Source organism: Proteus sp. TJ1640, assembly GCF_003144445.1.
Classification (GTDB): Bacteria; Pseudomonadota; Gammaproteobacteria; order Enterobacterales; family Enterobacteriaceae; genus Proteus; species Proteus penneri.
This window is the reverse complement of the sequence record NZ_PENY01000022.1, coordinates 115,343-173,013: the sequence shown is the minus strand read 5'-3', so window position 1 is coordinate 173,013 and position 57,671 is coordinate 115,343. Positions and strand designations below refer to the sequence as shown.

At 38.0% G+C, this 57,671-nt stretch carries 54 protein-coding genes, 1 tRNA gene and 1 riboswitch (2 of these 56 running past the window's edge); of the genes, 19 read left to right on the top strand and 36 right to left on the bottom strand.

Annotated elements, in window-relative coordinates; genetic code table 11:
* Positions 1 to 377, top strand: partial view of a sigma-54 dependent transcriptional regulator gene (locus DK861_RS10190; RefSeq protein ID WP_109400011.1) — the 3' portion only. The gene continues 901 nt to the left of window position 1, outside the view; only the last 377 of its 1,278 coding nucleotides appear in the window; its start codon lies beyond the left edge, outside the window; it ends in the stop codon at positions 375 to 377.
* A gap of 122 nt (positions 378 to 499) precedes the next feature.
* Here the strand turns inward: DK861_RS10190 and dhaM are convergent, their stop codons facing one another.
* The 4 genes from dhaM to DK861_RS10170 form a co-directional block, all read right to left on the bottom strand.
* Positions 500 to 1,948 (bottom strand): dihydroxyacetone kinase phosphoryl donor subunit DhaM, encoded by a 1,449-nt coding sequence (gene dhaM / locus DK861_RS10185; RefSeq protein WP_109400010.1) that lies wholly within the window; start codon positions 1,946 to 1,948, stop codon positions 500 to 502.
* A gap of 28 nt (positions 1,949 to 1,976) precedes the next feature.
* A complete protein-coding gene (dhaL, locus tag DK861_RS10180; protein WP_109400009.1) occupies positions 1,977 to 2,609 on the bottom strand; it encodes a dihydroxyacetone kinase subunit DhaL in 633 nt (210 codons plus the stop codon).
* A 29-nt stretch (positions 2,610 to 2,638) separates the two neighbouring features.
* The gene (gene dhaK / locus DK861_RS10175) at positions 2,639 to 3,703 is read right to left on the bottom strand and encodes a dihydroxyacetone kinase subunit DhaK (protein WP_109400008.1); all 1,065 of its coding nucleotides are present in this window, start codon (positions 3,701 to 3,703) and stop codon (positions 2,639 to 2,641) included.
* A 269-nt stretch (positions 3,704 to 3,972) separates the two neighbouring features.
* Positions 3,973 to 4,233, bottom strand: coding sequence for an ogr/Delta-like zinc finger family protein (locus DK861_RS10170; protein WP_006536077.1), 261 nt, complete (start codon positions 4,231 to 4,233; stop codon positions 3,973 to 3,975).
* A gap of 357 nt (positions 4,234 to 4,590) precedes the next feature.
* Between DK861_RS10170 and DK861_RS10165 the strand changes: the two genes are divergently transcribed.
* Positions 4,591 to 4,893 (top strand): phage holin family protein, encoded by a 303-nt coding sequence (locus DK861_RS10165; protein ID WP_072064343.1) that lies wholly within the window; start codon positions 4,591 to 4,593, stop codon positions 4,891 to 4,893.
* A 72-nt stretch (positions 4,894 to 4,965) separates the two neighbouring features.
* Positions 4,966 to 5,175, top strand: a complete 210-nt coding sequence (locus tag DK861_RS10160; RefSeq protein ID WP_109400007.1) for a hypothetical protein — start codon at positions 4,966 to 4,968, stop codon at positions 5,173 to 5,175.
* On the opposite strand, the gene DK861_RS10155 is transcribed toward DK861_RS10160, so the two are convergent.
* Together DK861_RS10155 and DK861_RS10150 are read right to left on the bottom strand one after the other, a co-directional pair.
* Positions 5,147 to 6,091 (bottom strand): hypothetical protein, encoded by a 945-nt coding sequence (locus DK861_RS10155; RefSeq protein WP_006536072.1) that lies wholly within the window; start codon positions 6,089 to 6,091, stop codon positions 5,147 to 5,149. The genes DK861_RS10160 and DK861_RS10155 overlap by 29 nt on opposite strands.
* Positions 6,091 to 7,110 (bottom strand): SPFH domain-containing protein, encoded by a 1,020-nt coding sequence (locus tag DK861_RS10150; protein WP_109400006.1) that lies wholly within the window; start codon positions 7,108 to 7,110, stop codon positions 6,091 to 6,093. Before DK861_RS10150 ends, DK861_RS10155 begins: the two co-directional genes overlap by 1 nt.
* Before the next feature lie 153 nt (positions 7,111 to 7,263).
* On the opposite strand from DK861_RS10150, the gene DK861_RS10145 reads away from it, so the two are divergent.
* Complete coding sequence (locus DK861_RS10145; RefSeq protein ID WP_006536068.1) at positions 7,264 to 7,977, top strand: NUDIX domain-containing protein; 714 nt, start codon at positions 7,264 to 7,266, stop codon at positions 7,975 to 7,977.
* Here the strand turns inward: DK861_RS10145 and aes are convergent.
* The 13 genes from aes to DK861_RS10080 form a co-directional block, all read right to left on the bottom strand.
* On the bottom strand, positions 7,974 to 8,942 hold the full coding sequence (gene aes, locus DK861_RS10140) for an acetyl esterase (RefSeq protein WP_072064340.1): 969 nt from the start codon (positions 8,940 to 8,942) through the stop codon (positions 7,974 to 7,976). The genes DK861_RS10145 and aes overlap by 4 nt on opposite strands.
* A 319-nt stretch (positions 8,943 to 9,261) precedes the next feature.
* Positions 9,262 to 10,761 (bottom strand): lipopolysaccharide kinase InaA family protein, encoded by a 1,500-nt coding sequence (locus DK861_RS10135; RefSeq protein WP_109400005.1) that lies wholly within the window; start codon positions 10,759 to 10,761, stop codon positions 9,262 to 9,264.
* Between the two features lie 27 nt (positions 10,762 to 10,788).
* Positions 10,789 to 12,285, bottom strand: coding sequence for a PP2C family serine/threonine-protein phosphatase (locus DK861_RS10130; RefSeq protein WP_109400004.1), 1,497 nt, complete (start codon positions 12,283 to 12,285; stop codon positions 10,789 to 10,791).
* Positions 12,285 to 13,325: a TerY-C metal binding domain-containing protein gene (locus tag DK861_RS10125; RefSeq protein ID WP_109400003.1), complete on the bottom strand. Its 1,041-nt coding sequence runs from the start codon at positions 13,323 to 13,325 to the stop codon at positions 12,285 to 12,287. The genes DK861_RS10130 and DK861_RS10125 overlap by 1 nt, the downstream gene beginning before the upstream one ends.
* A 105-nt stretch (positions 13,326 to 13,430) precedes the next feature.
* Positions 13,431 to 14,069: a VWA domain-containing protein gene (locus DK861_RS10120; RefSeq protein ID WP_072064336.1), complete on the bottom strand. Its 639-nt coding sequence runs from the start codon at positions 14,067 to 14,069 to the stop codon at positions 13,431 to 13,433.
* The gene (locus tag DK861_RS10115; RefSeq protein ID WP_072064335.1) at positions 14,069 to 14,710 is read right to left on the bottom strand and encodes a TerD family protein; all 642 of its coding nucleotides are present in this window, start codon (positions 14,708 to 14,710) and stop codon (positions 14,069 to 14,071) included. Before DK861_RS10115 ends, DK861_RS10120 begins: the two co-directional genes overlap by 1 nt.
* A gap of 17 nt (positions 14,711 to 14,727) precedes the next feature.
* Entirely contained in the window at positions 14,728 to 15,366 is a 639-nt protein-coding gene (locus tag DK861_RS10110; RefSeq protein ID WP_072064334.1) for a VWA domain-containing protein, read from the bottom strand.
* A gap of 524 nt (positions 15,367 to 15,890) precedes the next feature.
* Positions 15,891 to 16,382 (bottom strand): hypothetical protein, encoded by a 492-nt coding sequence (locus DK861_RS10105; protein ID WP_006536056.1) that lies wholly within the window; start codon positions 16,380 to 16,382, stop codon positions 15,891 to 15,893.
* Positions 16,383 to 16,664: 282 nt separating this feature from the next.
* The gene (locus DK861_RS10100; RefSeq protein ID WP_006536055.1) at positions 16,665 to 17,609 is read right to left on the bottom strand and encodes an HpcH/HpaI aldolase/citrate lyase family protein; all 945 of its coding nucleotides are present in this window, start codon (positions 17,607 to 17,609) and stop codon (positions 16,665 to 16,667) included.
* The gene (locus tag DK861_RS10095; RefSeq protein ID WP_109400002.1) at positions 17,609 to 18,685 is read right to left on the bottom strand and encodes a cysteine protease StiP family protein; all 1,077 of its coding nucleotides are present in this window, start codon (positions 18,683 to 18,685) and stop codon (positions 17,609 to 17,611) included. Before DK861_RS10095 ends, DK861_RS10100 begins: the two co-directional genes overlap by 1 nt.
* A 2-nt stretch (positions 18,686 to 18,687) precedes the next feature.
* Complete coding sequence (locus DK861_RS10090) at positions 18,688 to 19,458, bottom strand: hypothetical protein (RefSeq protein WP_109400001.1); 771 nt, start codon at positions 19,456 to 19,458, stop codon at positions 18,688 to 18,690.
* On the bottom strand, positions 19,451 to 20,599 hold the full coding sequence (locus tag DK861_RS10085; RefSeq protein WP_109400000.1) for a phosphoribosyltransferase domain-containing protein: 1,149 nt from the start codon (positions 20,597 to 20,599) through the stop codon (positions 19,451 to 19,453). Before DK861_RS10085 ends, DK861_RS10090 begins: the two co-directional genes overlap by 8 nt.
* Before the next feature lie 2 nt (positions 20,600 to 20,601).
* A complete protein-coding gene (locus tag DK861_RS10080) occupies positions 20,602 to 21,669 on the bottom strand; it encodes an ATP-grasp domain-containing protein (protein WP_109399999.1) in 1,068 nt (355 codons plus the stop codon).
* Positions 21,670 to 21,992: 323 nt separating this feature from the next.
* Between DK861_RS10080 and DK861_RS10075 the strand changes: the two genes are divergently transcribed.
* The 6 genes from DK861_RS10075 to DK861_RS10050 all read left to right on the top strand — a co-directional run bounded on the left by DK861_RS10075 (position 21,993) and on the right by DK861_RS10050 (position 26,607).
* Positions 21,993 to 22,577, top strand: coding sequence for a TerD family protein (locus DK861_RS10075; RefSeq protein ID WP_072064329.1), 585 nt, complete (start codon positions 21,993 to 21,995; stop codon positions 22,575 to 22,577).
* Complete coding sequence (locus DK861_RS10070) at positions 22,578 to 23,762, top strand: TerD family protein (protein WP_109399998.1); 1,185 nt, start codon at positions 22,578 to 22,580, stop codon at positions 23,760 to 23,762.
* A 25-nt stretch (positions 23,763 to 23,787) separates the two neighbouring features.
* Positions 23,788 to 24,243, top strand: a complete 456-nt coding sequence (locus DK861_RS10065) for a tellurite resistance TerB family protein (RefSeq protein WP_072064327.1) — start codon at positions 23,788 to 23,790, stop codon at positions 24,241 to 24,243.
* Between the two features lie 34 nt (positions 24,244 to 24,277).
* Positions 24,278 to 25,318 (top strand): TerC/Alx family metal homeostasis membrane protein, encoded by a 1,041-nt coding sequence (locus DK861_RS10060; RefSeq protein ID WP_109399997.1) that lies wholly within the window; start codon positions 24,278 to 24,280, stop codon positions 25,316 to 25,318.
* Positions 25,319 to 25,371: 53 nt separating this feature from the next.
* Entirely contained in the window at positions 25,372 to 25,950 is a 579-nt protein-coding gene (locus DK861_RS10055; protein ID WP_006536043.1) for a TerD family protein, read from the top strand.
* An 81-nt stretch (positions 25,951 to 26,031) separates the two neighbouring features.
* The gene (locus tag DK861_RS10050) at positions 26,032 to 26,607 is read left to right on the top strand and encodes a TerD family protein (RefSeq protein ID WP_006536042.1); all 576 of its coding nucleotides are present in this window, start codon (positions 26,032 to 26,034) and stop codon (positions 26,605 to 26,607) included.
* A 67-nt stretch (positions 26,608 to 26,674) separates the two neighbouring features.
* On the opposite strand, the gene DK861_RS10045 is transcribed toward DK861_RS10050, so the two are convergent.
* The gene (locus tag DK861_RS10045) at positions 26,675 to 27,355 is read right to left on the bottom strand and encodes an HAD family hydrolase (RefSeq protein ID WP_109399996.1); all 681 of its coding nucleotides are present in this window, start codon (positions 27,353 to 27,355) and stop codon (positions 26,675 to 26,677) included.
* Positions 27,356 to 27,902: 547 nt separating this feature from the next.
* Between DK861_RS10045 and DK861_RS10040 the strand changes: the two genes are divergently transcribed.
* A complete protein-coding gene (locus tag DK861_RS10040; protein WP_109399995.1) occupies positions 27,903 to 29,426 on the top strand; it encodes a methyl-accepting chemotaxis protein in 1,524 nt (507 codons plus the stop codon).
* Positions 29,427 to 29,688: 262 nt separating this feature from the next.
* Here DK861_RS10040 and DK861_RS10035 read toward each other — a convergent pair whose 3' ends face one another.
* The 11 genes from DK861_RS10035 to rpsU all read right to left on the bottom strand — a co-directional run bounded on the left by DK861_RS10035 (position 29,689) and on the right by rpsU (position 42,269).
* Complete coding sequence (locus tag DK861_RS10035) at positions 29,689 to 30,552, bottom strand: hypothetical protein (protein ID WP_109399994.1); 864 nt, start codon at positions 30,550 to 30,552, stop codon at positions 29,689 to 29,691.
* 11 nt (positions 30,553 to 30,563) lie between these two features.
* A complete protein-coding gene (locus DK861_RS10030; RefSeq protein WP_109399993.1) occupies positions 30,564 to 31,112 on the bottom strand; it encodes a fimbrial protein in 549 nt (182 codons plus the stop codon).
* A gap of 11 nt (positions 31,113 to 31,123) precedes the next feature.
* Positions 31,124 to 31,753, bottom strand: a complete 630-nt coding sequence (locus DK861_RS10025; protein WP_162556773.1) for a fimbrial protein — start codon at positions 31,751 to 31,753, stop codon at positions 31,124 to 31,126.
* Positions 31,753 to 32,493 carry a fimbria/pilus periplasmic chaperone gene (locus DK861_RS10020; protein ID WP_109399991.1) on the bottom strand — a complete coding sequence of 247 codons (741 nt, stop codon included), beginning with the start codon at positions 32,491 to 32,493 and terminating at the stop codon, positions 31,753 to 31,755. The genes DK861_RS10025 and DK861_RS10020 overlap by 1 nt, the downstream gene beginning before the upstream one ends.
* A gap of 27 nt (positions 32,494 to 32,520) precedes the next feature.
* On the bottom strand, positions 32,521 to 35,031 hold the full coding sequence (locus tag DK861_RS10015) for an outer membrane usher protein (protein WP_109399990.1): 2,511 nt from the start codon (positions 35,029 to 35,031) through the stop codon (positions 32,521 to 32,523).
* A 23-nt stretch (positions 35,032 to 35,054) separates the two neighbouring features.
* Positions 35,055 to 35,579, bottom strand: coding sequence for a fimbrial protein (locus tag DK861_RS10010; protein ID WP_109399989.1), 525 nt, complete (start codon positions 35,577 to 35,579; stop codon positions 35,055 to 35,057).
* Positions 35,580 to 35,639: 60 nt separating this feature from the next.
* A complete protein-coding gene (locus DK861_RS10005; RefSeq protein WP_109399988.1) occupies positions 35,640 to 36,191 on the bottom strand; it encodes a fimbrial protein in 552 nt (183 codons plus the stop codon).
* A gap of 1,561 nt (positions 36,192 to 37,752) precedes the next feature.
* Positions 37,753 to 37,829 (bottom strand) — tRNA-Ile (locus tag DK861_RS09995).
* 319 nt (positions 37,830 to 38,148) lie between these two features.
* Complete coding sequence (rpoD, locus tag DK861_RS09990; RefSeq protein WP_072064321.1) at positions 38,149 to 40,005, bottom strand: RNA polymerase sigma factor RpoD; 1,857 nt, start codon at positions 40,003 to 40,005, stop codon at positions 38,149 to 38,151.
* Positions 40,006 to 40,192: 187 nt separating this feature from the next.
* Positions 40,193 to 41,941 (bottom strand): DNA primase, encoded by a 1,749-nt coding sequence (gene dnaG, locus DK861_RS09985; protein WP_109399986.1) that lies wholly within the window; start codon positions 41,939 to 41,941, stop codon positions 40,193 to 40,195.
* 112 nt (positions 41,942 to 42,053) lie between these two features.
* Positions 42,054 to 42,269, bottom strand: coding sequence for a 30S ribosomal protein S21 (gene rpsU / locus DK861_RS09980; RefSeq protein ID WP_001144069.1), 216 nt, complete (start codon positions 42,267 to 42,269; stop codon positions 42,054 to 42,056).
* A 340-nt stretch (positions 42,270 to 42,609) separates the two neighbouring features.
* On the opposite strand from rpsU, the gene tsaD reads away from it, so the two are divergent.
* On the top strand, positions 42,610 to 43,632 hold the full coding sequence (gene tsaD / locus DK861_RS09975; protein WP_109396238.1) for a tRNA (adenosine(37)-N6)-threonylcarbamoyltransferase complex transferase subunit TsaD: 1,023 nt from the start codon (positions 42,610 to 42,612) through the stop codon (positions 43,630 to 43,632).
* A 97-nt stretch (positions 43,633 to 43,729) separates the two neighbouring features.
* On the opposite strand, the gene plsY is transcribed toward tsaD, so the two are convergent.
* The gene (gene plsY, locus DK861_RS09970) at positions 43,730 to 44,386 is read right to left on the bottom strand and encodes a glycerol-3-phosphate 1-O-acyltransferase PlsY (protein ID WP_006536028.1); all 657 of its coding nucleotides are present in this window, start codon (positions 44,384 to 44,386) and stop codon (positions 43,730 to 43,732) included.
* A gap of 104 nt (positions 44,387 to 44,490) precedes the next feature.
* Here plsY and folB point away from each other — a divergent pair, with 104 nt between their 5' ends.
* Entirely contained in the window at positions 44,491 to 44,841 is a 351-nt protein-coding gene (folB, locus tag DK861_RS09965) for a bifunctional dihydroneopterin aldolase/7,8-dihydroneopterin epimerase (protein WP_072064317.1), read from the top strand.
* On the opposite strand, the gene DK861_RS09960 is transcribed toward folB, so the two are convergent.
* Together DK861_RS09960 and DK861_RS09955 are read right to left on the bottom strand one after the other, a co-directional pair.
* Positions 44,842 to 46,080, bottom strand: coding sequence for a multifunctional CCA addition/repair protein (locus tag DK861_RS09960; protein WP_109399985.1), 1,239 nt, complete (start codon positions 46,078 to 46,080; stop codon positions 44,842 to 44,844).
* A 27-nt stretch (positions 46,081 to 46,107) separates the two neighbouring features.
* A complete protein-coding gene (locus DK861_RS09955) occupies positions 46,108 to 46,728 on the bottom strand; it encodes a TIGR04211 family SH3 domain-containing protein (RefSeq protein ID WP_072064315.1) in 621 nt (206 codons plus the stop codon).
* 219 nt (positions 46,729 to 46,947) lie between these two features.
* Between DK861_RS09955 and DK861_RS09950 the strand changes: the two genes are divergently transcribed.
* From DK861_RS09950 to hldE, 3 genes are all read left to right on the top strand, one after another.
* Positions 46,948 to 47,871 carry a CYTH domain-containing protein gene (locus DK861_RS09950; RefSeq protein ID WP_109399984.1) on the top strand — a complete coding sequence of 308 codons (924 nt, stop codon included), beginning with the start codon at positions 46,948 to 46,950 and terminating at the stop codon, positions 47,869 to 47,871.
* Between the two features lie 26 nt (positions 47,872 to 47,897).
* The gene (gene glnE / locus DK861_RS09945) at positions 47,898 to 50,738 is read left to right on the top strand and encodes a bifunctional [glutamate--ammonia ligase]-adenylyl-L-tyrosine phosphorylase/[glutamate--ammonia-ligase] adenylyltransferase (RefSeq protein WP_109399983.1); all 2,841 of its coding nucleotides are present in this window, start codon (positions 47,898 to 47,900) and stop codon (positions 50,736 to 50,738) included.
* Positions 50,739 to 50,834: 96 nt separating this feature from the next.
* Positions 50,835 to 52,259, top strand: a complete 1,425-nt coding sequence (gene hldE / locus DK861_RS09940; RefSeq protein ID WP_072064312.1) for a bifunctional D-glycero-beta-D-manno-heptose-7-phosphate kinase/D-glycero-beta-D-manno-heptose 1-phosphate adenylyltransferase HldE — start codon at positions 50,835 to 50,837, stop codon at positions 52,257 to 52,259.
* Positions 52,260 to 52,334: 75 nt separating this feature from the next.
* Here hldE and DK861_RS09935 read toward each other — a convergent pair whose 3' ends face one another.
* The gene (locus DK861_RS09935) at positions 52,335 to 53,039 is read right to left on the bottom strand and encodes a GntR family transcriptional regulator (RefSeq protein ID WP_109399982.1); all 705 of its coding nucleotides are present in this window, start codon (positions 53,037 to 53,039) and stop codon (positions 52,335 to 52,337) included.
* 301 nt (positions 53,040 to 53,340) lie between these two features.
* On the opposite strand from DK861_RS09935, the gene DK861_RS09930 reads away from it, so the two are divergent.
* Together DK861_RS09930 and DK861_RS09925 are read left to right on the top strand one after the other, a co-directional pair.
* Positions 53,341 to 54,969: an alpha-glucoside-specific PTS transporter subunit IIBC gene (locus tag DK861_RS09930; RefSeq protein WP_109399981.1), complete on the top strand. Its 1,629-nt coding sequence runs from the start codon at positions 53,341 to 53,343 to the stop codon at positions 54,967 to 54,969.
* Positions 54,969 to 56,291 (top strand): 6-phospho-alpha-glucosidase, encoded by a 1,323-nt coding sequence (locus DK861_RS09925; protein WP_072064309.1) that lies wholly within the window; start codon positions 54,969 to 54,971, stop codon positions 56,289 to 56,291. The genes DK861_RS09930 and DK861_RS09925 overlap by 1 nt, the downstream gene beginning before the upstream one ends.
* Positions 56,292 to 56,389: 98 nt before the next feature.
* On the opposite strand, the gene DK861_RS09920 is transcribed toward DK861_RS09925, so the two are convergent.
* Complete coding sequence (locus tag DK861_RS09920) at positions 56,390 to 56,710, bottom strand: accessory factor UbiK family protein (protein ID WP_072064308.1); 321 nt, start codon at positions 56,708 to 56,710, stop codon at positions 56,390 to 56,392.
* Between the two features lie 201 nt (positions 56,711 to 56,911).
* Positions 56,912 to 57,071, top strand: a riboswitch (FMN riboswitch).
* A 124-nt stretch (positions 57,072 to 57,195) separates the two neighbouring features.
* Between DK861_RS09920 and ribB the strand changes: the two genes are divergently transcribed.
* Positions 57,196 to 57,671, top strand: the 5' portion of a protein-coding gene (ribB, locus tag DK861_RS09915) for a 3,4-dihydroxy-2-butanone-4-phosphate synthase (protein WP_006536009.1). It continues 178 nt past the right edge of the window; only the first 476 of its 654 coding nucleotides appear in the window; it begins with the start codon at positions 57,196 to 57,198; its stop codon lies beyond the right edge, outside the window.

Genomic DNA, 57,671 nt, shown 5'->3' with positions numbered 1-57,671 from the left:
TATTTAGAGCATTTTTGAGACAAAGTGCGCAACGACTCGGTATTGCAGTACCGAAGATTGATCGTAATTACCTCGATATTTTAAAGCGTTACGATTGGCCAGGAAATATTCGTGAGTTACGAAATGTGGCTGAACTCTATGCGGTAGGCATTGTGAAAATGGTTGATAGTGAACAACATCGAGCCATTATCCCACCAGAAGGCCCTTTGGATAATCTTGTGGATGAATATGAGCGTCGATTAATTGAGGATGCGTTATATTTATTTGCGGGTCGAGTGAGTGATGTGGCGGATTATTTGGGTATTCCACGTAAGAAGCTATATTTACGAATGAAAAAACATGATCTCGATAAAGATAGCTATAAGCCAAAAGTTTGATTTACCCAGCATGTTTTTAATAATTATAAGAGCCAATAATGACCTATTACCAATAGTGTTTTTCGTTGACTTACCCGCACACTATTGTGCGGGTTTTTTGTGTAGATGAATTGAAAAAAGGGTTATGTCATTATTGGTTCAATACTTAACTCGCCCTTATTTGTATCTAATTTTAGCATCTGAGATTCAGTCACTTTTAATAGTTCAGGCCCCAAATTTACTAACATGGGTAAATGCATTTCAGACGCGATAATGGCACTGTGAGAAAGGACATCGCCTTTGGCTAACACTATTCCTACGAATTTTTTATATTCCAATTGAATTAATGTGGAAGGAAAAATCTCTTTGGCGACCAAGATAGCGGGTTGTGAAGGGGTAAAGCTTGGGCGAGTTTTATCTTGTAAATGATAAAGTACTTGATTACGCAGATCACGAAGATCGAGTTCACGTGCGCGTAAATAAGGGTCGGCGAGAGCACAATACAACTGTGTTCTTTCTTGCATTTCATCTGACCAACTTTGCTGGGCACTGATCTTCTTTTCTTTGATGCGATCAATCACACTTGTGATTAATTCATCATCATCTAACATCATGATATGGCCGTTAAAAATGGCACCGATATGCTCACCTAATTTTTCACTAGCTTTATTGGCACTCTGTTTTAGTGCTTTTAGCGTGCTTTTTATTGCAAATTTTAGTTTGCCGATTTGAGCATCAATATCAATCGGTTCAGATAAGTTTTCGATAGGTGAAAGTTCTATTTCATGCCAAATAAAAGCAGGGGCTTTAATTTGGGTGACGGGGGCTAAAATGCCTTTTAATGTTAGGGTATTAGAATCAGAAGATAACTCCTCTCCAAAGCCATTTTGGGCAAGTTCAAGAAAAGCTGCAATCGCCTCCTCTTCTTGTTCACCAGAGGCAATTAGCGTTATCTCATCACCTTGGCGAATTTGTATTAATGAAAGCTGATTTAAACTGAGAGGATTAATACGCCTATCCCCTTTAACTAATTGATAATCAGCCTGAAAAGCAGAAAGTACCTCAACTAACGTTGCAGCCGGTCTGACGTGTAGACCATGGGGATTACGAACAACCCAACTTGCCTCTTTACCGTGAATTTTGACAGTGGCATTAATATCATTTTTAGATTGAACGATATTTTCACCAAGTTGGATTTTCTTTGGATATAAAGAATTTGAAGCTTCTTCAATCACTTTTTCTAGTGATGCGCCTGAAGATGCGGCTACAACCGCAGCAAGCGTTCCTTCAACTAAAGGCGCTGAGCAGAGGGTGACTTTCTCAGCTAGCTCTGGATCAAGTAACTCAATCGCAGTTTCTGCACTTAGTATTGCACTACCTAAATCCATCATCACAACAATAGATTGTGCTGGTGAAAGCGATTCTATCGCCGTCATAATTTTAACGGCATCAGTACCAATGGCATGTTCGTCATCGTTGACACCTGCGGCAATCGTAAGTTGACAATGAGTTGGATTAAGCATCTGACTGGCAAGTTCTGCCACTCCATCTGCGAGATGTTTACTATGAGAAACAATAACAATATTTATCATGGTAGACCTTTATGGGTTGCTTGGTCAGTTATGCATTAATACTATTTGCAAGGGCTTGTATCATCAGTACCACAGAAGCACTGCCGGGATCTTTATGTCCGATACTGCGCTCACCTAAGTAGCTTGCTCGCCCTTTTCGAGCCTGCATCGGAATGGTATTTTCAGCCGCTTTTTCAGCGACAACTTGTGCTTGATTGAGGGCTTCTTTGATAGAAAGATTTTGTTCACTCGAGTGTTTTAATGACTTAACCACCGGCCACCAAACATCACACATGGTTTTGTCATTTGGCTCTGCTTTTCCTCGGCTTACAATGCCTTCTACACCTTCTGTTACCATTTCAACAAGTTGATTAAGTTCTAAGTTTTGCAATGCAGCCGTGGGTTTGGCGGCACGAATAAAGAAGGTGCCAAATAGTGGACCACTTGCTCCGCCAATATTTGAGAGCAATGTCATACCTGTGGTTTTAAGGATTGTACCAATATCTTGTCCTTCAAATTCAGGTAGTTTTTCTTGTACTTTTCTAAAGCCTCGGTTCATATTTAAACCGTGGTCAGCATCACCAATTTCACGATCTAAGTCTGTCAGATAATCACTATTTTGTTCAAAAAGTGATGCGCATTGTTGTAACCAAAGAATGATTTGAGCATGTGTTAAAGCCATTTTTTGTTCCTTTTCTTGTGATTAAAGACTTATTTCACCATCGCTGGTGTATTCACAGGGGCATCCCATAAGGTAAGTAATTCATTATCAACTTTTAATAACGTTATTGAGATCCCTGTCATATCGAGCGAAGTACAATAAGAACCAATTAAAGAACGTTCGATGGTCAAGCCAAATTTTTCACAGCATTGAGTTAAACGGTTATAAACACCATAAAGTTCAGATTGTGGTGTGGCACCAAGGTTATTCACTAAGACAATGACGCGATCGCCAGATTTTAACGGCTGTTTTTCCTGCTTTTCATCGATCCAAGTGCCGTTTTCACGATCCCAATTGCGGATCACTCGTTGATAGTGACCATTTTCAATTAAGGTATTAAACATGGCATCAACGGTATCATTGAGAGAAGTAAATTTACGGCGGTCAATACCCGGTTCACCGTGAATACCGACACCAAACTCCATTTCATTTTCAGGTAAAGTAAAAGAGGGTTTTCCTGCGGCTGGAACCGTACAGGCTTCTAAGGCGATACCGATAGAAAAACCATTGTTATTAATGTGGTGACCTAATTTAACCAGTTCATCTAGAGAGTCGCCTCTTTCTGCTGCCGCGCCTAGTAGTTTTTCTATTAAAACGGTATTGGCAACACCACGGCGTCCTGCGGTATATAAGCTATCTTTTACCGCTACATCATCATCAACTAATACAGTTGCGATTTTTACACCGTCGTCATGAAGCAGTTCTGTTGCTGTTTCAAAGTTAAGTACATCACCGGTGTAGTTTTTCACGATCATTAAAACACCTTCACCGCTATCAATCTCTTTGGCGCAGTCATACATTTTATCTGGTGTTGGTGACGTAAATATTTCACCCGGACATGCACCATCAAGCATTCCTTTACCAACAAAACCTGCATGCATAGGCTCATGCCCGCTACCACCGCCGGACAATAGCGCAACTTTATCTTTTACTGGAGCATCTTTTCGCGTGACATAAAAAGAGGAGGGATGAAGTTTGATTTCAGGATGGGCTTTTGCAAAGCCTTGTAGTTGTTCAGATAACACATCATCAACTCGATTAATCAGCTTTTTCATCTTAAATGCTCCATTTGAAATTTGTGTTTAGTCTTCAAACTAGAAATAGGGGTTCTGGTTTGGGGGCTGACAAATTATTTATTAAAGGATTGGCAAACACAGTATCAATAGGCGTGTTTGTTTTATTTAAAACATAAGAATTATTTTTATTTAGCTTAAAAATGAATCTACATCATTTATCTTTCTATAAGAATAAGTTAGTCAAATAACCTGTCAGAATGGGAGCAAGATCATAAAAATAAATGAAAAAGAGTATCTGTTTATGATGGTTACATGTCTTGCAAAAGCGTCAATGCTTTATCTCGTTGCTCTGGAGAAAGATTTTTAATGACATCTAATAACAACGTATTCTTGTTTTTTGCGCTAGGCATAAGGGTGTGACTAAACGTGAGGTTTAAAACAAAGGTATGTCCGCATTCAGGATCACGACAAGCGCAATAGAGATCGGATAACTCTTTGTGTTTACGATTACTTTTCTTTATAAGCGCTTTTTCACCACATTCAGGACAAAAGATAGTTAAGACACGCATATTATTTTTCTCTTTACTAAGGGCTATCGGATACCTTCTATATTAGCTTAAAATTGTATTATAACCAGCCTATTTATTGTTTTTTTATATAACTATTTGTTTTATGGTTGTTTAAAGGTACTTAAAACAAGTTTATTTGTATTGTTCGGTGTGAATAGTTCGGTTATTGTCGGTTAAGGCATGATAACCGACAATAACCGAACAAACTTACTAGTCTGAAATACAAACTTTGTCGATAATGATTTTACGTTAAACCATATGGAGATAAGTAACGCTTTACAGATTATCTGATGAATGTTGGGAGAAGAAGGTTCTTTTTACGGTTAAAAAAAGTGTGATCAGAGATGAGGTGTATTCATGGATGAATATGACAGCACATTGATATCGTTAGTGGTAGTGGGCGCTTTTATTGCATTAGGAAAGATGCTCGTTGCGAATGAAACAATGACATTAAGATTGTTTATCGGCAAAATTATTTTAGGCTCGGCGGTTTCTGTTGTTGCTGGCGCACTGCTTATTTTATGGCCTGGAATTGATTCTGTCGCAGTAATGGGGATTGGCTCAGCGCTCGGTATTGTGGGTTATCAGTTAGTCGAAATCTGGTTACGTAAACGAGGTAATCAATTTTTTTCAGGGAAAGAAAAAGAGGATACCAAGTAAAAAGTGCAATATATTTTCATCATAAAAAGTCGATAAAGTCAGTTTTGTCTCGAATGACTAAGGAGTTAGGTCATGTTCAACAAACAAGCGTTATATGCATGGATCGCAATACTGGCGTTTAGTTTGGTTTGGATTGCTCAAGGATGGCATCGAGATAATATAGCGTTAAAACAACGGATGTTAATAACGGTAATCGAAGATCAAGCTAACAGGGATGTTTGTCTTGATCTTCACTTTTTTCTTTATCATCCATCTAAATATGCTGACATCCTTTTGGGCTAATTAATTGGCCTTGTATGTCAGCGATACCGATGTGGGCAATGCAACCCGCATTAAATTGTAAATAGTCATCTTCTATACCATCAGAGAAAATTACGCCATTTTCTGGCATCAAAGATTCTAATTGCAACGGTGAATCTGGCTCAATTGTGCCGAAAGTGAGTGCCACTCCGGTCGTTCTGCTTGGAAACGGTTCTCTTACACTAAATTGTAATTTTCGTTCACTCCAGTTAAAACCTTGTAACAGAGGGTGCGAAGTTTCTCCTGTAATTGCCATCGCACCAGCAAGAATAGATTGAAACCAACCTGTTGATCCCAGCCCTGTTGATACAATAATGCCTGATGAAGATTGCGCTTCTTGAGCGCCACTCCATTGTAAAATATACCGTGCGGAGGTGTGACTTTTAGGGCCAATAAATAAGTCATTCACTGCTAATAGTGATTGACCATCATTGGTTGTCGCTTGCGCGAATGTGACCGTTTTAAATGGCATTTTTTGATTAATGGTATTAATGACTGTCTCTTTTAATTGCCCTATTTCAAAGGGTAATAATTTACCATCCCATCTTGATGGATCAGGATTTATGGCAATAATGGGCTGTCCATTAAGGTATTTTAATGTATTAGCAACCAATCCATCTTGACCGATCACCACCACAATGTCGTGGGGGGAGAATTGATAGCTAGGTAATAAACCCCTTTCTAAAAGTTGAAAACGCCCTAATGATTTTAAAATCAGTTCAGCTTCTGTTAATTGTTTTTGATATAAATTGTGTTCATTGAGGTAATCCTTTACCTCAACATTGTTGTGTTCTAGATAGAATTTGGCTTGTGACCAAGTATTAAAACGCTCGATTAATTCCTGTAAACGGCTTTTTCTCATCACCAGTACGAAGCGAAAATCGTTATTACGTTGCATTATTTACCCCCTTTTTTCATGAATTGGCTAAATAAATCAGGGGTGATATTTAGTTCGCCAATTTTTCCTGAATTCAGCGCTAAGGTTTCAAATGCCATGGCCATTAACTGTTGTGAGTCCATTTTTGCTAGCGCCATAGCTTTTAGGTTTTCAACGGGTAATTCACGATAAGCACGCATAGTCGCCTCAATAGCATAAGCATCGGCTTCTGATTGTGTTCGCTGATTTTCAGCACTTAACGCGACCAGTTCTTTGCGTTTTGCTTCTGCATTAACCTTCGCTTCAAGGCGCTCTTTTTCAATCTCGGCTTGTTCTCGTAATAATGTACGTTCATTTTCTAAGCGTGCTTCTTCAATTTCTTGACGTTTACGTTGAACGGATAAATCGGTTTCTAACTCAGCTTCTTTAATGGTGCGTTCTTGTTCTACTGAGAATTTACGGCGAGCATAAATGGCATCATCGGCTTCTTTCAGTAACGATTCTCTCGCTTCGGCTTCTAGTGCTTTTAATGTTTCTGGTGATGGTGTGATTGCCGCAATAGAGACATCTAAAATTGCAATACCTAATGCTTCTAATGACGAGTGTTCAATCAATTGTTCCATTACCAAGGTGACTAATGATTGGCTGAGTAATAACGCTTCTCTAAGTGGGGTACTTTGGATCTTTGCTTGAATTAAGGTTTGTGCAATACGTACAACGCGATCACTGAGTTTGAGTGGATCTTCAGAGGCATAAGACTTGCCGTTTTTACTCAAGTTAAAATTGAGCACTTCTGCCGCTTTTTCAGGCGCTTTGACCTGAAATGAAATTTGCCCTTGAATGCGTAAACCCTGAAAGTCTGCGGTTTGGAAGTTAAAAATAAAAGGGGCTTCCTGAGCGTTTAAAGGTAATGCCGCAATAGAGGTTGTGGCTGAGTTATACCAAAAACTTAAGCCTTTACCTTGTTGGCGGATTTTGCCATTAACGGATTTAATGATGAATGTTGATGAGTCAGCTTTAAAATAATTTAAGTTAAACATAGTATTTCCTTATTAAGTGTCTTTGTGACAATAATTTGATTGTGTCCTATCGACACTATTGTTGTCAACTGATTTAGTGTCTTTATGACAAAATTTGATTTTTTGCTGTTTAACCTTAAAATAGCCTTATCGTTTTCTAATAAAGTTTCCGTCATGAATGAACAAGATTTTTTAGCCAGTTATAACCGTCGTGATTTCCTATCTCCACTAATCACCGTTGATGCCGTGCTGTTTACTTATCATGAAGAGCAGTTAAAAGTGTTGTTGGTGAAAAGAGGAGAGCATCCTGAAAAAGGAAAATGGGGTTTACCCGGTGGGTTTGTTGATGAAGTGCAGGACAAATGCCTTGAAGATACAGTGCTCAGAAAATTAAAAGAGAAAACGGGTGTGATCCCCCCTTATATTGAGCAACTCTGTTCAGTGGGAAATAGCCAGCGTGATGCAAGAGGTTGGTCAGTGACGGTTTGTTATACCGCGTTGATTGCACATCAAGCCTGTGAAGCACATATTGATACTGTGGATTCGGTAATGTGGTGCCCTATTGATGAGGTTACACAACAAAGCTTAGCCTTTGATCATCAAGAATTAATTACACAAGCGAGAGAGCGATTAAAGCAAAAATCACTCTATTCAATTGTTCCCGGATTTGCATTACCCGAGGTGTTTACCTTGCCTGAATTACAACATGTTCATGAAATTTTGATTGGGAAAGAGATCCAGAAAAAATCATTTAGACGACGCATCGAACAGGCAGATTTATTGATTGATACTGGTGAAAAACGGGCAGAGAGAGGACGCCCTGCAAGTCTATATCGACTCAAAGAGGCGTCGGCAGATTATCGTTTTATTCGTAATCTTGAGTTTTAATTTTTGAGTTGTTTAACAAAATAATCGGCGCCATCTCGGATGGCGTCATCAGCCACTTTCATCATACGTGAATAATGTAAAAAGGCATGTAATGTGCCAGAATACATTTTATATTCACAAGGTAATTGATGCGCTTCTAGCGTTTTAAATAACGTCACACTATCATCAATAAGTGGGTCGTATTGTGCGCTGGCGATAAAGCAAGGTGGAATATCTTGCGTCAAATCGTTATTAAATAAGCAATAATAAGGTGCGTCACGACTGCCAAGTGCGGTTAAATACGCATTATCATATTCTTCGAGATCTTGCTGGCGTAATCCATCCCATTCACCTCCATAAAGTCGGCGGCTGGTGGAATCACGTAAGCCATATAATCCATACCAAAGTAAAGCTGCGCTCACTTTGCCACAGTGAATGTGTTTGTCACGCAACCATAACACGGTGGCAAGTGATAACATGGCACCTGCAGAGTCACCAGCAAAACCAATACATTGAGTATTAATATTGTAGTGTTTTGCATTTTGATGATAGTACTGACAAACCTGTGCGGATTCATCAATGGCTTGGGGATAGCGCGCTTGCGGTGACAGTGAATAATCAATACCAATAACGGTACAGCCAGTATAGCTGGCAAGCAGTCGCATAATGCGATCGTGGGTATCTAAATTCCCTAAAATAAAACCGCCACCATGCAGATAATAGAGAGTTGCGGGTGTTTTTTCTTTGGGTTGATAAAGACGCGTTAATACATTTCCATAAGAAGTACTAACCGAAATATCTTTTACATTAAACATCTCTGGTGCGTCTGCATTCCAATAACGTCTGTCTTGATTATAAGCAAGGCGCATAGAAGGGTAGTCATTACTTTCCGGCGCAGGTTGCGGATTATCTGCATAATATTGCATAACTTGCTTCATTTCTGGTGAAATAAGTTCTAGCACATTGATTTTATTTTTAATATTCATTAGCCCCTCCAATTATCACTATGCGGTATTGTAAATGCTAGGGCTTAATAAACTGGGATCTTGGTATCCAATATTGAAGGTTAGAAAAGTATTGAGGGGTTCTCACTGAAAATGTGATTTTGCGTTGATATCAAATTAAAGGCTAAAGTTTGATAGATTGGACAGTTTTTCTTAACTAAATAATACTATTAGAAATAAATATAATCATAGCGTTCAGATCAGTGGTCGAAAAGCGTTCTTCTTAAAAATGAATACAAAGGTTGAATTGATAAAAAGAGAATAACCCGCAATAAACTAAACGGATTATTCTCTTACTTTATTAATTTGAGACTAATTGCACCACAACAAGCCGTCCGCCTTCTTCTGTCGATAACACAAATTGCAATCCATCGGTTAATGCAATTTTATCGCCAATCGCTATTTTCCTTTTCTCTGGCAATACCATTAATCCATCAATACGCTCGTTAACCAGCCACCATGTTGAATTGTGATAAACAAAATAGCCTACACGCTTTTTTTGTTCATCTGTGGTGCGCTCATTAGGCGCAATCAGGCGATTAACGTGCCAAGGAAAGAGTGATTGATTACTCCAAACCATTAAGCGGTGATCGTCTGGTCTGAAGCTACCAGCTTTACGGGAAGAGTAGAGATTTAAAATCGGCAATTGCCCTTTATATGGCGTATGACAATAAGGACAAACCGGCTGTGTTTTTCCAGAAAAAACATACCATTGCTGTTCACAATCTTTATTCTGACAAGGCTGAACCAAATCTACCGTTTTGACTAAAGCGGTTTCCCATTCATCAGCGGTAGGCCGTTGCGAAGGATCATGTAACCCTGTAATAAAGGCTCTTTCAAAAAGAGGCGTCAGGTATGGCCCCATAATCGTGTATGGGATTTTTTCAGGATCAGCCCAAGGTAGAGATGATGGTTTTACCTGATTAAGTTTTACCGCATTGCTACGATCTGTTGGGTGTTCAATAAACAGCGCTTTTTCACCCATAGAGAGTGTCTCATCACGCATTTCATCATCAAGATCGTGAATTTTACCGCCACGTAAAGGGTGACGATAAAACAGATACATATAGATTAATACCGCAAGGGCGTGTCTATCAGTGGTGATACTTGGTAAGATTCGGTTAGGATCTTCTTTCGGTAAATGACTGGTTTTTACCACTTCTGGTGCAATAAAATCAGGTGTTCCGACAACATCAGGTGGGTATTTCCCAGGAACCACTAAACCATCAATATCAATGACACAAGCATGACCTTGTTCAGGATCGATAAGCACGTTTTTATAGCTTAAATCACTATGGCATAAGCCTGCTGCATGCATTCGGCGTACAGCACGAGAGAGCAATAAACAGACTTTCAGGTAATTTAATAAATTGCCTCTTTCACGAGGATCGAGAAATTTATTTTGGTTATTTGCACTTGCAAACCATTTACCTTCTTTTTCTCGGCCTTTTATGGCAAGAAAGTCATTGTTTTTAGAGCCATATTTAAAGAAAAAGTGGGATTGATACGTTGGTACCACAATACCAATTTTGCCTTGATGTTCAACAAAATCTGTTGGCCAGCAAAAGAGATTTTTCCAATATTCTCCACCACTTTGCTCAAAGATATTATGTCGATAAGAGCCTGTTATCATATCGATTCTATCTTTGGCTTGTGCGTTTTGTTTTGTCTTATAAAAGGCAACAACATAGGTTTTGTCAGGGGAAAAATAGACATCTTTCATTGAGCCAGAGCCAATAATCTCATTGACGTACTGAACTGTTTTTCCACTTTGCGTTGTACAGGTAATGATCTCTGCCATGAAACTCACCTATTTTCTCTTTGATGATCACCAAGCCACAACCAGAGTGCGGTCATCGTGATTGCCTGCTGAAAAGAAATTTAGCCATTCGGCCAGTTTTTGATCTGCGGTTTCTGGTGAGGCTAAACAAGGCGATATTTCATCAATAAGCGCTGCCCATTTATTGGGATCTTGTAAGCCATTATCCGTTTCAAATATCGGATCGGAAACGCCGTCTGTCATTAAAATAAGATGTGAAATTTCTTTCCATTTACCAATAATAATGCGTCGATTAAATTCAGCATCGTTGAGCGCACTATCATCAAGGAAACGGGTTTGTCCTGCATATTCACCACTATCTGGAATACCTAAAATGCGGACTTTTCCCGCTGGGCCATAAGCGGCAATAGCACCATCTCCCATCCAAAATGAGGCCGCAAATAGCTCGTCATTGATACGCAAAGAAACGGTGGCTAATAACGTAGTAGAAAAAGATTTTACTGGCTCATTAATATGAATGGCTTCGTTTTTGAGGTTATTAATCGCTAATTGAGCTGCATTACGGAAGAGTTGAGCAAAGAAGCTTCCCACTTGATTAATTGCGTGATTGTCATTCCATTGATAAATGGTTTCAAGATGAGGTTTAAGCGCTTTATTTTCCACACTTAATTGCGATTTTAAATAGTGGCTTACGGTATTGATAGCAATCCGAGAGCCTTCACGAGAATAGCGCGCACTGCCAGCACCATCAGCAACAATTAAAATATTCCATTGGCTTTGGTTATCGTGATGAATATAAAAATCGTCATCACGGAATGTGCCCGCATGTTCATGAGAGCGACCGCGACGACTTGCACCTGCGATACGAATGTCATCTTTAAGAATAAGTTTGCTATCAATATGCGCTTTGGGGTAAAGGCTATCGGCGGGAGGCTCATTGATTTGCCATAAGCTACGAGAATCAGGATTGATGATTAATAAGACTTCATCGTGATAGCGAATGGCATTTACAGACCAATGGACAATCAATGTGAAATTGCCACTTTTTGTTGGCGTACCCACTAAGCAACAACTTTCAGGATCAAAGCTTATTCCAACTACTTCTGGAAAATCAACCGCTTCAATTTTGGCAATTTCGAGGGTATCTAGTTCGATACTGAGTGTAGAATTGAACGCTGTACCGACTTTGGCATTAGAAAGGGTAATTTTGGCCGTAGGGCGGTGAATAATCGGTTTTTCTATTGGCATTGGTGATGAGTGTGTGGGAATTTGCCCCGGTTTTAATGGGGGCTCTTCTGGTAATGATATTTCTTCAGAGGCTAACTCGCGGGCAGGTGGCAATAACAGAAGAATAGGTTGTACTTTATCTTGTGGTGTAATTTTTTCTGCTGTTTTTGCTTTGATTTTACCAATAATAAAATCAATGTATTGAGCGATTTCTGCATCTTCATATAACGCAATAATCAGTTCTTCATGTATCGCAATGCGTTGCGAAGTTAGCGTATCATCAATAATCAGTTTTGTGAGTAGGGCTTTTTTATCCATTAGCCTTTACCTCGAGTGACATCAAAGTCAGATTGATTGCTGTTATTTCCAAAGGTGATGCTGTTATCACACCATGGGCAAATAACAGTTTCTGGGCCATTTACACAGAGTAATTTGCCACATTGGCAAACAGCGAAGGCGGTGGCATTGCCACAATAGGGGCAACCAGGAGTGCCGTGAAGTTCACTGGTATTCACTTGATATGCCGTAGCGCTGAGATCGCTCCATGCAAAGTAATCTTCGTTTAAGGTGTAGCAGCCCGTTAAATTAAACCCATTGAGGTTGAGATTAAAATCAAGCCCAGAGGCTTTCATTGGTGGGCGTTCATATTTCATTAAATAAGGCGATCGAGTGTGGCTACAACGGCCGACAAATGTGACACAAGATTCATCATAGGCACGAGCTACATCATCTTTAGCAAGGCGAACAATTTGCTCGGTTTTGCTTAAAAGTGGAGGTGTTTCCTCGCCAACACTGCGACTGTGAGAAACCACAGACATCGTTATCCATTTTATAAAACGGGTGAAATCGCCTTCTTGTGCTTCAGTAAATAACAGCACATTTTCAGTTAATTGTGATAACGCGTGTAAGTCAGCACTTAAGCCTAATCCAATCGCAATTAAGTTAACTTTATCGGCGTAGTGGGCTTTCCAGCGTTTTATCTCTTGTGCGTAATCATCGGTTGGTCTACCGTCAGTAAGAAGATAAACAACAGGTTTCCAATCACCTTTTTGCTCAATCGTGGTTTTTCTAACTTGAGTATCGATTTGGTGAGCAAGTTCTCGTAACGCGCTGCCTAATGAAGTGCCTCCCCCTAAAGGAAGCTGAGGCGGATAAAAAGAGACGACTTCAGTGAGTGGAACAATGGTTTTTGCAACGCCAGCAAAGGCGATAACAGAAACCCAAGCAGTTTCAAGAGCGTGAGGATCTCGCCTGAGATCGCTAATAATAGTCGTCAGACCATCATTCATCTTTTTTAGGTTTTCACCTATCATCGACTCTGAACAATCTAAAACAAAGAAAATGGGTAGCCTTCTCATTGTTATACCTTATTACTTTATCGTGGCTGTTATGTATTGGAGTAGATAAACCAAAGCCTGAATAAAATAAAAGCAAAGCCTTTTGGAGCACTTTGCTTTTGCGGATCACAGTACAAGTTGGATTTCAGGAGGCGGTGGCGGTAAGGTATCTTTATCCGTATTCACTCCTGCACTTGAACTGCCTGATGCGACACTGGCAGAGACCCATTTAAAAAAGCCAGAGAAGGCATTAGAGTCTAGTGTTTCTAAAGCGACCACTTGAGGTGTGAGTTCTTTAAGGTGATCATGTTTGGCTTTAGGGCCAACAGCACAAGCGATGATCGAACCAAATGAACGTTTTTTCACTTCTTTAATCGCCTCACCATAAGCATAAGCATCAGAAGGTGTGCCATCAGTCATCAAAAAGACGAGAGGACGCCAGTCACCTTTTTGGTCACCATCGGAACGCTTAATATCACGATCGACACATTGGATTAAACATTCTAGCGCAGCACCCGTGAAAGTACCGCCGGAGCTAGGTACGGTGATATCAGAGAATTGGAAATCTTCTAATGCAGTTAATGGGATAAATTCACGTGCTTCATTATCATAAGTGATAATTGAGATATGAACGCTTTCTAATGCGTAAGGATCTTGTCTCAATGCATTAAGCATTGTTTGTATCCCTACGTTAACGGCATGAATTGATTCTCCTCTCATTGATCCTGAAGTATCAATTAACAGGTAAACAGGCAGTCTTCTCATTAGGTGAAGTCCTTTAAGTAAGAAATAAAGCTATCTGAACTCGAAGGCTCACCAATGGCGTTAAGTTTCCAGCCATTTTCTTCTCTGACTAATTCAGCAAACAGCATTGAACGTTGATTGTTGAAGGCTTCGCCTCCAGATAAATCAAAACGAGCCATTTCTATATTTTTGGCATCAACGGCGCGGATAAAGGCATTTTGTACTTTACCAAAGTGTTGTTGTAGTTCTCGACCATTGTAAATCTGCACAATAAAGACGATTTTGCTAAATTTAGGATCAAGTGTGTTTAATTTCACGATGATCTGCTCATCGTCTCCATCACCTGCACCTGTTCGATTATCACCTGTTAACCAAATCTGCCCTGATTTGTGTTGTAGGCTATTAAAGAAAATAATATCGCCATTGACGAGAGAAGGTCGTCCATCTTCGATTTTACCCAAATCGTTGACTTTGCCGTTTTCGCCACATAAGAAGGCGATAACATCTAAATCGTATTCTTCGCTTTTTTTACCAAAGAGACCACCAAGAAATCCGCGTTTTTCTTCGTTGATATCCCAGCCTAAACCGATAGTAACAGAGGAAAGGTCATATTCATTTTTCTTTAAACTAACACCTTGTCCTTTTTTTAAACTAACAGACATATTCATTCCTTTTTTATTTAAAGTACAACGTTAACCTCAGGGGGCGGTGGCGGTAAGTCATCAAGATCACTAATATCTTTCTTAGTTAAATCGACTTTTTGACTACCAACAGAAATACTGGCTGAAACCCACTTAAAGAAAGACTTAATCGTGTTGGAGTCTGCCGTATCTAGCTGTAATACAATTTCAGTGATATTTTTTAGTACATCTGTTTGTGCTGATTGTCCTGCTGCACACGCAATAACAACGCCAGTGCGTGCTGCTTTAAATTTCTCAACGCCTTTTTTCCAATCGTCCGTGGGGGCGCCATCTGTCATCACGAAAACCAATGGACGCCAATCGCCTTTTGTCTCAGCCGTGGTTTTTTGTACTTCTTTTTCAATACGATTAGAAACTAAAGTGAGTGCAGAACCTAATGCTGTTGTTCCACTTGCGACTAAATCAGGAACTTTGAAATTGATTAAATCAGTGAGTGGCACAATCTGTTGTGCGGTTGAGTCAAAGGTGATGATAGAAATATAGGCGGTTTCTAGTGCGTAAGGATCTTGGCGTAGTGTTGATAAGAGCATTTCAACGCCATTCTTTACTGCTGCAATAGGTTCTCCATACATAGAACCTGATGTATCAAGTAAAAGGTAAACTGGCAATCTTCTCATGCATTTATCCTGTGAGTGAGATAGAAATAAGCGATTAATATACTAACCGACTCATGAAGGTGTTCAATTGAGATTATGCTTAGTTTAATTAAATTGGAGAAAAAACGCAGTGATGATTGTCCAATATTATTAATCTGAATGAAGATAGTATGAAAAGCAAAATAAAAGAGGAATTGGCCTGTTTATCCCTCTTAAATCGAGTGACGAAGCGATATAATTTTATTAAAGAAAGCCTGTTTTATTCAGTCCGTATTTATAAGTGTGGCAAAAATTGAATGGTTAATAATGATTAGGTGTAAATACGTATTTCAACTAAAAATAATAATAATTATAAAAGCTAATAAATTCAATTGATTAATATATTTGTTTTTTGGTTTTTAAATATACTTAAAATAAAGTAAAAGTGTTGAAAATATATAAAATGATTTTATTAGATAAGTGTTTTTATATATTTTATTATTTTTTCTTATTTTTAAAAAATTAACTTGATACCGAAGTATCAAGTTAATTTTTATTATTTACTTTCAATTCTTTTTTTCTTTTTCTTTCTCGGCTATTTCAGCGAGTGTTGATTGAATTAAATTTTCAATATAGTGATCAACTAATAATTCTACAGCTTCACTACGTGTGGAATTATTTAAATAAGATAATCTATCGATCTTGCGTAATGCTGACATTTTTAATGAAAGTGAAACTGATTTCTTTTTATCTTTATCGAGATAAACTTTGCTTGTCATCCCATTGTGACGAAGCTCTTCACTGGCGGATAATGCCTCACGCATACGACGTAATGCCTTACTATCGAGTTGGCCTCGTTCAGTCATTTGATACGCGCGAGAGGCTTTGCTGTATTTTATTTCAGCACCATAAGAATCTCTTATCTCTTTTAATACGCGAGTTAATGTAGGCTCTGAGCATTCAAGAGCAGAAATAATCTTAATAGTTGGAACCTTTTTTCCTGAGCTTAAAAGGATTGCCAGTGTAAAGACTCTGACCTGACGGGTGCTTAATTGCATGCTTAGTTACCACTTATTCTGTTATTTGTGTGTTAAAATAGTCAGCAATAATATTTATTATTCTTGTTCTGTGTGGACAAGAGTAAATAAGATAAGCTTCCTATTAAATGTAGTATAAATTAATAATTGAAATAAAAATGTACTTTTTTAAATAAAAAAATTCGCGTTATTCTTATAAGTTCTAGTTAAAGATAACATGCTTTAACTAGAAACTTATAAATTGAAATCAATATAAGATAATTATTTTATCTCATAGAGATTACAGCTCTGTTATAGAATATTTTATGTTGCGTTAAAACGCTGAGCATTATTTTGTTGATTAGGAATAATACCATAAATTTTAGCTCTGGTTAAAATACTCAATGCCCAGCGACGATGTGTTGCAGGTTCACACATCGCACCTTGTGATTTAAAGACGGCTTGCGTTGAATTTAAAATACGCAATGCATCTGAATGGTCGGATTGAGAAACCATCAGAGCTTGTTCAATTTTATGAATTTGCTTTGGATGTATCGCCGTTTTACCGACAAGACCATTGGCAATATCAAGAGCAAGCTCTTTATCCATAATATGGTGATCATCAATATGTTCACAAACAGGTGCTGTGAGGGCAAATTGACGAGCACCAAAGACAGCAACCAACATTTTTATCACGTAACCCATAGGGCCATCATAAAGTGTTAATTGGCGATTACGTCTAAGAGAAATAACATTCATTAAATCATTGCCACCAATACGTAATGCAATAATTCGGTTATGGCAAGGGTGAGTTAGTAGGTGATTTGCAAGTTCTGTCATTTGGATAACATCAAACACTTCTTCTGTTTCAAGTGTTGGCATCATACATAACTGCGTATTTTCAATAATTTTCCACCAAACTGGCAGAGAAGCTTGCGTAAACTTAGGCAAAACAAAGCCATCGATGGCACTGACATCAAGGTTTTCAGTGATCCATTGACCCATTTCAGTATGGCGAGGACGAATAAACAGCAGTGGCCAATGGCTACAATCACTGTTTTTTTTGTGTTCTGCTAAAGTATTTAATAATACTGCCAAGTTTTCTAATGCAACAGGAATATCCGCATCACTCACCGCATCTTCTAAACAGATAATTAAAGAGCGTAACCCTTCAATTTTCTGGTTAATAATTGTTGTCGCGATATCTGTCCGTGTTGCCGGCATATAAAGTGTTGCCCCTAAGTTCCATGGGGATAATCGTTCAATCATTATTTCACCTTTTTAATGATAGTCACTGCACGGTATTGACCAAGCGCTTGCCCTGCTTCAATAACAGTAATATTTTTTTCCTGTGCAAGATAAACCAGTAATGCGACATCAGGATCGGTTTTTTCTCTTACAAGGACATGATCAGGTACACGGCGTAAAACAGCGCGTGTGGCTTCAGCAATACCTGGTTTTATACGATTGATATTTGAAATATCATATTTGTTTGCAAGTGAACTAACGACGTTTTCGCTCAGTCTTTTTAAGTCTGACTGTTGTTCTTTAAATGTAGCTAATGGAATATCGTTATTGATTAATATATCAACGAATTGTCCTACAGTATCAACAAGGTAACGGCTGCATTCATACTGTTTTAAATGCTGGCAATCTACAAAACCGTGAAAGCCTTCTTCAGTCCAAATAGAACGTGAAATTAATCCTGAAACAGGTGCTCCCATGATCCCAAATGGAATAAGCCAATCTTCATCGCTAGCACTTAACCATGCACAACCACAAGGATCAGCGAGGACAACAAGACGAGGTTGGGCTGGATAGCCTTTTCGTCCTGATAATGAACGAATAAGTTCACCCGTAATTGCGCCTTTTCCTGTCCATCCATCAACAAACACAATACCTTCTGTACCGTGACGTTGTTCTATCCATGAAAGCGCTTCACTATCAATGCCTCTATCTCGAATAATACTTATTCCATAGTGATAAGAGGTTTTTCCCATTTTGCGCAATGTTTGTTGCAGCATGACACCTAAAGGAACACCAGCACGAACAAGGCTTGTCAAGATAATTGGGGTATCACCGAAACGCTCAATCAATGATTTAGCTAACATTATGACTTCAGTGGCTAAACGTGTAGCACCGGTTTCTAGCGCTTTTTCAAAGAGATCTAAATGCCATGTCGTTGGTTCTGGCTCTTGACTTAGCATGTCAGAATAGTGTCGTTTACCTGATTGTATCAGCTCTTCTTTTAATTCAACGGGCGTCATTTCGATATTAACCGGTTGAAGTAGAAAATCGACATCACCTGATACATAAGATCCTGAAAAAGGTTTATGATCCATCATGTTTATTCTCCAAAAATTTTTGTGTTGATCGCATCCGCAAACTGACTTTGACGAGGAAGCCCATACCAACTGCATAATTTCATAAAGCGATGGTCACTTAGGCTATCGCCTAAACCAATGACAGGAAATACGCCGCGTTCTGCTTTTAATTTATTAAGCAAATAGGTGACGGCTTTGCCTTTTTCAATAGGCTCAGGTAACCAAGCAATATTATTACTGTTACGATGAATATAAAAACCTTCAGTTGAGAATATTTTTTCTATTTCATCACCTATGGTGTATAGCTCGTCTAATCGAGTGCTATCGTTATGCTTCATGACTAAATAAATAGGTAAATCACTGTATTCATAGTTAATACGTGCCCAACCATCAATATTTCGTTCTGCCATTAATTGTGTAATTGATTGTTGTAGAGTCAACAAACGTTGTGTATAGAGCGCTAAGCTTTGAGTGATGTGATTTTGCCATTGTGCATCAGCATGACCTTCAGGTGTTAATATTACCGCCCCATGTGTGGTGATCGCCCAAGAATGAAAAGGAATGGTGACTCGGCTAATCTCTTCCGTTCCGCGTGCAGTAACAGGAATTAAATCCGCATGCTCTAACATCCAATCTACCAGCATCGCTTGTTCTTGAGTCATAAAGCTACGAGGTTCTAAACTTCTATCTAGTGCGCCAGTTTTATAGGGTTCTAGTGCTAATTCATCCACCATCTTACGACGTGTTTGAAATAGGGTGTCATCGAGATCAGTTAAAATAACAGGTTTAGTCATAACTAATTACCTCAACAATAGGTGCCACTTTATTGAGGGCTTCAATCAGCTGGCTATCAATACTTTCGGCTGGTGTTTCACAACAAAGCAAAATGCGATCAAATTGTTGATGTGCTACGTTATAGACGAAGTTTGGAATACCTAAACCATAATTATCAGTAAATGTAATTGCTGATTGAATGGCAAAATTGGTTGAAATAGGTGAACGTGTTGTCGAACTATATTTTACGATAGCCCCTTGTTTTTCAAGACGTTCAGCTAATAAGAACGGTTCCCAAACAAACTCTCCTGATCCTAAAACAAGGATCTTTTCACCCAAAGAAGCATTGATAGATAAACCCAGATCGCTTGCGGGCGTTGTCATGCCTAATCGACCCCAGCTCTGTTTACCCGTGATCGCAAATTGCCCTGATGCTGTGATATTGACATTAGGCATAATAGGTAAAGGCGCATTTGGATCGGCATCCCATTGCCACGTCCCTTGTACTAAGGAGAGGGTTTTAATCGGTAATGGGGAGCGTTCAGCGATAGCGTCACCACTCCAATCAGTTAAGGTTACCGCAATAACCTGCTTAATATGGGTTAATCCACCGTCTTCACGCAGTGCTGAAAGCAAGTTAATGAAGGTATTACCCGTAGTCGCTTCATCATCAATTAATACTACGGTTTTTGCTTGTTGTACCCATTGGCGTTGCTCTGCTGTTTTAGGCAAATAGAGTAAGTGGTCAGTTGCGTGGCTGTGATTTTCTTTAAACTCACATAGCAACTCACCTTTATCAACAGGGTGGCGTGTTGATGTTAAATAAATCGCTTGTTGAAAGCGATCTCTCACTTCATCAAAAATACCAGCACCTAAACCAACAGCGGTTTCTGCCATACCAATAAACAGAACTGGGCCTTCGAGTGAATCAGGAAACTGACTGGCAAGTTTTTGGTAGGTTTCACGCATTTTCTTCGGCGAAACAGGGATATGTCGGCCTAATACTTTACTGACAAATAAAAATGCACGCTTAGGGTTGCGTCTTTCTGCAATATCAAATAATTCATCAAGTAACTCAATAGAACAATTTGGCGTCACACTTAATGTGCCACAAGAAAGAGGGCGACGATAAACGGCTGAGTCACTTATACTATTTTTCATTATTAATTATTATCCGTACTGATTAAATTTGTTAACGTTGAATTGAAAACAATAGAATCGGTGATTGAGCGTATTTTTGTTGGTGTAAAATGGTTATTTTGGGCTTGAGCCTCTTCAATACTCATTAATCCTAATTGGCGTAAAGCAAAAATACCGGCAAGATTAATTCCACAATGTTGGGTATAACCAATTCCCCCCGAAGGGCGCATATTAATTTCAAGTAACTGCGGGCGACCTTGATGATTATTTCGAGTTTGCACATTCACCAGCCCATCGGCTTTCATCGCTGTTGCACACGCTTTGCCTAATTCATAGGCTTCACCTGAAATTTCTAAATGCTGTATTGCGCCTTCTTTGCGTCGAGCTACAGCTGCAATAACATCGCCTTGTTCAACCACCATATCAACAGAGTATTCAGGGCCGGGTAAATAAGGCATGAGCACTAATGGTTCAAAGTGTTCAACTGTTTTTAATGCATCAAGATATTGTTGAGGATTGACTTGGCGATTTTCTGGGTGATTAAACAGTGCCATTGGTGAAACTTGATTATCAAAGCGCCAAAAGCCCATTCCATAAATGCCTTTTATTGGCTTAATGCATAAAGGGATCTCACCAAAAGGTGGGTTTTTTATTTGTTTTTCTAATTCATCGATTGAGTCAATGTAAATGGAAGGTACAACAGGAAGACCGCATTGTTCCATAGCTTGTGCAAAAGCGACTTTATTATCAGCTAATTGCAGTTGTCCTAGCTCAGTTGCACCTGTGGTTAATTTTACCCCTAATGACTCAATTTCTTGGCGGTGTAATTCAAACCATGCGCTATTGCGCCCAGTATGAATGGCTCTGACTTGATGTTGTTTTACAACATCAGCGATAAATTTTAAGCGTAATGTCTCTTCAAGAGGTTCATAAAAAGCCCCATCAGCAAGTGATAAAATCTCATTTCGAGTATGACGATGAGAAGCGAGCACAAAGATTTCTTGGTGCTGCTGTTTTGCAAAGTCTTTAACACTTTGAATTATATCGCGTTGTGATGATAAACCTTCCATAAACCAAATTGTGTTATTCATTACTCTGTATACCGTGAAATAAAAGTGTAGGGTTCAATGCTTATAATCATGAAGATTTCGAAGAACTGTGTCAATCATAATATGATTTATTTGACTTTGGTTTAAATTAGACTAAAAAATAGCGTTATTATTATGATTACTCTGTATTTTTATAATTTTCTCTCATAAAAATACAAACAAAATCAATTGATTGACAAAACTTTAGATTCTGGCGGTAAAAATAGTCTTGCTCATGTACTTCATCATGATATGATGATTTTCACGATATGGAATTAATCACAAATGGCATTATTGTTTCACTCTACCTCTGAAGGAATTTAATTATGGTTTCATTAAGCAAGAATCAAACAGTTTCTCTCAGTAAACAAGCACCTACACTGAGCCATTTAATGTTTGGTTTGGGCTGGGATCCGATTAAGAAAAAAGGATTGTTAGGCGGTCTTTTTGGTGGTGGTGGTTCTATTGATTTAGATGCAAGTTGCGTATTGCTTGACGCAAGTGGCAATCAAATCGATACCATTTGGTTTAGAAAATTAAAATCAAGTTGTCAATCAGTTATTCACTCTGGTGATAACTTAACGGGTGACGGTGATGGCGATGATGAAACAATTTTTGTTGATTTAGACCGTTTACCAACAAATGTTGAATACTTGGTATTCACAGTAAATAGTTTCCGTGGACAAACATTTAATGAAGTTGAAAACGCATTCTGTCGTGTTGTTGATAAAACAACTAACAAAGAACTGGTGCGTTATACCTTAACAGAGCAAGGCTCTCATACCGGTATTGTGATTGCTTCTTTGCAACGTAATCATGGTCAATGGGATTTCACTGCGTTTGGTGCGCCTTGTAAAGGTCGTGTTATTAACGACATGATGCCCGATATTGTGGCTACGGTGGTGCGATAAATGAATATGACTCCAGGTGGGAACTTACCTGTTCCTAATCAGACATTAATCATTAGAATTCAATCAGGTGCTCCTGTTGATGTGTCTGCTTTTAGGCTTTATGCGTCCGGTAAAGTGAAAGGCGACACCGATATGGTGTTTTATGGACAGACGGCTAATGATGATCGTACGGTTATCTATGCAACAGCAGGAAACAGCACATCTTTTACTGTAGATTTAACGCGTTTACGTCCAGATGTTGAAAAAATCGCGTTTACAGCGACTTGTGACGGTCAACAAACTATTGCAAATTTACAACGATTATCAATTCAAGTTGATGCTAATAATGAAGTTGTCGCGAATGGTAATGTTGATATTAACGGTCGTTCTGAAGCTGCATTAATTTTAGGTGAATTATATCGTCGTAATGGTAGCTGGAAGTTCCGTTTTATCGCTCAAGGATTTAACGGTGGTTTACAGCCATTAGCTGAACATTTTGGTGTTGATATTGCAGACTCTGAACCAGCACCAGCACCAGCACCAGCACCAGCACCAGCACCAGCACCGAAACCAGCTCCAGCGCCAAATTCGGTGAACTTAAGTAAAGTTTCTTTAACTAAAGAGAAACCAGCAATCAGCCTAACGAAGAAAGATGACTTCGGTAAAATTCGAATCAACCTTGATTGGCACCGCGAAAGTAAAAGTGGGGGCTCTGGGTTATTAGGTGGTTTGTTCGGTGGCAACAAAGGTATCGATTTAGATATTGGTGCATTTGTTGAACTTCAGCAAGGACATAAGTCCGTTATTCAAGCATTAGGAAACGGGTTTGGCGATTTCAATCGAATTCCTTATGTTGAATTGCAAGGTGATGATCGTACCGGAGATGTTGCTGGTGGTGAATGGATCTTTGTGAATGGGCGTGAATGGAAAAATATTAAGCAAGTGCTTATTTTCGCGTTTATTTATGAAGGTGTACCGAATTGGAGCAAAACGGATGGTGTGGTTACCATTCATGTACCTGATCAGCCACCTATCGAAACACGCTTAACTGACGGTAATAATGGTCGTGGTATGTGTGCTATTGCCCGACTAGTTAATGAGAACGGATCAATAAAAGTTGAACGTCTCAATGAGTTTTTTAAAGGCCACCGTGATATGGATAATGCGTATGGGTGGGGATTTCGCTGGACAGCGGGTTCTAAGTGATCAAGTAGATATAAGGAAAAATAACATGAGTTTTTTTAATAAATTAAAAGAAGGTTTTAATACAAGCCGTTCTGAGTTAGCCAAGCAAGTTGGTCGCTTTAAAAATAAAAAATTTATGCAAGGTACAGTTGCAGTTTGTGCGCGTATTGCCATTGCGAGTGACGGTGTCAGTTCTGAAGAAAAACAGAAGATGCTTGGTTTTTTAAAAGCATCGGATGAACTTAAAGTTTTTGATACTTCTGAAGTTATCGAATTCTTTAATAAGCTAATCTTGAGTTTCGAATTTGATACTGAAGTCGGTAAAGGCGAAACCATGAAGTATATTCTGGCAATGAAAGATCAGCCAGAAGCTGCGCAATTAGCTATTCGTGTCGGTATTGCTGTTGCGAAAAGTGATGGTGATTTTGACAATGATGAAAAAGAAGCTGTGCGTGCTATTGCCATTGCATTAGGCTTTCAGCCCGCAGAATTTGGTTTGTAATTAATTTTATATAGGGAACCGTTCAGGAATTATTATGGTATCCACACATATTGGTTTTCCGACAGAAACTGTCATTGTCTTTGTTGTACTTGCGATTGGCGCTATTTTTATCGACTTATTTATGCATCGTGCAGATAAGCCAGTAACGTTAAAGAATGCCATCTTTTGGTCTATATTCTGGGTTGCCATTGCAATGGTATTCGCAGGATTCCTTTATATTCACCATGGTGCAGAAGTTGCGAGCTTATTCGTAACAGGTTATGCATTAGAGAAAGTGCTTTCCGTTGATAACTTGTTTGTCATGATGGCGATTTTCTCTTGGTTTGCGGTACCTGATCGCTTCCGTCACCGCGTTCTTTATTGGGGTATTATCGGTGCTATCGTTTTCCGTGGGATCTTTGTTGCCATCGGTACAGGACTGCTAAGTTTAGGACCATATGTTGAGATAGTATTCGCCTTAATCGTTGCTTGGACGGCAGTGATGATGCTGAAAAGCGGTGATGACAGTGAAGAGATTGAAGACTATTCACAACATCTTGCTTATCGCTTAGTTAAACGATTTTTCCCTATATGGCCAAAAATCACTGGGCACGCTTTCTTGTTAACACAAAAAGAAGTTGATGCTGAATTAGCAAAACCAGAAAACAAAGAGATTACTATCGGTCGTGGTACAAAAGCCGCGTTATATGCAACACCACTTATGTTGTGTGTGGCTGTTGTAGAGCTTTCCGATGTGATGTTTGCTTTCGACTCGGTTCCCGCTATTATCGCAGTAAGCCGTGAACCCCTTATTGTTTATAGTGCAATGATGTTCGCAATCTTAGGCTTACGTACGCTTTACTTCGTGTTAGAAGCGTTAAAACAGTATCTGGTTTACCTTGAAAAAGCGGTTATTGTGTTGTTGTTCTTTATTGCCGTAAAACTAGGTTTAAATGCAACAGACCATATCTGGCAACATGGATACAGCATTTCCGCGACAACTAGCCTATTTGTAGTGCTTGGTGTTCTTGCTCTGGGGATTATTGCAAGTTTTGTATTCCCAGAAAAAAAAGATGATCAAGGTAAGACAAATTAATAAATATTCTTGAGAAATCAGAATATTAAAAACAAAACTAAAGAGGTTATAAAATGAGCGTTTCTCTTTCTAAAGGTGGTAATGTCTCTCTGAGCAAAGCAGCCCCAACGATGAAAAACGTCCTTGTCGGACTTGGTTGGGATGCCCGTTCTACAGATGGTCAAGATTTTGACTTAGATGCATCTGTATTTTTGTTAGCTGCAAATGGAAAAGTGCGTAGCGATGCCGATTTCATTTTTTATAACAATTTAAGATCTGCTGATGGTTCTGTTGTTCATACTGGCGATAACCGCACAGGTGAAGGCGATGGTGATGATGAAGCGCTGAAAATCAAATTAGACATGATCCCAAATGATGTCGATAAGGTTATCTTCGTTGTCACTATCCATGATGCGCAAGCACGTCGCCAAAGCTTTGGCCAAGTATCAGGTGCATTTATTCGTTTAGTTAATGATGACAACCAAATCGAAGTGGCTCGTTATGACTTAACGGAAGATGCCTCAACGGAAACTGCAATGTTATTTGGTGAGTTATATCGCCATGGTACAGAGTGGAAATTCCGTGCTGTAGGTCAAGGTTATGCAGGGGGCTTAGGTTCAGTTTGTGCTCAATACGGTATTAATGCCTCTTGATAGCGGATCGATAAAATACTAACTACACTGGTAGTCATAAGATGTGATTGCCAGTTTATTCAATAAAGTAGGAGCTTTGATATGGCAGTTTCCCTCGTTAAAGGTGGTAATGTTTCTCTGACTAAAGAAGCACCAACTATGTCGGTTGCTATGGTTGGTCTAGGATGGGATGCCCGCGTGACAGATGGCGCAGAGTTTGACTTAGATGCGTCAGTATTCATGGTAGGTGAAGATGGAAAAGTACTTTCAGACGCCAGTTTTATCTTCTTTAATAACAAAGTGAGTCAATGTGGAAGCGTTGAACACCAAGGAGATAACCGTACTGGGGAAGGCGACGGTGATGATGAGCAAATCAAAATCACTTTATCAAAAGTCCCTGCTGAAGTGAAAAAACTAGTATTCGCGGTTACTATTTATGATGCAGAAAACCGTAAACAAAACTTTGGTATGGTTAGCAACAGTTTTATGCGCGTTTATAACAACGACAATAACACTGAAATTGCACGTTTTGATCTTTCTGAAGATGCATCAACAGAAACTGCAATGATCTTTGGTGAGTTATATCGCCATGGTACAGAGTGGAAATTCAAAGCAGTTGGTCAAGGTTTTGCGGGTGGTTTAAGTGCGTTAGCATCACAGCACGGCGTAAATATCTAAGACTCTATCATATAGCCCTCGCTTTTGCGGGGGCTATGGTTTGTGTTGATAAGAAAAGAGTAAGTTATTATGACTCTTTTTTTGTCGTAATTTTGATTGGCGAATTTTTAGTTTTACGACGATCTGTATGAAAGTGACGCCAATGAGGATCTTGTGCGGCAAAAAGCAATTCATGATCGCCACGAGAGTCTCCCCAAGCTCTTAAATGATATTGTGTCAAATCCCCATAAATATTTTCTAATCGTTTGATTTTTTCACCACAACGACAGTTATTACCAATAATTTTACCTGTTAATACACCTTCAACCACTTCAAGTGTTGTACCAATTAATTTAATGCCTAAGCGGTCAGCAAATGGCTGTAATACCATTGCAGGTGATGCAGAGCAAATTGTCACTTCAGCATTATTTTTCACTTCTTCTGCAACAGCTAATAAGCCTGTAGGGCGCATTAATTTGCTCCAGTAAAGCTTGCAAAATTCTTCTGCTTTTTCTTTTAACCATTGCTCATCAATATTGGTTAGGAAGGTTTTAATCAACACTTCTTTTAATTCATCGCGCGTGAGTTTGCGTCTAAAACAACGTAATGTTGGTAATACCATTTTAATCAAACGGCGTGAGAATTTACGTTTGCCAAAGGCGAATTTTAGAAAAGGGATAAAACTGTCGTGATAGGTTAGCGTGCCATCAAAATCAAACACTGATAACGTTTTTACGGTGTTTTTCGCGTTTTCAAATTGGGGTTGCATACAGGGTAAGGCTCCGTAAATCATCAGAGTTTTTAAGTTCATTAAACTTATTATATCACTGTTCTCAAAATGAGACAGTGTGTCTATTGGTTATTCAAAATCACTAATTTTTATGTGTACAAGTACAAATTATTTATGTAACTAATAAAAAAGATATCTTATAAAACGAATCGCTGATTATTTTAAATGTAGATATTAATTATTGATGGATTAGTATTATTAAAAAATATTAATTTATCGCTTTTATATTTATAGAGTATTCAATGTTTATTGTTTTTTTCTGCGTTTAAATTTTTGACTTATTTTTAGTTTTAATTAAAGTCAAAATTTAGTTGCCTACTAACTAATAACACTGAAATACTATTTCATAATGGTATATTATTTTTGTTAACTGTTTAAAAACAGAGTAAAAAACCAATAGGTATCATTGATTGAGAATTGTAATAAGTGTTTGTATTGATAATTCTGATTAATGAGTAAATAAAATCTATTTCGTGCCGATAAATGAGTACATTTGTAATATTTTATTGCCGGGGTAGATTATTTCATGAGTATTGAAAGATCAGCTAAAGTAGGTTCTATCATACTATTAGTTCTTTTCTTATTATCATCTGTATTGTCGTCGTTTTTTATTTATAGAATGCAAGAAAACTTTGCATCATTGGATTCCTTGAATACCAGATTGAATAGTGTACAAGAAGCAAGGTATGAATTAGCAACCATTCGTTCTCACGTCAACTACCTAATGTTGTTGAAAACAATGACGGATGTGAATAAGCAAGAAACAATTAAATCACTTGTTACTGAAGCAAAAGAGCTGGCGACAAAATCAAAAGCAACGATTACACATTGGGTAGGCGTGAAGAAGATAAGTCCTGATGCTCAACGTAATTCAGAACAATTATCAGTGCTATTCTATTATCTTCTCGATGAGCTGATTGCACCTATCGATACGCTAGATTACACAGAATCAAACCTCTCCAATGATTTTAATCGCTTATCTGATCTCTTTGATGAATATCTTATTATCACTAAAGGTGTGAATGATGACATTAAAGCGCAGCAAGTTTGGATGGTACAGTTGTCACTTTACACAACGATTATTGCACTGGGGATCATTCTTGTTCTTCTTTATATTGTCATCCGTTGGGTCAATAAAACGTTTATCTTTAATTTGAATACATTATCAGCCATTTTGCAGAAAGTGGGAGAGGGAGATTTAAGTTTTACTCTACCTAAGAAACGAAATGATGAGTTTGGCACCTTGTTCTCTAATGTGGGTGACATGCAAACTGCACTAACATCGACTATTCAACTTGTTAAAGAAGAAGCACTAGAGATCAAAAAAGGTTCAGCAGAAATTGCTTCTGGCAACCAAGATCTCTCTTCACGTACTGAGGAGCAAGCAAGTGCTCTGCAACAAACAGCAGCAAGTATGGAAGAGATAAAAATTGCAGTAGTAAATAATACTGATAATGCGATTTTAGCAAACTCGATTACCGCAGAAACCCGCGATTTAGCAATTGATGGCTCTAACATTATGAATGATGCGATTAACTCAATGAAGAAAATTGAGGTAGGAACATTAAAAGTCGCTGAAATCAATGATGTGGTTAATAACATAGCAAGCCAAACTAATATTCTGGCATTAAATGCCGCCGTTGAAGCTGCACGTGCTGGTGAGCAAGGCCGTGGTTTTACGGTTGTTGCAACAGAAGTGAGAAATTTAGCAGCGAGAAGTGCGGATGCTGCACGTGAAATTAACCAAATTATCAGAGGAGCCGTTGCGGATGTGGCTCATGGTAGAGAATTAGTAAATAGATCAGGTGAGCATATGCAGGATATCGTCTCTTCTATTACTAAAGTTAGCGATATCATGCAAGGTATTAGTATTGCATCAGAAGAGCAAAAAGTGGGTATTGAACAGATCGCAGTCGCTATTAACCAAATGGATTCTGTTGTTCAGCAAAATGCGGCCTTGGTTGAACAAGGTGCAACTTCAACAATGATTTTAGATGAAAAAGCACAAAACTTAACTGATAAAGTGTCGATCTTTAAGGTTAAAGAATAAGACTAATAAGTTAAATTAGTCACTTAATATCATATTTAAAACAAGCTCACTTTAATCGAAATATTAGAGTGAGCTTTATTTTTTAAGCATATCTTTCTTTTTTGTTGTATCAGTCTAGATAATCAGTTGATAGTGATAAATAAAAATATACGGTGTATCAGATAAAAAAGCGCGTATTACGAATTTGCCTTGATGAGTGAGAGTAAAGAATTCTCTTAACTTTTACACAACAACTCACCCGAGATAAAATGTACAAAAATTTTTATACATACGACATAACAACAAAAGCAAAAGCTGAAAATGGTCCAGGCTCTACTTGACCTGTAGGAATGATAAGAGTGGACGTAACCGTAAATCTGTTATCATTAGCAGATAGATTAAACTTAGTCCTATCTACAGCTGGTTTATCATTAATAGTGAGTATGCTATATAGTTCATTTTGTCTTAATCTTACTCTAGTACCTATATAAGGATTACTATTTTCTTCATTAGGACTCATTAACGATAAATACATCTTAGCTTCATAGTTACAGCGAATGACAAATTCACCAGACACAGTATTTCCTGCCACGTCATCTACAGCAAGTTCGCCGTGATCCAAATCAATTCCTGTTGTCTCTAAAGAACATTCCACATTAGGTGGATTAGGTAGGCTACCACACTCTCCTCCAGCCATTATTTTATATGACGGACCATCAGCACCCGAGTCAGATATACCAATTGCACCACACCATATGGTACCCTCGGCTGTTCTATTTGGTGCTGATGACTGATGTACATAATAGTAGGTACCGATATTGTTATAGAGTGCTGTTAAAGCGTCACCAACAGTAGTACCTTTAAAATAAGTCTTTGTTTGTCCTTCATCGAGATAACGCTTATCTTCAGGGCCATGAGATAAAGTTTGTGTGTTTACGCCTATCCAACATCCGTTCAAACAATTAGCATTTAAGGGTTCCTTTGATTTTAAACCCTCCTCACTTAGATACAACACTGCAGTATATTCGAACTGTTTACCCCACTCAGCACTTGGATTAATCCTATAATTAGGAATACTTACATACCAAGCGTTATTAGCAAAAGATAGCATCGGGAGAAATAATAGAAATACAAATAGCTTTCTCATAATATATAACCTTATGGATATTCCAATACGAATGTAGCTGTCGCCAAAAACTCACCAAAACCTAGTGACTTATTCCTTAACACTCTATCATCACCTTTAACAAAGGCTTTAAAAGCTAAAGCGTTATAGCCATTAATTAAATTCATAGCCTTTGTACTTTGATTTAGGGGTAAAAATTTCCCATTATCTGTTTCTATCCCAATCCCTACCCCAGAGGCGACACTGCTGCTATCCAATGCAAGAAAACCACCTAATCCTTCACCGGAAGAAGAGGTTCCAGTAAAAGTAACAATAACAGAATTGGCTATATTAGTTTTACAATCATCTAATTCAATAGAAAAAGGGATACTACGTGTTCTATCGTGTATATAAAGATATTTGCCAATAATATCGCCAAATTCTACATTTATAATCTTATTTCTTACTTTACAAGGAGCGCTTAATATTGAACCATGAATATAGATATTAGTCTGATTACTTCCTGAAGAAGCAGAATAGGAAATATTAGGTATAAAAATAAGAGCAAATATTATTAAAATTATTTCTTTTATCATTTTCATAATAAATATCTCTATTCATAAGATAGTAAAAAGTAAATAATCGCTGTATAGCTGCTCGCTTTTAAATCTTGAGAGGTTCGTACTGGTGCTAAACTGTAAGTCAAAATATTTTGCCCAGGCTGTAAAATCTCAGGTGTCGCATATTCATTCAACGATATTGTTTTCTTATCTTTATCCAGGATAGTTAAACCAAAACCTTCTGCGCCAGTAACAGAAACTAGATTAGGGTAAAAAGGAACTGTTTTGGCATAAAATTTAATTTTAACAGATGGTTGAATATGACTCCAAAAAGAAGTACCCAACTTTTCATTTGTTGCACTTGCTGGTGTTCTAATACAATCTATTAGTTCAATAGAAAAAGGTATTGATTTATCGACCTTCCCAATACTTTGAAGTTCAGCAGTACTAATAATACCTAAATCAATTTCTTGATATTTAGATGTCATTGCTAACTTGCAAGGACTCTCAACAAGAGAACCATAAACATAAAGCTGCCCTCTAGCACCATCAATACCTTCAGTACTAGTGTACGGTCGGAATAGTGTTTGATTGGAATCTTTTTGTGCCATTGCATTTAAAGATAAAGAAAAAACAACTAATCCAACAACTTTATACAAAATAGAATTTGATAGTTTCATCATTAGCCTTTTTCTTTTACAGCGCATTTATTGCTTACACAAGAAAAAGATACCTGAGAACGTCCACCATAATCATTAATATACGTAATCACAGGTTTAGAACCTAATACTGATGGATTAACATTTATAGTATCTTTACCAAATGGCGCTAGCATAACTGGATTGAAATTAGGATCTGTTTTACTTTTTTCATCCTTTGCCATATTAACAATAGTAACATAATACGGTGTTGGATTTTCAACAGTGTAGTTACTACTATTTTCTTGTAGTATTACCTTCTCTTGCCATGGATTATTAATAATATCCGTTCCACTCATAATTAACTTTTCTGGTCTATAGAAAAGCTTAATTTTAGTTTGTAACGCTAGTTGTAAAACATTAGCTTTTTCACTCTTAGGTGGAATCTCTCTTAGATTAAAATAAAATACACTTTCTCTGTCTTGTGGTAATGCTTGTAAGACATTAATAGCTTCTATTTTAACTTGTGTCGGTTTTCCAGGTTCAACTCGCTGTACAGGAGGAACAACAACAAATGGTGATTGGATTTTAACGCCCTTATCATTTTCAATCCACGCTTGAGCAAGATAAGGTAGTTTTTCACTTGTATTTGCAACATTCAAAGAAATAGATTTTTTATCACCTTCAAATATCACTCGTGTGCGGTCTAAGGAAAGTGCTGCTTGTGCACTCGTGGAAATAACACATAATAACCCGATACAAAAATTTTTATTTAGAATAGTCATAACGTCAGCTCTATTAGAATTAATTTTTTATTCCATAACATTGGAACATACTAGTATTAAAGATTGGCCATTGTTTTCTATTTTATCAGGGAAATTAATTTGGCATTTTTTATTTCCACCCCAGCTAACAGTCATCGATTCATTTGGGTTAATACCTGTTATATAAGCATTACCAAATTCGCCCACTATGCCGGTATTTCTATCTTTCGAATTCGTTATTTGAGCTGCAAAAGGAGGATAACTTCCATCACTTAACCTAATAACAGCCATTAATTTCATACCTGAATTAACTTCAAATTTACGATAACCAATAGCACCTTCAGTCAACGTTGCTAATAATACGTTGTCATTAACCTCAGCATCCTCAGGAAGGTTATTAATATCAATTTTAATTTTATTTTTATAATAACTATTCACTTCAGGTAAAACGGCCTTGCCGAAAGCATTTGTATAGACAGGGGTGCTATATCCTTGAACAGGAATATTTTCAACACCATCCGTATCAACTAACAGACGTGTACCACCAGGTAAACTACTTCTATGTATGGCCCCACCATTCATTGTCATAGTCATACCACCCTGCACATTCAAACCAAATGCAGTATATTGATTATGAACATAATCTGCTGTCCCGCTTAACGTAGCATTATTCATTTCATGATAAATATAAGCATTAGCAAGAGCACCTTTACGTTGATTACCCGCACTTATTCTATATGAAGTATTTTCATCAACACGATTGAAGAAACCAACGGTATTTGAAATATTATTATCATTATCAATGTTTGAACTATAACTTAAATTACCACCAGTTCCCCAAGGCATGGTCATACTTACATAAGCACCTTGGTCATTACCCCAATTACTTTTATTTCTAAAGAGATTTAATGATAAAGATAAATTTTTATAATTACCGATGTCAAAATATTTTATTGCAGTGAAATCATAACGGTTTTGGTCAGGCTGATTCCAATATGTTTGGTAACGATAATTTAAACCTGTTGAAAGTCGATAATCTCTAAAGTTTTTACTTAGTGTAATGGTGTATAATTCTTTTTGGTGATTTTCCCGAATACTATTATTTTGTTGAGCATCTAAAAATTGAGACATACTCATAAAATCACGTTCAGAAAAACGGTATCCAGCAAATTGTATTTGGCTATCTATATCATCGAATCTTTTTGAATAACTGATTCTATATGAACGACCTTGGTACTTATCTTTGTCACCACCATTATAAAGCTTAGCAATAGATTGAGTTACATCAAATGAAAGTGCACCAAGTGCAAGTAAATCACGTCCAAAACCAGCAGAAAACGCATTATAATTTTGGCTATTAATACTACCCGCAAATAATGACCAACCGTTTGTTACACCCCATGAGAACTCACCTGTGGCAAATACATCCCCATTAACCCGGTGATCCATATCTGCTGGGCGTCCAAAAGCGACTTTATATCTCACTTGTCCAGGACGAGTTAGATAAGGGATTGTTGCAGTATTAACTTGATACTCTTGAACACGTCCATCTTGCTCTTCAACTCTAACGTCTAAAGTACCACTAACTGCACTACTTAAATCTTGAATGCTAAAAGGTCCAGCGGCAACCTGGGTCTGATAAATAATTCGTCCTTGTTGCGAAATAATGACTTGAGCACTGGTCTGTGCGACACCATTAACCTCTGGAGCATATCCACGTAAATTTGGTGGTAACATAGATAAGTCAGAACCTAATATCGCACCAATAAATCTAAATGTATCAAATAGATCAGATTCTAAATAAACTTCTCCCAACGTTAATTTAGCTTTTAGCTGGGAAATTGCACGATAAGCATAAAATCGGCTCCACTTAAAATCTGTATTTACAGCATCTTGTGATCCTGTACCATGGTTTAAACGTCCTTGCCAATCACCACGAACACGCCAAACACCTAAGTTAATACCAGCAACACCATTACTATTTAATGAATATGTATTATTTCCTGACTTGTGGGGTCTATTTGTTTTAGCATTTATACTGTAGTCAAATATAAGTCCAGAGATACCTTCATCCCAACGTGAAGCTGGCTCCCATGTTGCATCTGAATATTCGATATAGGCTTGAGGTATACTAATATGTAATGTCAATGTACCAAGATCACCAGTATAAGTTGCACCAGGGAGTGAACTCCAATCAAGGCAACTTTCATCATTTAACCAATTGATTTGTTTCAGTATTTCTGGTTTTAGGGCTAATAGTGAAACTTGTTCTGGTGATAAACAGACTGAACTACCTGTTTCTCGAGACTCATCAGCATAAAAAGTGATTGGTTGTTCAGCAATAACATTTTGGTTAAGCTGAATTTTTAATGTGTAGGTTCCTGGAAGAATATACCCTGATTTGGAAAACTGGGTGACATCAATATTTTCGCCATCTTCTAAATTAAACATATTTGAACTAAATTCAAATGTGTTTGAATAAGCAGGATTAAAAATAAAAAAGGCACTTACTATGATCAGTTTTCTTACTAATACATTTTTTATTTTCAATAATAACATTATGATTATCCGAATAGTTAGAATTAGTAATAACTGATTCTATAAATAAGAATAGTATGAAAATCACCTGCTCTTATATCAGAGCCATCAGTAATAAGTCTTAATTTATAATTTAAAAACATATCCCCAGGCGAGATTTGTATTTTATTCATACTCTTCCCTGGTATAGCTAACTGCTCATTGGTATCTTTTATTTGTAAAACAACGCCTCTTGCGTCTCCATTGACAGTATAATAATTACCATTATTAGCTCCATCAAAAGTTACATCGAAACTTTCCCATTGAAAGTTTTCTTTTACTGTTGATACCAACTGGCAATCTATCAATTTAATTGAAAACGCTTTTTCTGGAGATGAACCATATTGGGACATATATGAAATAGGAATAATACCTAAATCTATTGATTGATCCGCACTTCCCGTATCAATTAAGCAGGGTGTCTCAACTATAGTCCCCCTCATATCAACTCGACCATGTCCTTGTTCTGTGGCCGAATACGTATATGAAGTGACTAATAATAATGATAAAAGAGATATCAATCTTTTCATTAATAGTTCCAATTAGCAGAGCAGGTCAGTTTTATATTAATAAAACTGACCTGCTATTTCTTATTGGTATGCTAAAGTAAAGTTAGCGGTTGCGTAGAATTCACCGACTTTAATAGCATCATCACCTGTACCACCAAGACCTTTCACATAAGAAGCGAATTGTAGAGTGTTAGGACCAGTAGTTAATTTGTGTGGTTTAGTGGCAACGTTGTTCACTACTTTGCTGCCACCAGAAACAATTGCAATACCAGCACCCATTCCTTCTTTGCCATCAAATCCAATTAAGTTGGTATCTTGACCAGCATCAGTGAAGCTAAATGTAGTAGTAACTTGTTTATCAGTTAAGTCAGAGATATCACAGTCAGCTAATTCAATGCTAAATGTTTTAACATGACTTTCACCAGTGTTACCATTAGCGGCTAGTGCCTTACGAGATATTTGGTTGAAATCAACTTCGATTGGGTTTTCTGATTCTATTGAGCATGGAGCATCAATAATATAGCCGTGGAACTTCACTTGACCAGAACCTTGACCTTGTCCACCAGCAGCAAACGCTGATGAGCTTAAAGCTACGGCAGTAGTAATTAAAGTAGCAACAATAACCTTTTTCATACTTTTCCTCTATAATATAAGTAACATCTTATTGACTCTAACGGATGAACACTTTAAAAACGATGGACATAGGCATCTTATTTCCATAATAAGATAAACATAATATTCCTTTATTTAAAATTTAAAGGAATATTATGTTTACTTATTAGGAAAAAAACTAATAAAGTAAATTGTTAGCTTAATGTAAAAATGAAACTCATTTAGTATGCAATATTTATCAATTATTTATCAAAATAAAAGATTTAAAGAAATTCTTGGCTTTAAGTGTTTTATTATCAAAGGTGTTTGAATTTAAATTTTTGATAAATTCATCAATAGAGGCGTCTAAGATCTCAAGTATAATAACAAGTGTACCGGCTGTAATATTACAAATATCACATTTATATCTAGATATTTGTTGTTTGGAAATATTTAATAGCTTAGCTAGTTTTTTACAAGTCATTAATCTATTAATCGTATTTTTACGTTCTCTATTTATTCCTTTTTTGACCACTTTTATGAACAAGTCTAATATCACATTTATTACATAGCCTATTTACCCATTTATATAAAATTTTATTAATTACCTAGTCATTTTTAATGAGCATAATAAAATAATTTATTTCATTATGTTCTCGACTAAATAATTTACTCGAGATGTTTTATAAAATCAAGACACCGAAAAGTGGTGATTGTAATATTTCATCAAAAACAAAACACCTAATAAGTGTATATTAATTTATTGTTTTTTTATTTAAGTCATTAATAGTTATTCTCTATTAGATTGTCGTATAAGTATATTTTTTTATATTTTATAAATATAACATGTGGTTGCGTTTCTTTAAAATATTAAAATACTCGTTTTATTTGTTTTTTATAAATAAATAATAATAAGCAGTTATTATAAATAATACACAATTAACTTGTGGTTTATTTTTGTAAAAAAATAAGTTTATTTTTTTTATTTTAATTATTTACACTATAAAGTAGTAAGTGAGATTTGTTTTGGGTCAAAGTTAAGTTAATTTAATAATTAATTTTTTATAAAACTTTCTTTTTATGATTGTTTTAAATTGAGGTTTTTTATGATGCTAGGAATTGTTAGATATTATCTATAACTCAAAATTCGATTATTTTATCTAAAATAAATTCATGAAAATTTAAAATTGATAAAAAAAGTGATTTATTTCTACTGTTATTTGGCATTTTGCTTTATCACCTCAGAGTTAAATAAATCGAAAAAAGATTTAGATATTCTAATTTAAGTATTCTAATTTAAATTATTCCAATTAAGATACTCTAATATAGTTATAAAAGTATAAATATTAAAAGATCTATCATTTTTCTTGTAAAGAGTGAATTCGATACAGACACCTTAAATACAACTATCATTCTATATGAATTGATATTGAGGATATTGAACAACAAAGATGGATGAGTGATATCAAAATGTGGAGTAGGGTTTTTATAGAAGGTTATAGCGGATAATTAGAAAAATAGCGCAACACTCAGCTTCGCCCATAGAAACAAAAAAGCCACTTGCTAAGAAGTGGCTTAATGTGCTGATTTAACAGCTAAAATTTGGTGGCCCCTACTGGACTTGAACCAGTGACCAAGCGATTATGAGTCGCCTGCTCTAACCAACTGAGCTAAGGGGCCTTAATGGAGTGTGATTATACGTGCCATTTGGCGCTAGGTCTAGCCTCTGAATGACTGTATGCGCAATTTATGTTCAATTTAAACAATAAAAAGATAAAACTGAGAATAACTATGATATCAATAAGATAGCGTAACAATATCATTAATAAGCATGCGTACAGATACAAAAATATAAATAATAAGGCTATTTTTTATAAATATATGTAGGTGAAATCTATCGTAGTTTAAAGAGATTGTAGATATCGTCTCTAAATCCTCATAAAAAAACGCCTGTGATATCACAGGCGTTCATTATAACTTTTATTGAGAGGAAAGTTGATTACTCATCAAGGAAGCTACGTAACACTTCAGAACGGCTTGGGTGGCGTAATTTACGCAGTGCCTTCGCTTCAATCTGACGAATACGTTCACGGGTAACATCAAACTGTTTACCCACTTCTTCCAAGGTATGGTCTGTATTCATATCAATACCAAAACGCATACGCAAGACTTTCGCTTCACGCAGTGTTAAGCCAGCTAACACTTCGTGAGTTGCTGAGCGTAAGCTTTCTGATGTCGCAGAATCCAGTGGCAATTCGAGAGTTGTATCCTCGATAAAATCACCTAAATGTGAATCTTCATCGTCACCGATTGGGGTTTCCATGGAGATAGGTTCTTTAGCGATTTTTAGTACCTTACGGATCTTGTCTTCAGGCATTAACATGCGTTCTGCAAGCTCTTCTGGTGAAGGCTCGCGTCCCATCTCTTGCAACATTTGACGAGAGATACGGTTCAGTTTATTAATCGTTTCGATCATATGAACAGGGATACGGATTGTACGCGCCTGATCAGCGATTGAACGAGTAATTGCCTGACGTATCCACCATGTTGCATAAGTTGAGAACTTATAACCACGACGGTATTCAAATTTATCAACCGCTTTCATCAAACCGATATTCCCTTCCTGAATTAGGTCAAGGAACTGTAAGCCACGGTTGGTATATTTTTTCGCGATAGAGATAACGAGACGTAAGTTCGCTTCGACCATCTCTTTTTTCGCACGACGTGCTTTTGCTTCACCGATAGACATGCGACGGTTAATATCTTTAACCTGTTCGATTGTCAATCCAGTTTCAACTTCAATTTGTTGCAGTTTTTGTAAGCTGCGTTGTACTTCTTCTTCAATGCCTGCCAGCTTTTCAGACCAAGGCTTATTCATTGCTCGAGCAGCAGTAAACCATGTGTCATTAGTTTCGTTACCTGTAAACAGCGTAATGAAGTTTTTCTTAGGCATCTTAACTTGATCAACACAAAGACGCATGATGTGACGCTCTTGAGTACGAACTCTGTCCATCATTTCACGCATATTGTTAACCAAATAATCAAACTGTTTCGGTACTAAACGGAACTGTTTGAAAATTTCAGATAACAATAAGATTTCAAGCTCTGTATCTTTGTGGTTGCGACCTTTCGCCTTGATAGTTTGGCGAGTTTTTTCGTATTGCTCACGAAGCTCAGTAAACTTCTGGCGTGCTAATTCAGGATCGATGCTGTTATCGTCATCGCTATCGCTGTCATTGTCGCCATCTTCGTCTTCATCTTCATCTTCGTCTTCAGCGTCATTGGCAACTTCATCATCTTCTTTGCCTAAATTGACATCTTCACTTTCTGCCACTTCTTCGGCATTAGGGTCAATAAATGCAGTAATTAAGTCTGAAAGACGTGCTTCGCCTGCTTCAACACGATCATATTGTTCAAGAAGATAAGTAATTGCTTCAGGATATTCTGCAACGGAACATTGAACTTGATTAATACCATCTTCAATGCGTTTTGCGATATCAATTTCACCTTCCCGGGTGAGCAGTTCAACTGTACCCATTTCACGCATATACATACGCACAGGGTCGGTTGTACGGCCAATCTCAGATTCTACACTAGAAAGTACCTGAGCTGCGGCTTCTGCAGCATCATCATCAGTATCATTTGAATTTTCTGCCAGCATCAGATCATCGGCGTCAGGTGCTTCTTCCATAACCTGAATGCCCATGTCGTTAATCATCTGGATGATGTCTTCGATTTGATCTGAATCGACGATATCTTCCGGCAGATGGTCATTGACCTCAGCATAGGTCAGGTAGCCTTGCTCCTTACCTTTAGTAACAAGTAGCTTCAGCTGTGACTGCGGGTTTTGCTCCATAAGACGGTATCCACACTTCAAAGTAATTTGGGTTGGTGTCGGGTCGGCGATAACTGTTTAGCCAACAATAACTACGGAGGGGCATTTTCATTGTCGATTGCTACGATCCCCTCAGCGTAGCAAATGTAGGTTTTTAGTACCTACCGATAGCGGCAATTAAGCCGTGTTTTTAATCTTAATTTTGTATTTACTTTTTAACGCGTGCCTGTATTATCAATTGGACTTCTTCGCGTTCATCTTGCGTTAGACCTTCTGTTCTCTCTTTCGCAATAAGCGTGTTTAAACGTTCGTCCATTGCGGTTAAAAAAATATGATCTAACGTGTCTGTAAAGGTTTTTTCTGCAATCTCATCTATATCTATATCGTTCCACATTGCCAATTTTTCAAGCTGTTTACCGAATTTATTCTCTCTATAGAGTTCGATAATCTGCCCTGTATTCAGGCCAGGTTGTGCTTGGCAAACAGAAACTAATTCAATAAAAAGCGATAAACCTGCGATTTTTTCTGTACTTAATCCCTCGAGAGGGGGCACTAATTTAGAGAATTCTGGGTTTTGTATCAATAGGGCAATCAATATACGCATCGGTGTTGTGCGTAATTTTGTCGGTTGATACGATAACTCGTGATTAACCGGCGTTCTGCCAAATAAACGATCCATCTGCTCAATATCGGGATTTCCCGTTAAGCTTCCAAGCTCTCTTAATAAATATAGACGTAAAGTTTCACTTGGGATCTTATCTATTAATGGTCTGGCTAAACTATATAGCTTACCATTGCCTTCTTGAGTACTCAGATCCACTTGAGGAACGAGTGAATCAAATAAAAATTCTGATAATGAATGTGCTTGTTCCATACGTTTTTCAAAAGATTCTTTACCTTCACGACGAACCAGAGAATCGGGGTCATCGCCTTCGGGTAAAAACATAAAACGTAAAGAGCGGCCATCATTTAAAAAAGGAAGGGCGGTTTCTAATGCTCGCCATGCGGCATCACGTCCAGCTCTATCTCCATCATAGCAGCAAATAATGTTATCCGTTGTTCGAAAAAGCAACTGGATATGTTCTGCTGTGGTGGAGGTTCCTAATGAGGCAACGGCATAATCAATACCAAACTGTGCTAATGCCACAACATCCATATAACCTTCAACAACTAATAGCTTTGTGACGTTATTATTAGATTGTTGTGCTTCATAAAGTCCGTAAAGTTGACGGCCCTTATGGAAAATCTCTGTTTCTGGTGAGTTTAAGTATTTAGGTAAATCATCACCTAAAACACGCCCACCAAAGGCAATAACACGGCCACGTCTATCTCGGATAGGAAACATGACGCGTTGGCGAAAACGATCATAAGTGCGACCATTATCGTTAGTGATTACCATACCCGCTTCAAGAAGTAAGGCTCTATTATCGGCATCTTGACCAAAACGTTTTAGGACGTTATCCCAACCAGTTGGCACAAATCCAATAGAAAAACGGGTAATAATATCGTCACTAAGCCCACGATGCGCAAGGTAGTTTCTTGCTTCCTGTGCATCAGATTTATTTAGAGCGTTACTATAATACTGATTCAATCTCTCCATCACTTGATAGAGATTTTGTCTTATATGTCGTTCAATAGGGCTACTGCCTGTTCCTGATTCATAAGGAACTTCTAACCCATGCATTGCTGCTAACTCTTCAATGGTTTCGACAAAATCGAGCCTGTCGTAATTCATCAAAAAATCAATAGCATTGCCATGCGCGCCACAACCAAAACAGTGGTAAAACTGTTTGTCACTATTTACTGTAAAAGAGGGCGTTTTTTCATTATGAAACGGACAACACGCTGAATGATTTTTGCCTTGTTTTTTTAACGGCACGCGAGCGTCGATAAGATCGATGATATCGGTTCGAGCTAGCAAATCATTGATAAATGAACGTGGAATTCGTCCAGCCATAAGCCCTTTTACGCCTGTTGTTGAACGAGAATAAGCCGCGCTCTCGAAAGAAAGCACGGCCTTTAACTGCGACTACTGTGTCTGCATATGTTGCGGTATAAGCCGCAATATATTAGTACAGACGAGTACGACGTGCGTTTTCGCGAGCTAATTTTTTAGCGTGACGTTTTACTGCTGATGCTTTAGCACGTTTACGTTCAGTCGTTGGTTTTTCATAAAACTCACGACGACGAACTTCTGCTAATACGCCTGCTTTTTCACAAGAGCGTTTGAAACGACGAAGAGCAACGTCAAATGGCTCGTTTTCACGTACTTTGATTACCGGCATGTGCCTCTCACCTCAATAGAAATCGGTTTGCGCTGGCATTATTTAAGCCAGCCGACATTTAAAATGGTGCGGAATTTTACTTCAAAGCAGGGCACTTTGTAAAGAGATGCACAAAATTGAAACGCAAACTCTCACTTTTGTGTCTTTTTAATAAGCACAAAAAGCGAAAGTCGCTAACCACACATTTAAATCATTTAAAATAGGTGGATAATTATAGACCAGAAAAAGGAATTTGTCACATGCTGGTATGTAAAAGATGTTGTGAAGGCGTATAAAATCACCGAAATAATGATACAATTGACTTATTACGCGGATCAGCGATGAAGAATTTGGAAGCGTCATGCGAGTTTTAGGTATTGAAACATCTTGCGATGAAACCGGTATCGCAATTTACGATGATAAAGCCGGTCTATTAGCAAATCAACTTTATAGCCAAATTAAATTGCACGCCGATTATGGTGGTGTGGTTCCTGAGTTGGCTTCACGAGATCATATCCGTAAAACAGTGCCACTTATTCAAGCCGCGCTTAAAGAAGCAAATCTTACTGCAAAAGATATTGATGCGGTTGCTTATACTGCGGGACCTGGTCTTGTAGGCGCATTACTTGTAGGTGCAACTATTGGGCGTTCATTAGCGTTTGCGTGGGATGTTCCCGCTATTCCTGTTCATCATATGGAAGGCCATTTATTAGCACCAATGCTTGAAGAAAAAACCCCCGAGTTTCCATTTGTGGCACTTCTGGTTTCTGGTGGTCATACACAGTTAATTAGTGTGACAGGAATTGGTGAATACACCTTATTGGGTGAATCTATAGATGATGCTGCTGGTGAGGCTTTTGATAAAACGGCAAAACTGTTGGGATTAGATTACCCAGGTGGCCCAGTATTATCGAAAATGGCGCAACAAGGTACAGAAGGCCGCTTTGTTTTTCCTCGTCCAATGACAGACAGGCCGGGACTTGATTTTAGTTTCTCAGGTTTAAAAACTTTTGCGGCTAATACTATTCGTCAAAATGATGATACAGACCAAACGCGCGCGGATATCGCACGCGCGTTTGAAGATGCAGTTGTTGATACGTTAGCAATAAAATGTCGTCGAGCCTTAGAACAAACAGGTTTTAAGCGTTTAGTCATGGCGGGTGGAGTGAGTGCAAACCGAACATTACGTGCAAAAATGGAAGCTGTTATGAAGCAAATCGGTGGAGAAGTCTTTTATGCTCGCCCTGAGCTTTGTACAGATAATGGCGCAATGATTGCGTTGGCAGGTATGATCCGTTTTAAAGGTGGTACAGAAGGCCCATTAAGTGTGACGGTAAGACCACGTTGGCCTTTAGCTGAATTACCTGCGCTTGATAAGCAATAATTTATTTGAGTATTTAGATTTTATTCCTTTGTTAAAAAGCCACTTTTTTTTTAAAAGTGGCTTTTTGTTTTTGGCGTTTATTTGAAGCGTAATGTAATTAATCTTCTTTTTCTTGTTCTTTTGCTTCTTGAATGATCTCTTTTTCTGTTTTTTCCGTTTTTTTCTTCAATTTTTGCCAAATCCGACTCTCTTGACCACGCCATAAACGTTGAATATTGTCATGATGGCGGTAAAGTACAAGGCATGATAATAACGCAACGGGATAAGTGAATTCTGGTTTAAACCACCAAACATAAAAAGGGGCGAGTAATGCGCTGATAATCGCGCCAAGTGATGAATAGCCACTAAGTAATACGGTGAGTAACCACGTTCCTGCGATAAGACCACTTAAATCCCAGCCAATTGCGGCAATGGCACCAAAGGCGGTTGCAACCCCTTTTCCTCCTTTAAAGTGGAAAAAAACAGGGTAGATATGCCCAAGACATGCGGCAATGGCGACAATGCCGAGGTAAAAAGGAGGCACATTTAAGTAATAGGCGAGCCAAACAGGGATCATCCCTTTTAGGACGTCACAGATAAGAACGGCTGCTGCGGCTACTTTTCCACCAATACGTAGGACGTTGGTCGCTCCGGGATTGCCAGAGCCAAATTTTCTTGGATCAGGTAATCTTGCCAGTCGGCAAATCAATATCGCGCTGGAGATTGAGCCGCACAAGTAGGCGAAGATGATCATTCCAAGTGCGTTAGCACTCATTTGTATTCTCCAATGTTTATGTAAGTTCGTTAGGCATGTATGGATAATACGCATATTTCATCGGAAGTGGTATCCGATGAACAGAAAAAATAAGAGATGACGTGATGGATATCGTATTTATTGAGCAATTATCAGTAATAACTACAATCGGTGTTTATGATTGGGAGAAAACCATAAAACAAAAATTAGTGTTCGATATCGAAATGGAATGGGATAACAAACGCGCATCCCAAACTGATGATGTTGTTCATTGTTTAGATTATGCCAGTGTGAGCAATGCAATCATTGATTATGTCGAGAGTCGACGTTTTGAATTAGTTGAACGAGTAGCTGAAGAAGTGGCACAGCTATTGATAACGCAATTTGCTGTACCAAGAGTAAAAATTAAATTAGCGAAACCGGGAGCTATTGCACAAGCCACAAATGTAGGGGTGATTATTGAGCGTAAAGCTTAATTACTCACTTTCTCGATTAAGTTGCGATTTCCATTTTATAATCGCAACTTCTCGTTGCTTGGTTAGCGCATCTCGTATTGCACTTCCTTTTAATCCACTTTCAATGATTGGCTTAATATCCACATTATTTGCAACGGCGAAAGCTTGGCAAAAAAATGCGTGTTGTGGATAAGCTAGGTTTTCTAACCCGAGACGTCCTCTAGCATCCGCTTCACTGACCATTGCTAATTGTTCAACACGTTCAGGCTTTCGCCATGCATCAATAGCATCAAATAAGCGGATAATTTTAGAAGGGCGCATTCTATCGATACGATGGATATGATCGTGAAATTTTGCTGTTAAACGAGCCAAATCACGAATGTGATTTGGAATACGATATCGTTGACACAATGCTTCAACTAAAGGTACACCAGCAGGGCCATGACCGTGATGATGAGGCCAATTTTCAGGAGGCGTTAATCCTTTTCCTAGATCATGACATAAGGCACTAAAGCGTACCGCAATATCGTCTGTTAATTGACTGGCGATATTCAGTACCATCATGGCATGAATACCCGTATCGATTTCTGGGTGCCATTTTTCAGGAGCCGGTACGCCAAATAAGGCATCAATTTCGGGGAAAAGAACTTTTAAAGCACCGCACTGGCGTAAAACTTCAAAGTAAACCTGAGGGGCATGGCTCTCAAGGGCTTTTTCAGTCTCTTTCCAAACGCGTTCTGCCGTTAGTGCATTTAGTTCGCCACTTTGTGCCATTGTCTTCATTAATTGCAGTGTTTCTGGTGCTACGCTAAAACCTAAAGGCGCAAATCGAGCCGCAAAACGTGCAACCCGCAAAACTCTTAAAGGATCTTCTGAAAAGGCATCGGAGACGTGGCGAAGCAATCGTGCATTAATGTCATCTATACCTTGGTAAGGGTCAATGTATTCACCATTTGCAGAATACGCTATGGCATTTATAGTGAGATCGCGACGTGCAAGATCGTCTTCTAATGTGACATCAGGAGCGGCATAACAAGTAAATCCCGTGTAACCTGATCCAGATTTTCGTTCCGTACGTGCAAGTGCATATTCTTCATGTGTATCAGGATGAAGAAAAACAGGAAAATCTTTGCCGACTTGTTGATATCCTTGTTGTAACAGTTCTTCGGGTGTTGCACCAACAACAACCCAATCTCTGTCTTTTACAGGTATCTGTAATAATTGATCACGCACAGCGCCACCAACAAGGTATATATTCACGGGATCATGATTCCTTTTGGCTGAATATTAGTTCATCCAACGATCGTTGCGTTTACGACGACGAGGAATTATATGTGGAAGGATCAGACCAAAAATAAGACCTGCACCAGCAACACCACCACCATACATAAACCACTGTAAAATGATGTCACGTTGTCGGTCATCTAACTGTTGATTAGCAAAATCGAGTTTTTTCTCTGCGACAGCGAGCTTTGTTCTCATTTGTTCATTTTCTTTTTTCAAACCATTGATGATGTCATCGCTGTTTGAAACTTTATTTTGCATATCAATGGTGCGTTGGTTCCAGCTTTGGTCGATATTTGCCAGTTTATCACGCAGTGTTTGGATCTCTTTTTCCATAGCAGGGATGCGAGTACGCATACTTGGCTGCGTGCTGAGTTGGTTTTCTGGTAACCAAACGGTACGATCTTTATCGTCTTTAACCTGTACATAACCCGTTGCTGCATTACGAGAAAGTACAGTCACGGTTGAGCCAGAATTTAAAGAGCCAACAATTCGATACTGATTTCCAGGTCCACTGTGTACATAAGTGGATAATTCATCGGAAACATAGCGAGTTTCTGCGTGTGAGCTCAGAGAAACACCTAAGCCAAGTAAGGAAAGAAAAAGTAAGGGTAATTTTCGCATTATGTTTTCAACTTTTTTATCTATACAAGAGAATATTTTTACTGATACTAAAGAGTAAAGTTTGCGTAAGCAAATAGTAAACCAGAATGAGAACACTCTTAACTGGTAGAATATAGGGATAATCTGCCTTTTATTCATTATTGTTATTAGGCTATCACTTGCTAAATGAAAATGCGTTAAATATTTTACTAATCAATTGATTTACTTAAGGGAAATAGAATGAGCCAATTAGAAACCGAACTCAAAATGAGTGCCATACCTGCCGCTATTCCTCACATTATTCAGCGCATTCTGACTCTACCACATCAGCACGCTGCCCCCAAAAAGCTGACTAATCTTTACTTTGAGACGACAGATAATCAAATTCGTCGTTGGGATATGGGGCTGCGTATTCGTGGTGTTGATGAACGTTATGAAATGACAATTAAAACAGCGGGTAAAGTTGTTGCAGGTTTGCATCAACGTCCAGAATATAACGTTGAATTAACACAACCTAAATTAGACTTGGCTCGCTTTCCTGCGGAAATCTGGCCAGAAAAAACGGATCTCACTTTATTAGAATCCCAGCTTAATGTGTTATTTCATACCGATTTTTATCGTGAAATCTGGCTTGTTGAGTATCAAGACAGTCAAATAGAAGTGGTCTTAGATCAAGGTACTATTCGTACTGAGCAATATGAATTACCCATCGAAGAGTTTGAGCTAGAACTTAAAAAAGGTAAGGTGTCAGACGTTATTGCATTAGCGACGTATTTAGGTGAAAAAGGCGGATTACGTCTTGCTTCTCGCAGTAAAGCGGCTCGAGGTTATTATCTGGCAAAAGATAAGCCTGCGTTATCGTTGAGTGTCGTAAATCTTTCTCCTAGTGATACAACGGCACAACAACTGACAAAATGGTTAAGTGCAATACAGGCATTAGAAGAAGCTATTTTTGCTAATCCAACACCTCCGACAATAACTATGCCAGCGATGTTGGCATTATTTTCAGATTGGTGCAAAAAACAGTCAGATCTGCCTGAATTTATGCAACAGTCACTCAATGCAATTTCACCGTTAACATTTACAACTGCAACCGACTATTATCATGTTTTATGGTTGAACTTTAAGTTATCTTCTACGTCGTGGTTACTGTCTATTGCTTAATTTCCTGACAACGTGAGAGTCTATTTATGTCTGTTATCAGTGTACTTCAATCATTGTGGGATAAAGCACAGTGTGGTTTTTCTTCTCAACTTAATGCGCTGGCACCTTTTAGTGAACAAGAACAACAATTTCTTGCATTTAGTCCCTTTGCAACCGAGCATTTTCGGGTTAATCCGCAATGGTTGACTGATCTCAGACAAAATCCACCAACCTGTGTCGAATGGCAGAGTTATGAGTCTCAATTAACGGCAAAATTAACCAATATTGATAATGAAGATGATGTAATGCGGATCTTACGCCAATTTCGTCATCAACAATTAGTGCGAATTGCATGGTTACAATTTTTTCAATTAGGCGATATTCCTTGTGTGTTAAAACATTTGAGTGTATTGGCTGAAACATTAATTTGTGTCGCGAGAGATACGCTTTATCAGCAATGTTGCCAACAATGGGGGACGCCTTGTGATAGTGAAGGTAAACCTCAGCCATTACTGATTTTAGGAATGGGGAAATTAGGTGGATTTGAACTTAATTTTTCTTCTGATATCGACTTAATTTTTGCCTATCCTGAAAATGGATTTACGCAAGGTGGACGTCGAGAATTAGATAACGCACAGTTTTTTACTCGCTTAGGTCAAAAGCTTATTAAAGCGCTGGATCAGCATACCATTGATGGTTTTGTCTATCGTGTTGATATGCGACTACGTCCTTTTGGTGAAAGTGGGCCTTTGGTGATGAGCTTTGCGGCGCTGGAAGATTATTACCAAGAGCAAGGGCGAGACTGGGAGCGCTATGCAATGATCAAAGCGCGTGTTTTAGGTGCAGAAAAGAGAGAGTATTGCCAAGTTTTACGGCAAATGTTGCGTCCTTTCGTTTATCGTCGTTATATTGATTTTAGTGTTATTCAATCACTTAGAAATATGAAATCCATGATAAGTCGTGAAGTTCGTCGTCGTGGCATGATTGATAATATAAAATTAGGCTCTGGTGGTATTCGTGAAATTGAATTTATTACTCAAGTTTTCCAGTTAATTCGTGGGGGTAGGGAGCCTGAGTTACAAAACAATTCATTATTAACAGTGCTTAATGTTATCACCAAACTTGAACTGTTAACGTCACAAGAAACCGCCCAATTGTCTGATAGTTATCTTTTCCTTCGTCGATTAGAAAACTTACTGCAATCTATTGGCGATCAACAAACCCAAACTTTACCTGAAAGTGAAGAAGATAAAGCACGGTTAACTTTCGCAATGGGATTTGATGATTGGGATACGCTTTATCAAGAGATTAACCACAAGATGCAGGCTGTTTCCGTGATTTTCACGCAATTAATTGGTGAAGAAGACGAGAACGATGATGAAGATGATATCTCTGAATTTAAACGTCTTTGGTTACTTGGACGCTTACCTGAAACGTCGTCATTATTTCATGAAACATTAACCATTGAAGTGCTTGAGGCTATAAATCAGACGTTGCAGATTTTTCGCCAAGATATTGGCAAGCGGACTATTGGGCCGAGAGGACGCGATGTTCTTGACGCTTTAATGCCAAAACTATTGGCTAAAATTTGCCAGCAACCTCAAACATTAGTCACATTAAAACGGATCACTCCATTGCTATTAAGCATTGTCAGTCGCACGACATATTTAGAGTTGATGCAAGAGTCTGATGAAGTTTTAACACACGTTATTCGATTATGTGCAGCATCTCCGATGATCGCAGAACAATTAGCGCTTCATCCTTTATTGTTAGATGAATTACTTGATCCTAATTCACTCTATCAGCCACTACCTTTAGATGCCTATCGTGATGAATTACGTCAATATTTATTACGTGTACCAGAAGAAGATGAAGAACAACGACTAGAAGCACTGCGCCAATTTAAGCAAGCCCAACTGTTGCGTATTGCTGCGGAAGATATCACAGGTGTATTACCCGTGATGAAAGTTAGCGATCATTTAACCTATTTAGCTGAAGCTATTATTCATGCGGTTGTTCATCAAGCTTGGTCATATATGGTGAAACGTTATGGTGAGCCTGAACATTTAGCTCATCGTGATGGATTGGGCTTTGCGGTGATTGGATACGGCAAATTGGGGGGATGGGAATTAGGCTATAGCTCAGATTTGGACTTGGTTTTTTTATTAGATTGTCCAATGAATATCGTGACAACTGGAGCAAAACAGATCGATGCCCGCCAATTTTATCTTCGTTTAGCACAGCGTATTATCCATTTATTTAGTACCCGAACCTCCTCTGGCGTATTGTATGAAGTCGATGCGCGTTTACGCCCTTCGGGTGAATCAGGAATGTTAGTAAGTACGATCCAAGCTTTCGATGAATATCAGAAAAATGAAGCTTGGACATGGGAACATCAAGCCTTAATTCGCGCCAGAATGATTTATGGTGATGAGCAACTACAACAGATGTTTTCACGTATTCGTCATGAAACGTTGTGCCTCTCTCGTGATGCTGATGTGTTACAAAATGAAGTCCGTGATATGCGTAAAAAAATGGTGCAACATCTTGCACCAACACAAGCAGACAAGTTTGATTTAAAAAACTCATCTGGCGGTATTACCGATATTGAATTTATCGCGCAATATTTAGTATTGCGTTTTTCTCATCAATACCCTGCTTTAACTCGTTGGTCTGATAATGTGCGTATTTTTGAGCTAATGGCAAAGCATCAAGTAATGAATGAAGATGAAGCTCTCGCTTTAACACATGCTTATGTCACTTTGCGTAATGAATTACATCATCTGGCGTTACAAGCATTACCTGCCATTGTGGATAATCATTGTTTTATCGCAGAGCGAGAGTGTGTATTAAAAAGCAAACTGAAGTGGCTTGGTGAACAAGAGTAATGGTTTGTTGGCATGAAGTCTTTATGTGTATCTCTTTTTGCCTAACAAGTTATGGTATTATTTCGGCTTATTTTGAAAATAAATGTGGAGTATGGGATGAAAGTAACGCTGCCGGATTTTAATAAGGCCAATGTGTTGGTTGTCGGTGACGTCATGTTAGACCGCTATTGGTATGGCCCAACAAGTCGAATTTCACCAGAAGCCCCAGTGCCAGTGGTTAAAGTCGATACCACAGAAGAGCGACCAGGCGGTGCCGCAAACGTTGCGATGAATATTGCGTCTCTTGGTGCTAATTCGCGTTTAGTGGGTTTAACAGGTATTGATGAAGCCGCAAAAGCATTGAGTAATACATTAAATCAGGTCAATGTGCGTTGTGATTTTGTCTCTGTTGCGACACATCCAACGATCACAAAATTACGTGTTCTTTCTCGTAATCAGCAATTAATTCGTCTTGATTTTGAAGAAGGGTTTAGCAACGTTGATCCTCAACCTATCTATGAACGAATTCAACAAGCGTTGCCTTCTATTGGCGCTCTGATTTTATCAGATTACGCGAAAGGCGCACTTTCTCATGTTCAAGAAATGATCCAACTGGCAAAAAAAGCGGGTGTACCTGTATTAATTGATCCTAAGGGATCTGATTTTGAACGCTATCGTGGTGCGACGCTATTAACGCCAAATATGTCTGAATTTGAACAAGTCGTTGGGGTATGTAAAACCGATGATGAGCTGGTGGAAAAAGGGACTCAATTAGTTCGAGATTTAGATCTTGAAGCGTTGCTGATCACTCGTTCAGAACGTGGAATGAGCTTACTTCGTGCAAATGAAGCGCCATTGCATTTACCAACCCAAGCACAAGAAGTCTATGATGTTACTGGGGCTGGTGATACGGTAATTGGTGTATTAGCCACCTCTTTAGCTGCTGGCAAACCTTTAAGTGAAGCTTGTTTCCTGGCTAATGCAGCAGCGGGTGTTGTTGTCGGTAAATTAGGAACATCGACAGTATCACCTATTGAACTGGAAAACGCCATTCGTGGTCGTGCTGACAACGGTTTTGGTATAATGGAAGAAGAACAATTAAAACAAGCAGTTGAATTAGCACGTCAGCGCGGTGAGCGTATTGTGATGACTAATGGATGTTTTGATATTCTTCACGCAGGCCATGTTAGTTATTTAGCCAATGCACGAAAATTAGGTGATCGCCTTATTGTCGCTGTAAATAGCGATGCGTCAACAAAGCGTTTAAAAGGTGAAACTCGCCCTGTTAATCCATTAGAGCAACGTATGACAGTGCTTGGCGCTTTAGGTGCAGTAGACTGGGTTGTTGCATTTGAAGAAGATACACCACAGCGCTTAATCGCTTCTGTCTTACCGGATATCTTAGTTAAAGGTGGTGATTATAAACCTGAAGATATCGCGGGTAGTAAAGAAGTTTGGGCTGCAGGCGGTGAAGTAAAAGTGCTAAACTTTGAAGATGGCATTTCTACAACAAATATTATTAATGCGATTAAAAAGAAATAATTAAGCTCTTTTATTAAGTTTAAAAAGCACTCTACGGAGTGCTTTTTTGCTATAGCGATTATTTATTATTAATAACTATTGCTCTCGTTTTAAATGATACTCAACAATATAATCTTGGGTATTTCTATACATTATTGAATAATTTATATAATCACCATTGGTGCTGTATGATAATGTGCTGAGTCTTAATATTGGAATGTTATTCTCTATTTTTAATAATTGACAAATATTGTTGTCTGGTATTATAGGGTGAAATGTCTCGTAACTTCCCGCTATTTTTATTTGGCAAATATTTTCAATAAAATCAAATTTAGAACCTTCTAAATGGGTTAAGGTTAAATTACGAAAATATTTAACAGGCATATAACTATCTTCAACAATAAGTGGTTTATTATCAACGTAACGTATTCTCCTTGAATAAAAAATACGTTCATTTGAATTAATTCGTAGTTTACTGGCGATAGATAAAGGACAGGGAATAACGCTAAATTCTATCACTTCACTTCTTACATTGTGGCCTGTATTTGCCATTAATTCGACAAAGCCTTTTAGGCTAGCATTTTCATGATGAACATCTTTTTCTTTAATATAAGTACCAGAGCCATGTTTTCGTTCTAATAATCCTGCGGTCACTAATAAATCCACCGCTTTACGTATTGTCATTCTCGATACGTTGTATTGTTGTGCTAATGATTTTTCTGCTGGTAAAGGGTCACCAATTTGGTATCCAGCCGAATTTATTTGAATTCTTAGGCTTTTTGCAATGTCTTTGTAGATCACTTTTATACCTCTTTTTACTCTTAAAATCGGCTCTTTTTATTTAATCTATCTGAATATAATCTTTTGATATATAAGAAAATCATTTATAGCTCTAAAATGTGAACGTTATCAAAAAATAAAAAGTGATCTGCCTTTTGACTAAAAATGAGATCACTTTGACTGAAAGATTAGTATGAATCAGATCACGAATAACTCATTTCAGATGAGAGAATAAAGAGAAAAGAATCTAATCTGAATTTACAGAAAAAAAATGAATTAAATAGCATATCGTTTCAGTAGCAGTAAATAAGAGGATATTTTTATGCTCAGTCAAATACAACGATTTGGTGGAGCCATGTTTACTCCTGTCCTGCTATTTCCATTTGCAGGTATTATTGTAGGCATTGCAATTCTATTACAGAATCCATTATTTATTAGTGAAGATTTATTAAGACCCGATAGTTTATTTTCCCAAATTGTTCATATTATTGAAGAAGGGGGATGGACTGTTTTTCGTAATATGCCTCTTATTTTTGCAATTGGCTTACCAATCGGTTTAGCTAAAACTGCACAAGCAAGAGCTTGTCTTGCTGTAATGGTAAGTTTTCTCACTTGGAATTATTTTATTAATGCAATGGGAATAGTTTGGGGCAGTTATTTCGGCGTAGATTTTACAAATGAAATTGGCGGAAATAGTGGCTTAACAATGATAGCTGGAATTAAAACATTAGATACCAGTATTATTGGGGCAATTATTATTGCGGGTATAGTTACCGGTATTCATAATCGTTATTTCGATAAACAACTTCCTGTCTTTTTAGGTATATTTCAAGGAACATCTTATGTTGTATTAATTAGTTTTTTTGTGATGTTACCTTTATCGTGGATAACATTATTTTTCTGGCCTAAAGTGCAAATTGGTATTCAATCTTTGCAAGTATTTATGGTTGAATCTGGCTCTTTAGGTGTTTGGATATATACCTTTCTTGAACGTATTTTAATTCCTACTGGCTTACATCACTTTATTTATGGTCCTTTTATTTTTGGTCCTGCTGTCACTGAACATGGTATTCAAGTTGATTGGGCTCAAAATATGCAATATTTCAGTCAAAGCACCCAATCTTTAAAAGAGTTATTTCCTGAAGGTGGCTTTGCTTTACATGGCAACAGCAAAGTCTTTGGTTCTATTGGTATAGCACTTGCTCTTTATTTTACTGCTGCACCTAAAAATAGAGCCAAAATTGCAGGTTTACTTATACCCTCTGCATTGACCGCGGTATTTGTGGGAATAACAGAACCGTTAGAGTTTACATTCTTATTTATCTCTCCGTTATTGTTTGCCATTCATGCCGTGTTAGCCGCCACATTAGCGACAACGCTTTATCACTTTGGCGTTGTCGGAAATATGGGTGGGGGGATCATCGATAATTTTCTACCTATGAATTGGATCCCAATGTTCCATAACCATTACGGGATGATTATTACACAAATAGTCATAGGCCTTATTTTTACAATGATTTGGTTTGTGGTGTTTAGAACATTAATTATCAAACTTAATTTAAAAACACCAGGTCGTGAAGAAGATGATGAAGAGATCAAGCTTTATAGCAAACAAGATTATAAAAATAAAAAGTCACAAACTTCAGATAGTTCAAAAACAGAAAAAGAAGACCGCAAACTCGCCCTTCCTAAAGGCATTCTTGAAGGCCTAGGGGGAAGTAAAAATATCAAATCTTTAAATAACTGTGCAACACGTTTACGTATTGAAGTGATAGATAACGAGATAGTTGAAACGGATGCCTATTTTAAAGGGCTCGGTGTACATGGTGTGGTGCGTAAAGGTCATGCATTACAAATCATTATCGGGCTACACGTTTCTCAAGTGAGAGACAAAATTGAACAACTTATGAAAGAAGATACACAAAATATCACCTTGTCGGAGGCTATATAATGAAGAAGTTCTCAGTCGTAATTGCAGGTGGCGGTAGTACATTTACACCCGGTATTATTTTGATGCTACTGGAAAATTTAAAACGTTTTCCATTAAGAGCCATCAAATTTTATGACAATGATGCCGAGCGGCAAGAAACCATTGCTAAAGCTTGTGAAATAATTCTTACTGAAAAAGCACCTGAAATTGAATTTTGCTATACCACAGATCCTAAAACTGCTTTCACGGATGTTGATTTTGTTATGGCTCATATTCGTGTTGGTAAATATCCAATGCGTGAAAAAGATGAAAAAATTCCTTTACGCCATGGCGTATTAGGACAAGAAACCTGTGGGCCTGGTGGTATCGCTTATGGTATGCGCTCTATTGGTGGAGTATTAGAATTGGTTGAATATATGGAAAAATATTCACCAAATGCATGGATGCTAAATTATTCTAACCCAGCAGCAATTGTCGCTGAAGCTACTCGCCGTTTAAAACCTAATGCGAAGATCTTAAATATTTGTGATATGCCAATTGGCATTGAATCACGTATGGCACAAATTGCAGGATTAAAATCACGCAAAGAGATGCGAGTCCGTTACTACGGTTTAAATCACTTTGGTTGGTGGACTCAGGTCGAAGATTTGCAAGGTAATGATTTACTGCCGGTTATTCGTAAACATGTTGCCGAACATGGATATATTCCAAAAGTGGCGGGTGAGCCGGTTGAAGCTAGTTGGAATGATACATTCGGTAAAGCAAAAGATGTGTGGGCGTTAGATCCATCAACGATGCCAAACACTTACTTGAAGTATTATCTATTCCCAGATTATGTCGTTGCGCATTCTGATCCTCATCATACTCGTGCGAATGAAGTGATGGAGCACAGAGAAAAGAATGTATTTAGTGCTTGTCGAGCCATTACAGCCGCTGGTAAATCATCAGCAGGTCATCTTGAAATAGATGAACATGCCTCTTACATTGTCGATCTTGCAACGGCTATCGCGTTTAATACTCAAGAAAGAATGTTGCTGATCGTTCCTAATAACGGTTCAATTATTAATTTTGATCCTGAAGCAATGGTGGAGATCCCTTGTATTGTCGGAAGCCATGGGCCAGAGCCTTTAGTCATGGGTAAAATTCCATTATTCCAAAAAGGGATGATGAGCCAACAAGTTGCAGTTGAAAAATTAGTAGTAGAAGCATGGATTGAAAAATCTTATTTGAAACTTTGGCAGGCGATTACAATGTCTAAAACAGTACCTAGTGCGACTGTTGCAAAAGCAATTTTAGATGATTTAATTGAAGCGAATAAAGACTATTGGCCAGAATTAAAATAGTTGTTAATAACGATATTTAGTAGATAAAAAATAACCCTGTGTCTTTGTGAGATACAGGGTTTTTGCTTTATGGCTTAAATAAGCAATAAAGTCATTGACTAAGCTTTATTTTCTGCTGGAGTTTCTACCACAATTTCAACCTCTTCAACTTGGGCAACTTCAGCTTGAGGTTTTGCCTGCAGACTCGCTTCTAGCTCATTTAAACGTTGTTCTAAACGATTAAGTTTTTCACGAGTGCGTAATAAGACTTGAGTTTGTACATCAAACTCTTCGCGATTGACTAAATCCAATTTGTTTAATTGAGATTGCAGAACAGTGCGGATTTTTTTATCAATATCATCACCAAAATCTTTAACGCCTTGTGGCAGTACGTTTTGGATTTGGCGCGCGACTTGTTCAAGTTTTTTCGGGTCCAACATGGGAAATCCTCACAAATAAAATAGAAAGCTGAGGTTAAGTGTAATATGAGGACAGAGGGAATAAAACTAGATATCAATATTATTGTTACTTTTTATTATAAATCGTTAAATAACCGTATGTCATAAAATGATTATGTGATGAAACAAAGATTGTCGCCGATTGATGATTGCCTCTTATAATTTTAAAGCGTATAGTTTCACCGTTAATCTCAGGGCGGGGTGAAAGTCCCCACCGGCGGTAGATACCTGAATACATAGGTAAAGCCCGCGAGCGCTTTGTGTTGTTATTGTAATGCAAAGGTCAGCAGATCCAGTGTAATTCTGGAGCCGACAGTTAAAGTCTGGATGGGAGAGAATAAAATAGCATCAGTAGGATCATTGTATCTATTCCTGTTGTTTCTGCTTGTGTTTTTATTAAGCAGAGATCCACTCCTAAGACTGCCCTGATTCTGGTAACTTTCATTAATTATTGAGGTTTTTTTACCATGAATCAGACGCTACTTTCCGAATTCGGTAATCCATTTGAGCGTGTTGAACTTGCTCTAGAAGCCCTTCGTGCGGGTAAAGGCGTGATGGTGCTCGACGACGAGAATCGCGAAAATGAAGGCGATATGGTTTTCGCCGCAGAAACAATGACTACAGAACAAATGGCGATGTCTATTCGTCATGGTAGTGGTATTGTTTGTTTATGCATTACAGAAGAACGTCGTCAACAACTTGATTTGCCTATGATGGTGGAGAATAACACCAGTCATTTTCATACGGCATTTACAGTAACGATTGAAGCAGCACAAGGTGTAACAACAGGTGTTTCAGCATCTGATCGTTTAACCACAGTACGTGCAGCCGCCGCTGACAATGCAAAACCAAGTGATTTAAATCGCCCAGGTCATGTATTCCCATTACGTGCTCAACCTGGTGGTGTATTAACGCGTGGCGGACACACAGAAGCATCAATTGA

Coding starts and splice junctions, on each gene's coding strand:
- dhaM (WP_109400010.1), bottom strand. CDS start 1,948: ATGATAAATATTGTTATTGTTTCTCATAGTAAACATCTCGCAGATGGA.
- dhaL (WP_109400009.1), bottom strand. CDS start 2,609: ATGGCTTTAACACATGCTCAAATCATTCTTTGGTTACAACAATGCGCA.
- dhaK (WP_109400008.1), bottom strand. CDS start 3,703: ATGAAAAAGCTGATTAATCGAGTTGATGATGTGTTATCTGAACAACTA.
- DK861_RS10170 (WP_006536077.1), bottom strand. CDS start 4,233: ATGCGTGTCTTAACTATCTTTTGTCCTGAATGTGGTGAAAAAGCGCTT.
- DK861_RS10165 (WP_072064343.1), top strand. CDS start 4,591: ATGGATGAATATGACAGCACATTGATATCGTTAGTGGTAGTGGGCGCT.
- DK861_RS10160 (WP_109400007.1), top strand. CDS start 4,966: ATGTTCAACAAACAAGCGTTATATGCATGGATCGCAATACTGGCGTTT.
- DK861_RS10155 (WP_006536072.1), bottom strand. CDS start 6,091: ATGCAACGTAATAACGATTTTCGCTTCGTACTGGTGATGAGAAAAAGC.
- DK861_RS10150 (WP_109400006.1), bottom strand. CDS start 7,110: ATGTTTAACTTAAATTATTTTAAAGCTGACTCATCAACATTCATCATT.
- DK861_RS10145 (WP_006536068.1), top strand. CDS start 7,264: ATGAATGAACAAGATTTTTTAGCCAGTTATAACCGTCGTGATTTCCTA.
- aes (WP_072064340.1), bottom strand. CDS start 8,942: ATGAATATTAAAAATAAAATCAATGTGCTAGAACTTATTTCACCAGAA.
- DK861_RS10135 (WP_109400005.1), bottom strand. CDS start 10,761: ATGGCAGAGATCATTACCTGTACAACGCAAAGTGGAAAAACAGTTCAG.
- DK861_RS10130 (WP_109400004.1), bottom strand. CDS start 12,285: ATGGATAAAAAAGCCCTACTCACAAAACTGATTATTGATGATACGCTA.
- DK861_RS10125 (WP_109400003.1), bottom strand. CDS start 13,325: ATGAGAAGGCTACCCATTTTCTTTGTTTTAGATTGTTCAGAGTCGATG.
- DK861_RS10120 (WP_072064336.1), bottom strand. CDS start 14,069: ATGAGAAGACTGCCTGTTTACCTGTTAATTGATACTTCAGGATCAATG.
- DK861_RS10115 (WP_072064335.1), bottom strand. CDS start 14,710: ATGTCTGTTAGTTTAAAAAAAGGACAAGGTGTTAGTTTAAAGAAAAAT.
- DK861_RS10110 (WP_072064334.1), bottom strand. CDS start 15,366: ATGAGAAGATTGCCAGTTTACCTTTTACTTGATACATCAGGTTCTATG.
- DK861_RS10105 (WP_006536056.1), bottom strand. CDS start 16,382: ATGCAATTAAGCACCCGTCAGGTCAGAGTCTTTACACTGGCAATCCTT.
- DK861_RS10100 (WP_006536055.1), bottom strand. CDS start 17,609: ATGATTGAACGATTATCCCCATGGAACTTAGGGGCAACACTTTATATG.
- DK861_RS10095 (WP_109400002.1), bottom strand. CDS start 18,685: ATGATGGATCATAAACCTTTTTCAGGATCTTATGTATCAGGTGATGTC.
- DK861_RS10090 (WP_109400001.1), bottom strand. CDS start 19,458: ATGACTAAACCTGTTATTTTAACTGATCTCGATGACACCCTATTTCAA.
- DK861_RS10085 (WP_109400000.1), bottom strand. CDS start 20,599: ATGAAAAATAGTATAAGTGACTCAGCCGTTTATCGTCGCCCTCTTTCT.
- DK861_RS10080 (WP_109399999.1), bottom strand. CDS start 21,669: ATGAATAACACAATTTGGTTTATGGAAGGTTTATCATCACAACGCGAT.
- DK861_RS10075 (WP_072064329.1), top strand. CDS start 21,993: ATGGTTTCATTAAGCAAGAATCAAACAGTTTCTCTCAGTAAACAAGCA.
- DK861_RS10070 (WP_109399998.1), top strand. CDS start 22,578: ATGAATATGACTCCAGGTGGGAACTTACCTGTTCCTAATCAGACATTA.
- DK861_RS10065 (WP_072064327.1), top strand. CDS start 23,788: ATGAGTTTTTTTAATAAATTAAAAGAAGGTTTTAATACAAGCCGTTCT.
- DK861_RS10060 (WP_109399997.1), top strand. CDS start 24,278: ATGGTATCCACACATATTGGTTTTCCGACAGAAACTGTCATTGTCTTT.
- DK861_RS10055 (WP_006536043.1), top strand. CDS start 25,372: ATGAGCGTTTCTCTTTCTAAAGGTGGTAATGTCTCTCTGAGCAAAGCA.
- DK861_RS10050 (WP_006536042.1), top strand. CDS start 26,032: ATGGCAGTTTCCCTCGTTAAAGGTGGTAATGTTTCTCTGACTAAAGAA.
- DK861_RS10045 (WP_109399996.1), bottom strand. CDS start 27,355: ATGCAACCCCAATTTGAAAACGCGAAAAACACCGTAAAAACGTTATCA.
- DK861_RS10040 (WP_109399995.1), top strand. CDS start 27,903: ATGAGTATTGAAAGATCAGCTAAAGTAGGTTCTATCATACTATTAGTT.
- DK861_RS10035 (WP_109399994.1), bottom strand. CDS start 30,552: ATGAGAAAGCTATTTGTATTTCTATTATTTCTCCCGATGCTATCTTTT.
- DK861_RS10030 (WP_109399993.1), bottom strand. CDS start 31,112: ATGAAAATGATAAAAGAAATAATTTTAATAATATTTGCTCTTATTTTT.
- DK861_RS10025 (WP_162556773.1), bottom strand. CDS start 31,753: ATGATGAAACTATCAAATTCTATTTTGTATAAAGTTGTTGGATTAGTT.
- DK861_RS10020 (WP_109399991.1), bottom strand. CDS start 32,493: ATGACTATTCTAAATAAAAATTTTTGTATCGGGTTATTATGTGTTATT.
- DK861_RS10015 (WP_109399990.1), bottom strand. CDS start 35,031: ATGTTATTATTGAAAATAAAAAATGTATTAGTAAGAAAACTGATCATA.
- DK861_RS10010 (WP_109399989.1), bottom strand. CDS start 35,579: ATGAAAAGATTGATATCTCTTTTATCATTATTATTAGTCACTTCATAT.
- DK861_RS10005 (WP_109399988.1), bottom strand. CDS start 36,191: ATGAAAAAGGTTATTGTTGCTACTTTAATTACTACTGCCGTAGCTTTA.
- rpoD (WP_072064321.1), bottom strand. CDS start 40,005: ATGGAGCAAAACCCGCAGTCACAGCTGAAGCTACTTGTTACTAAAGGT.
- dnaG (WP_109399986.1), bottom strand. CDS start 41,941: ATGGCTGGACGAATTCCACGTTCATTTATCAATGATTTGCTAGCTCGA.
- rpsU (WP_001144069.1), bottom strand. CDS start 42,269: ATGCCGGTAATCAAAGTACGTGAAAACGAGCCATTTGACGTTGCTCTT.
- tsaD (WP_109396238.1), top strand. CDS start 42,610: ATGCGAGTTTTAGGTATTGAAACATCTTGCGATGAAACCGGTATCGCA.
- plsY (WP_006536028.1), bottom strand. CDS start 44,386: ATGAGTGCTAACGCACTTGGAATGATCATCTTCGCCTACTTGTGCGGC.
- folB (WP_072064317.1), top strand. CDS start 44,491: ATGGATATCGTATTTATTGAGCAATTATCAGTAATAACTACAATCGGT.
- DK861_RS09955 (WP_072064315.1), bottom strand. CDS start 46,728: ATGCGAAAATTACCCTTACTTTTTCTTTCCTTACTTGGCTTAGGTGTT.
- DK861_RS09950 (WP_109399984.1), top strand. CDS start 46,948: ATGAGCCAATTAGAAACCGAACTCAAAATGAGTGCCATACCTGCCGCT.
- glnE (WP_109399983.1), top strand. CDS start 47,898: ATGTCTGTTATCAGTGTACTTCAATCATTGTGGGATAAAGCACAGTGT.
- hldE (WP_072064312.1), top strand. CDS start 50,835: ATGAAAGTAACGCTGCCGGATTTTAATAAGGCCAATGTGTTGGTTGTC.
- DK861_RS09930 (WP_109399981.1), top strand. CDS start 53,341: ATGCTCAGTCAAATACAACGATTTGGTGGAGCCATGTTTACTCCTGTC.
- DK861_RS09925 (WP_072064309.1), top strand. CDS start 54,969: ATGAAGAAGTTCTCAGTCGTAATTGCAGGTGGCGGTAGTACATTTACA.
- DK861_RS09920 (WP_072064308.1), bottom strand. CDS start 56,710: ATGTTGGACCCGAAAAAACTTGAACAAGTCGCGCGCCAAATCCAAAAC.